This window comes from Micromonospora sp. SL1-18 (assembly GCF_047921505.1).
GTDB lineage: Bacteria > Actinomycetota > Actinomycetes > Mycobacteriales > Micromonosporaceae > Micromonospora.
Genome location: NZ_JBLROA010000031.1, coordinates 1 through 56,018, shown reverse-complemented (window position 1 = coordinate 56,018; position 56,018 = coordinate 1). Strand labels below are relative to the sequence as shown.

General features: G+C 71.9%; 53 protein-coding genes and 1 tRNA gene. 38 read left to right on the top strand and 16 right to left on the bottom strand.

Going from position 1 to position 56,018, the window contains the following annotated elements; all coding sequences use genetic code 11:
- Positions 1-105: 105 nt before the first annotated feature.
- Both ACNAW0_RS17050 and fabG read left to right on the top strand, forming a co-directional pair.
- Positions 106-1,533 carry a carbohydrate-binding protein gene (locus ACNAW0_RS17050; protein WP_416288860.1) on the top strand — a complete coding sequence of 476 codons (1,428 nt, stop codon included), beginning with the start codon at positions 106-108 and terminating at the stop codon, positions 1,531-1,533.
- A 129-nt stretch (positions 1,534-1,662) separates the two neighbouring features.
- Positions 1,663-2,421 carry a 3-oxoacyl-ACP reductase FabG gene (fabG, locus tag ACNAW0_RS17045; RefSeq protein ID WP_416288859.1) on the top strand — a complete coding sequence of 253 codons (759 nt, stop codon included), beginning with the start codon at positions 1,663-1,665 and terminating at the stop codon, positions 2,419-2,421.
- 44 nt (positions 2,422-2,465) lie between these two features.
- Here the strand turns inward: fabG and ACNAW0_RS17040 are convergent, their stop codons facing one another.
- Both ACNAW0_RS17040 and ACNAW0_RS17035 read right to left on the bottom strand, forming a co-directional pair.
- Entirely contained in the window at positions 2,466-2,870 is a 405-nt protein-coding gene (locus ACNAW0_RS17040; protein WP_416288858.1) for a hypothetical protein, read from the bottom strand.
- Complete coding sequence (locus ACNAW0_RS17035; protein WP_416288878.1) at positions 2,863-3,258, bottom strand: hypothetical protein; 396 nt, start codon at positions 3,256-3,258, stop codon at positions 2,863-2,865. The genes ACNAW0_RS17040 and ACNAW0_RS17035 overlap by 8 nt, the downstream gene beginning before the upstream one ends.
- Positions 3,259-3,430: 172 nt before the next feature.
- Here ACNAW0_RS17035 and ACNAW0_RS17030 point away from each other — a divergent pair, with 172 nt between their 5' ends.
- A complete protein-coding gene (locus ACNAW0_RS17030) occupies positions 3,431-4,330 on the top strand; it encodes a Gfo/Idh/MocA family protein (RefSeq protein ID WP_416288857.1) in 900 nt (299 codons plus the stop codon).
- Between the two features lie 406 nt (positions 4,331-4,736).
- On the top strand, positions 4,737-5,588 hold the full coding sequence (gene erm, locus ACNAW0_RS17025) for an ErmE/ErmH/ErmO/ErmR family 23S rRNA (adenine(2058)-N(6))-methyltransferase (RefSeq protein ID WP_416288856.1): 852 nt from the start codon (positions 4,737-4,739) through the stop codon (positions 5,586-5,588).
- Here the strand turns inward: erm and ACNAW0_RS17020 are convergent.
- The gene (locus ACNAW0_RS17020; protein ID WP_416288855.1) at positions 5,542-5,733 is read right to left on the bottom strand and encodes a DUF2795 domain-containing protein; all 192 of its coding nucleotides are present in this window, start codon (positions 5,731-5,733) and stop codon (positions 5,542-5,544) included. The two genes, erm and ACNAW0_RS17020, sit on opposite strands and share 47 nt — an antisense overlap.
- A gap of 128 nt (positions 5,734-5,861) precedes the next feature.
- Here ACNAW0_RS17020 and ACNAW0_RS17015 point away from each other — a divergent pair, with 128 nt between their 5' ends.
- The gene (locus ACNAW0_RS17015; protein ID WP_416288854.1) at positions 5,862-7,118 is read left to right on the top strand and encodes an erythromycin esterase family protein; all 1,257 of its coding nucleotides are present in this window, start codon (positions 5,862-5,864) and stop codon (positions 7,116-7,118) included.
- Between the two features lie 62 nt (positions 7,119-7,180).
- Here the strand turns inward: ACNAW0_RS17015 and ACNAW0_RS17010 are convergent, their stop codons facing one another.
- Positions 7,181-9,355 (bottom strand): MMPL family transporter, encoded by a 2,175-nt coding sequence (locus ACNAW0_RS17010; protein WP_416288853.1) that lies wholly within the window; start codon positions 9,353-9,355, stop codon positions 7,181-7,183.
- A gap of 33 nt (positions 9,356-9,388) precedes the next feature.
- Positions 9,389-9,934 carry a TetR/AcrR family transcriptional regulator gene (locus tag ACNAW0_RS17005; RefSeq protein ID WP_416288852.1) on the bottom strand — a complete coding sequence of 182 codons (546 nt, stop codon included), beginning with the start codon at positions 9,932-9,934 and terminating at the stop codon, positions 9,389-9,391.
- Between the two features lie 278 nt (positions 9,935-10,212).
- On the opposite strand from ACNAW0_RS17005, the gene ACNAW0_RS17000 reads away from it, so the two are divergent.
- Genes ACNAW0_RS17000 through ligD form a run of 3 tightly spaced genes read left to right on the top strand, consistent with a single transcriptional unit; the run spans position 10,213 to position 11,850 of the window.
- Positions 10,213-10,356 (top strand): hypothetical protein, encoded by a 144-nt coding sequence (locus ACNAW0_RS17000; protein WP_416288851.1) that lies wholly within the window; start codon positions 10,213-10,215, stop codon positions 10,354-10,356.
- Entirely contained in the window at positions 10,353-10,832 is a 480-nt protein-coding gene (locus tag ACNAW0_RS16995) for a cupin domain-containing protein (RefSeq protein ID WP_387278709.1), read from the top strand. Before ACNAW0_RS17000 ends, ACNAW0_RS16995 begins: the two co-directional genes overlap by 4 nt.
- 58 nt (positions 10,833-10,890) lie before the next feature.
- Positions 10,891-11,850, top strand: a complete 960-nt coding sequence (gene ligD / locus ACNAW0_RS16990; RefSeq protein WP_416288850.1) for a non-homologous end-joining DNA ligase — start codon at positions 10,891-10,893, stop codon at positions 11,848-11,850.
- Positions 11,851-11,975: 125 nt separating this feature from the next.
- Here ligD and ACNAW0_RS16985 read toward each other — a convergent pair.
- From ACNAW0_RS16985 to ACNAW0_RS16970, 4 genes are all read right to left on the bottom strand, one after another.
- Positions 11,976-12,050 (bottom strand) — tRNA-Arg (locus ACNAW0_RS16985).
- A gap of 77 nt (positions 12,051-12,127) precedes the next feature.
- Entirely contained in the window at positions 12,128-12,823 is a 696-nt protein-coding gene (locus tag ACNAW0_RS16980; protein WP_416288877.1) for a winged helix-turn-helix domain-containing protein, read from the bottom strand.
- Between the two features lie 185 nt (positions 12,824-13,008).
- A complete protein-coding gene (locus ACNAW0_RS16975) occupies positions 13,009-13,674 on the bottom strand; it encodes a DUF305 domain-containing protein (RefSeq protein ID WP_416288849.1) in 666 nt (221 codons plus the stop codon).
- Between the two features lie 10 nt (positions 13,675-13,684).
- A complete protein-coding gene (locus tag ACNAW0_RS16970) occupies positions 13,685-14,503 on the bottom strand; it encodes a DUF3105 domain-containing protein (RefSeq protein ID WP_416288848.1) in 819 nt (272 codons plus the stop codon).
- A gap of 97 nt (positions 14,504-14,600) precedes the next feature.
- On the opposite strand from ACNAW0_RS16970, the gene argS reads away from it, so the two are divergent.
- From argS to ACNAW0_RS16935, 7 genes are all read left to right on the top strand, one after another.
- Positions 14,601-16,265, top strand: coding sequence for an arginine--tRNA ligase (gene argS, locus ACNAW0_RS16965; protein WP_416288847.1), 1,665 nt, complete (start codon positions 14,601-14,603; stop codon positions 16,263-16,265).
- A 55-nt stretch (positions 16,266-16,320) separates the two neighbouring features.
- Positions 16,321-17,706, top strand: coding sequence for a diaminopimelate decarboxylase (gene lysA / locus ACNAW0_RS16960; RefSeq protein ID WP_416288846.1), 1,386 nt, complete (start codon positions 16,321-16,323; stop codon positions 17,704-17,706).
- Positions 17,703-19,028 carry a homoserine dehydrogenase gene (locus tag ACNAW0_RS16955; RefSeq protein ID WP_416288845.1) on the top strand — a complete coding sequence of 442 codons (1,326 nt, stop codon included), beginning with the start codon at positions 17,703-17,705 and terminating at the stop codon, positions 19,026-19,028. The genes lysA and ACNAW0_RS16955 overlap by 4 nt, the downstream gene beginning before the upstream one ends.
- Positions 19,029-19,144: 116 nt before the next feature.
- On the top strand, positions 19,145-20,194 hold the full coding sequence (thrC, locus tag ACNAW0_RS16950) for a threonine synthase (protein WP_416288844.1): 1,050 nt from the start codon (positions 19,145-19,147) through the stop codon (positions 20,192-20,194).
- A 100-nt stretch (positions 20,195-20,294) separates the two neighbouring features.
- Positions 20,295-23,549, top strand: a complete 3,255-nt coding sequence (locus tag ACNAW0_RS16945; RefSeq protein WP_416288843.1) for an efflux RND transporter permease subunit — start codon at positions 20,295-20,297, stop codon at positions 23,547-23,549.
- A 235-nt stretch (positions 23,550-23,784) separates the two neighbouring features.
- Complete coding sequence (locus tag ACNAW0_RS16940; RefSeq protein ID WP_416288842.1) at positions 23,785-24,594, top strand: polysaccharide deacetylase family protein; 810 nt, start codon at positions 23,785-23,787, stop codon at positions 24,592-24,594.
- Between the two features lie 21 nt (positions 24,595-24,615).
- Positions 24,616-25,860 carry an MFS transporter gene (locus tag ACNAW0_RS16935; RefSeq protein WP_416288841.1) on the top strand — a complete coding sequence of 415 codons (1,245 nt, stop codon included), beginning with the start codon at positions 24,616-24,618 and terminating at the stop codon, positions 25,858-25,860.
- On the opposite strand, the gene ACNAW0_RS16930 is transcribed toward ACNAW0_RS16935, so the two are convergent.
- A complete protein-coding gene (locus ACNAW0_RS16930) occupies positions 25,776-26,213 on the bottom strand; it encodes a hypothetical protein (RefSeq protein WP_416288840.1) in 438 nt (145 codons plus the stop codon). The two genes, ACNAW0_RS16935 and ACNAW0_RS16930, sit on opposite strands and share 85 nt — an antisense overlap.
- A gap of 111 nt (positions 26,214-26,324) precedes the next feature.
- On the opposite strand from ACNAW0_RS16930, the gene thrB reads away from it, so the two are divergent.
- Together thrB and rho are read left to right on the top strand one after the other, a co-directional pair.
- On the top strand, positions 26,325-27,263 hold the full coding sequence (thrB, locus tag ACNAW0_RS16925; RefSeq protein WP_416288876.1) for a homoserine kinase: 939 nt from the start codon (positions 26,325-26,327) through the stop codon (positions 27,261-27,263).
- 294 nt (positions 27,264-27,557) lie between these two features.
- A complete protein-coding gene (gene rho, locus ACNAW0_RS16920; protein ID WP_416288839.1) occupies positions 27,558-29,486 on the top strand; it encodes a transcription termination factor Rho in 1,929 nt (642 codons plus the stop codon).
- A 140-nt stretch (positions 29,487-29,626) separates the two neighbouring features.
- On the opposite strand, the gene ACNAW0_RS16915 is transcribed toward rho, so the two are convergent.
- On the bottom strand, positions 29,627-30,523 hold the full coding sequence (locus tag ACNAW0_RS16915) for an AAA family ATPase (protein WP_416288838.1): 897 nt from the start codon (positions 30,521-30,523) through the stop codon (positions 29,627-29,629).
- 245 nt (positions 30,524-30,768) lie between these two features.
- Between ACNAW0_RS16915 and rpmE the strand changes: the two genes are divergently transcribed.
- Positions 30,769-30,993, top strand: a complete 225-nt coding sequence (rpmE, locus tag ACNAW0_RS16910) for a 50S ribosomal protein L31 (protein ID WP_416288837.1) — start codon at positions 30,769-30,771, stop codon at positions 30,991-30,993.
- Positions 30,994-31,103: 110 nt separating this feature from the next.
- A complete protein-coding gene (prfA, locus tag ACNAW0_RS16905) occupies positions 31,104-32,192 on the top strand; it encodes a peptide chain release factor 1 (RefSeq protein ID WP_416288836.1) in 1,089 nt (362 codons plus the stop codon).
- A gap of 23 nt (positions 32,193-32,215) precedes the next feature.
- Here prfA and ACNAW0_RS16900 read toward each other — a convergent pair whose 3' ends face one another.
- Entirely contained in the window at positions 32,216-33,769 is a 1,554-nt protein-coding gene (locus tag ACNAW0_RS16900) for a GGDEF domain-containing protein (RefSeq protein ID WP_416288835.1), read from the bottom strand.
- Between the two features lie 74 nt (positions 33,770-33,843).
- On the opposite strand from ACNAW0_RS16900, the gene prmC reads away from it, so the two are divergent.
- The 17 genes from prmC (at position 33,844) to ACNAW0_RS16815 (ending at position 49,378) form a co-directional block, all read left to right on the top strand.
- Entirely contained in the window at positions 33,844-34,791 is a 948-nt protein-coding gene (prmC, locus tag ACNAW0_RS16895; RefSeq protein ID WP_416288834.1) for a peptide chain release factor N(5)-glutamine methyltransferase, read from the top strand.
- Positions 34,791-35,432 carry an L-threonylcarbamoyladenylate synthase gene (locus ACNAW0_RS16890; protein ID WP_416288875.1) on the top strand — a complete coding sequence of 214 codons (642 nt, stop codon included), beginning with the start codon at positions 34,791-34,793 and terminating at the stop codon, positions 35,430-35,432. The genes prmC and ACNAW0_RS16890 overlap by 1 nt, the downstream gene beginning before the upstream one ends.
- Positions 35,433-36,044: a phosphotyrosine protein phosphatase gene (locus ACNAW0_RS16885; RefSeq protein WP_416288833.1), complete on the top strand. Its 612-nt coding sequence runs from the start codon at positions 35,433-35,435 to the stop codon at positions 36,042-36,044.
- Between the two features lie 168 nt (positions 36,045-36,212).
- Complete coding sequence (locus ACNAW0_RS16880; RefSeq protein ID WP_416288832.1) at positions 36,213-38,327, top strand: transglycosylase domain-containing protein; 2,115 nt, start codon at positions 36,213-36,215, stop codon at positions 38,325-38,327.
- Positions 38,328-38,391: 64 nt separating this feature from the next.
- Positions 38,392-39,681, top strand: coding sequence for a serine hydroxymethyltransferase (glyA, locus tag ACNAW0_RS16875; RefSeq protein WP_416288831.1), 1,290 nt, complete (start codon positions 38,392-38,394; stop codon positions 39,679-39,681).
- Positions 39,674-40,105 (top strand): hypothetical protein, encoded by a 432-nt coding sequence (locus ACNAW0_RS16870; protein WP_416288830.1) that lies wholly within the window; start codon positions 39,674-39,676, stop codon positions 40,103-40,105. The genes glyA and ACNAW0_RS16870 overlap by 8 nt, the downstream gene beginning before the upstream one ends.
- A 195-nt stretch (positions 40,106-40,300) precedes the next feature.
- Complete coding sequence (locus ACNAW0_RS16865) at positions 40,301-40,537, top strand: AtpZ/AtpI family protein (RefSeq protein ID WP_416288829.1); 237 nt, start codon at positions 40,301-40,303, stop codon at positions 40,535-40,537.
- 11 nt (positions 40,538-40,548) lie between these two features.
- Positions 40,549-41,346 (top strand): F0F1 ATP synthase subunit A, encoded by a 798-nt coding sequence (gene atpB, locus ACNAW0_RS16860; RefSeq protein WP_416288828.1) that lies wholly within the window; start codon positions 40,549-40,551, stop codon positions 41,344-41,346.
- A 66-nt stretch (positions 41,347-41,412) separates the two neighbouring features.
- Positions 41,413-41,649 (top strand): F0F1 ATP synthase subunit C, encoded by a 237-nt coding sequence (locus tag ACNAW0_RS16855; protein ID WP_416288827.1) that lies wholly within the window; start codon positions 41,413-41,415, stop codon positions 41,647-41,649.
- A 30-nt stretch (positions 41,650-41,679) separates the two neighbouring features.
- Positions 41,680-42,210 (top strand): F0F1 ATP synthase subunit B, encoded by a 531-nt coding sequence (locus ACNAW0_RS16850; protein ID WP_416288826.1) that lies wholly within the window; start codon positions 41,680-41,682, stop codon positions 42,208-42,210.
- Positions 42,210-43,031, top strand: coding sequence for a F0F1 ATP synthase subunit delta (locus ACNAW0_RS16845; RefSeq protein WP_416288825.1), 822 nt, complete (start codon positions 42,210-42,212; stop codon positions 43,029-43,031). The genes ACNAW0_RS16850 and ACNAW0_RS16845 overlap by 1 nt, the downstream gene beginning before the upstream one ends.
- Before the next feature lie 86 nt (positions 43,032-43,117).
- Entirely contained in the window at positions 43,118-44,770 is a 1,653-nt protein-coding gene (gene atpA / locus ACNAW0_RS16840; protein WP_416288824.1) for a F0F1 ATP synthase subunit alpha, read from the top strand.
- Positions 44,771-44,772: 2 nt separating this feature from the next.
- Positions 44,773-45,711, top strand: coding sequence for a F0F1 ATP synthase subunit gamma (locus tag ACNAW0_RS16835; protein WP_416288823.1), 939 nt, complete (start codon positions 44,773-44,775; stop codon positions 45,709-45,711).
- Positions 45,711-47,147, top strand: a complete 1,437-nt coding sequence (gene atpD, locus ACNAW0_RS16830; protein ID WP_416288822.1) for a F0F1 ATP synthase subunit beta — start codon at positions 45,711-45,713, stop codon at positions 47,145-47,147. Before ACNAW0_RS16835 ends, atpD begins: the two co-directional genes overlap by 1 nt.
- A gap of 213 nt (positions 47,148-47,360) precedes the next feature.
- Positions 47,361-48,500, top strand: a complete 1,140-nt coding sequence (locus tag ACNAW0_RS16825) for an LCP family protein (RefSeq protein ID WP_416288821.1) — start codon at positions 47,361-47,363, stop codon at positions 48,498-48,500.
- A gap of 131 nt (positions 48,501-48,631) precedes the next feature.
- Positions 48,632-48,910 carry a F0F1 ATP synthase subunit epsilon gene (locus ACNAW0_RS16820; protein WP_416288820.1) on the top strand — a complete coding sequence of 93 codons (279 nt, stop codon included), beginning with the start codon at positions 48,632-48,634 and terminating at the stop codon, positions 48,908-48,910.
- A 12-nt stretch (positions 48,911-48,922) separates the two neighbouring features.
- On the top strand, positions 48,923-49,378 hold the full coding sequence (locus ACNAW0_RS16815) for a DUF2550 domain-containing protein (protein WP_416288819.1): 456 nt from the start codon (positions 48,923-48,925) through the stop codon (positions 49,376-49,378).
- Positions 49,379-49,454: 76 nt separating this feature from the next.
- Here the strand turns inward: ACNAW0_RS16815 and ACNAW0_RS16810 are convergent, their stop codons facing one another.
- A complete protein-coding gene (locus ACNAW0_RS16810) occupies positions 49,455-49,874 on the bottom strand; it encodes a VOC family protein (protein WP_416288818.1) in 420 nt (139 codons plus the stop codon).
- A complete protein-coding gene (locus ACNAW0_RS16805; RefSeq protein ID WP_416288817.1) occupies positions 49,850-50,422 on the bottom strand; it encodes a cob(I)yrinic acid a,c-diamide adenosyltransferase in 573 nt (190 codons plus the stop codon). Before ACNAW0_RS16805 ends, ACNAW0_RS16810 begins: the two co-directional genes overlap by 25 nt.
- Here ACNAW0_RS16805 and murA point away from each other — a divergent pair.
- Entirely contained in the window at positions 50,421-51,860 is a 1,440-nt protein-coding gene (murA, locus tag ACNAW0_RS16800; RefSeq protein WP_416288816.1) for a UDP-N-acetylglucosamine 1-carboxyvinyltransferase, read from the top strand. The two genes, ACNAW0_RS16805 and murA, sit on opposite strands and share 2 nt — an antisense overlap.
- A 3-nt stretch (positions 51,861-51,863) precedes the next feature.
- Here the strand turns inward: murA and ACNAW0_RS16795 are convergent, their stop codons facing one another.
- Together ACNAW0_RS16795 and ACNAW0_RS16790 are read right to left on the bottom strand one after the other, a co-directional pair.
- Positions 51,864-52,712, bottom strand: coding sequence for an ABC transporter permease (locus ACNAW0_RS16795; RefSeq protein WP_416288815.1), 849 nt, complete (start codon positions 52,710-52,712; stop codon positions 51,864-51,866).
- Entirely contained in the window at positions 52,712-53,557 is an 846-nt protein-coding gene (locus ACNAW0_RS16790) for an ABC transporter ATP-binding protein (RefSeq protein ID WP_416288814.1), read from the bottom strand. The genes ACNAW0_RS16795 and ACNAW0_RS16790 overlap by 1 nt, the downstream gene beginning before the upstream one ends.
- Positions 53,558-53,708: 151 nt before the next feature.
- On the opposite strand from ACNAW0_RS16790, the gene ACNAW0_RS16785 reads away from it, so the two are divergent.
- A complete protein-coding gene (locus ACNAW0_RS16785) occupies positions 53,709-55,715 on the top strand; it encodes a protein meaA (protein ID WP_416288813.1) in 2,007 nt (668 codons plus the stop codon).
- The last annotated feature ends 303 nt before the right edge of the window (positions 55,716-56,018 follow it).

Here is a 56,018-nt window from a genome sequence, read left to right as displayed (position 1 = left end):
CCGCAGCCCGCAGACATCGACGGACGTTGACAAGTGCGCCGACGGGGCGTACAAATCGCACACAGAGAGCGCTCTCTTGCCCCGTCCCCGCAGAGAGGCATTCCGATGAACCCTGTCCCGGCGGCGTCCGCCGCCCCGTCCGCCGTGCGCCGGTCGCACCGGCGGCTCTCCCTGGCGGCGGCCCTGGTCGCCACCACCACCGCGCTGGCCGCCGCCTCGATGACCGCCCACGCCGCCGTTCCGCCGCCCCCGTCCGGCTGGAGCCTGGTGTGGAGCGACGACTTCACCGGCGCGGCCGGTACCCTGCCCTCGTCCGCCAACTGGATCATCGACACCGGCACCAGCTACCCCGGCGGTCCGGCCAACTGGGGCACCGGCGAGATCCAGACGTACACCTCGAGCACCGCCAACCTCAGCCAGGACGGCGCCGGCAACCTGCGGATCACCCCGCTGCGGGACGGCTCCGGCCGGTGGACCTCGGCCCGGATCGAGACCGCCCGGACCGACTTCAAGCCGCCGGCCGGGGGAGTCCTCGCGATGGAGGGGCGGATCCAGATGCCGAACGTCGTCGGAGCGGAGGCGGCCGGCTACTGGCCGGCGTTCTGGGCGCTCGGCTCGCCGTACCGGGGCAACTACCAGAACTGGCCGGGCGTCGGCGAGTTCGACGTGATGGAGAACGTCAACGGGATCAACTCGGTCTGGGGGGTGCTGCACTGCGGCGTCGCTCCCGGCGGGCCGTGCAACGAGTTCAACGGCATCGGCAACTCCCGGGCCTGCCCGGGCAGCACCTGCCAGTCGGCCTTCCACACCTACCGCTTCGAGTGGGACGCCTCGGTCAGCCCGCAGCAGCTCCGCTGGTACGTCGACGGTCAACTCTTCCACACCGTCAGCCAGAGCCAGGTCGGCACGTACTGGGGGCAGATGACCAACCACGGCGGCTACTTCCTGCTGCTCAACGTGGCGATGGGAGGCGGGTTCCCGAACGGCGTGGCCGGCACCACCACGCCGACCTCCGCCACGGTCTCCGGCCGGCCGATGCTGGTCGACTACGTGGCCGTCTACACCCGGGGCGGCGGCAACCCGCCGCCGACCACCCCGCCGCCGACCACGCCGCCGCCGGGCGGCACGGTTGACGCGTACTCGACGATCCAGGCCGAGGCGTTCAACGCCCAGAACGGGGTGCAGGTCGAGGCATGCGCCGAGGGCGGCCAGAACATCGGCTGGCTGAGCAACGGTGACTGGGCCCGCTACGACAACGTCGACTTCGGCGGCACCCCGCCGGGCGACTTCGTGGCTCGGGTGGCCTCCGGCGCCGCGGCCGGGGTGAGCGGGCTGGTCGAGGTCCGGGTGGACAGTGTGAGCAACCCGCCGATCGGCAGCTTCGCGATCGCCAACACGGGCGGCTGGCAGAGCTGGCGCTCGGTGCCGGGCAACGTCGGCGCGGTGACCGGCCGGCACACCGTCTACCTGACCTTCACCAGCGGCCAGCCCGCCGACTTCGTCAACGTCAACTGGTTCACCTTCCGCCGCTGACCGGTAAGCAGGGGCCCCTTCTTAACGCCTCCGGTAGAGGAAGGGGCCCCTCTTAACACCCGGGAGGACAGTGGCGACGGGACCGGCGTTAAGCTCCTTCGATCGAGCCAAAGTTACCGGGAGGTAATCATGTCGGAGGAGCCCCGCGTCGCCATCGTGACCGGAGCCGCGCGCGGCATCGGCGCGGCCACCGCCCGCCGGCTGGCCGCCGACGGCATGGCCGTCGCCGTGGTCGACATCGAGGAGTCGGCGACCAAGGAGACCGTGGACGCGATCGCCGCCGCAGGCGGCCGGGCGCTCGGGGTCGGCGCCGACGTCTCCGAACGGACCCAGGTGGAGGCCGCCGTCGAGCGGGTCGCCGCCGAGCTGGGCGCGCCGACCGTGCTGGTCAACAACGCCGGGGTGCTCCGCGACAACCTGCTGTTCAAGATGACCGACGCCGACTGGGACACGGTGATGGGCGTGCACCTGCGCGGCGCGTTCCTGTTCAGCCAGGCGGCCCAGAAGCACATGGTCGAGCGGAAGTGGGGCCGGATCGTCAACCTCTCCAGCACCTCGGCGTTGGGCAACCGGGGCCAGGCGAACTACGCCGCCGCCAAGGCGGGCCTGCAAGGCTTCACCAAGACCCTCGCCATCGAGCTGGGCCCGTTCGGGGTGACCGTCAACGCGGTCGCGCCGGGCTTCATCGTCACCGACATGACCGCGGCCACCGCGGCCCGGATGAAGGTCGACTTCGCGGCACTCCAGCAGCACGCCGCGGCGGAGATCCCGGTACGCCGCACCGGCCGCCCGGAGGACGTCGCGCACACCATCTCGTTCCTGGTCAGCGAGGGTGCGTCCTTCGTCTCCGGCCAGGTCATCTACGTCGCCGGCGGCCCCAAGGACTGACCGTGTCGCGGTCCCGCCCGGCCCCTGCCGGGCGGGACGGACTGTCAGGCGGGGTCGTGGCGGGTGCGCCAGAGCCAGTACAGGCCGAGCATCGGCAGGACCAGCGGGATGTAACCGTAGCCGCTGCCGAACCCGGACCAGACCGTCGCGTCCGGGAAGAGCGCCTGGTCGGCCACGCTGAGGATGCCGACCGCGACCACCCCGACCAGTTCCACCGAGCAGCAGGCCAGGGCCACCTGGCGGCCGGCGTGTCCGGCCCGGGCCAGCCCGACCGCGGCCACGATGTAGATCAGCGCGGCTACGGCGGAGAGCAGGTACGCCACCGGCGCCCGGTCGAACTTGGTGGCGATCTGCAGGCCCGCCCGCGAGGTCGCGGCGATGGCGAAGAGGATGTAGACCGCGATCAGCAGCCGACCCGGCCCCCGGTTCGTCGTCTGTGCCTCAGCCACCGACGACCTCCCAGGTCTGCTGCAGGCGGACCACCACGACGGGGGTGACCAGGCAGACCGCGCAGACGATGGCCGAGCCCCAGCGGGTCGGCTCCATCCGGGCCAGCACCCAGGCCAGCGGTGGCAGGCAGACCAGCGTCACCAGATAGCCGAAGAAGGCACCCGGCTCGCCCGGCCGCTCGCCGCCGCCGAGCGCGACCAGGGCCAGCACGGCGAGCGCGAGCAGCGCCGCCTCCAGCACGGCCAGCCCGACGAACTGGAGCCGGTCCGGCGCCCGGTGGCGCACCGCCGCCACCAGGGCCCAGACCGCGAGTACGAGCGACAGCACGATCGCGGCCGTCGCGAGGATCCCGTCCACCGGCGAGCTGGCCGCCGCGGCGCTGGTCATCGATGCCGCCAGCGAAACAGTCGCGTTCACCGGCACAGCCTACTAAGGGCCGTAGTAGCCACCGCCGCCTGGCTCTCCCGTCGCGTCGGGGCCGCGCGACAGCCGCCGGACGACTACCGTGGATCACGGCCACGGGCGGATGCCGTGGCGGACGACGACGGCAGGGGGAACCGTGCTGCGGTTCGGCTTGTTCGGCACCGGCCACTGGGCGGCGGAGACGCATGCCGCGGCCATCGACGCGCACCCGCGGGCCGAGCTGGCCGGGGTCTGGGGCCGGGATCCGGAGAAGGCCGGCGCGCTGGCCACCCGACACGGCGTACCGGCCTTCGGCGACGTGGACGAGCTGCTCGGCGCCTGCGACGCGATCGCGGTCGCGCTGCCGCCGGACGTGCAGGCCGAGATCGCCGTCCGAGCAGCCGCCGCCGGGCGGCACCTGCTGCTGGACAAGCCACTGGCGCTGAGCCTCGCCGAGGCCGACCGGGTGGTCGCCGCCGCCCAGGCGTCCGGGGTGGCCTCGGTGGTCTTCTTCACCAACCGCTACCTGCCGGACATCGCCGCCGAACTCGCCGCCCTTGCCTCCGCCGGTGGCTGGCTCACCGCCAAGGCGGTGCGGTTCGCGTCGATCTTCCAGCCGGGCAGCCCGTACGGCGACTCCACCTGGCGGCGCGAGCACGGCGCGCTCTGGGACATCGGCCCGCACGCGCTGTCGCTGATCCTGCCGGTGCTCGGCCGGGTGACCCGGGTCGCGGCGATGGACGGGCCGCGGGGACTGGTCCACCTGCTGCTCACCCACGAGGGCGGCCCCACCAGCACGGTCCTGCTCACCCTGGAAGCGCCGCCGGAGGCGACCGCGAAGGAGTTCGTGTTCTACGGCGAGAACGGCGTGGCGGAGCTGCCGCCGGGTGACGGCAGCGCGATCACCGCCTTCGGTACGGCGATTGACCAGCTGCTGGAGGAGATCGAGGCGGGCACCCGGGACCACCGCTGCGACGTACGGTTCGGCCGGGAGGTGGTGGCGGTGCTCGACGCCGCCGAGCGGGCCCGTGCCCAGGGCCGTACGGTCGATCTCTGATCCCGGGGCTGTCCCCGAAATCGCCTCGTGCGGCGGCGGGCGGGGCGCTAGCCTGGCGACCATGTGCATGCACGCCCTGATCGACGTGGCCGTCACGCCGGCCGCGCGGGGCCTCCTCCTGGTCGCCCGTCCGCGAGTCCGGCGTCCGGCCCTGGCCGGCCGGAACGCCCACCGCGCCTGACCGCCTGACCGTCCGCACCGCCGGCCCGTGACCGGGCCGGCCAACGCCGCCCGCTGGCTGGTCCGGTACCGCCGCCCGCCCCGACGCGGTCCGGCGGCTGCGCACGCGTGGCCTTCGCGTTCCGCCGTTCTCCAGGGTCGTCCGAGTCCCGATTCCGCTCGGACAGGCCCGTTCTGCGCTGCCTGTCCGTACCGTCGCCGTTCCGGCGACAGACAGGACGATCTCGTGGCGCCCCGCCGATTCCGCACCACCGCACGCGACCGGTCCCGTCGCGTACTGTCCCAGAACTTCCTCGCCGACCCGGCCGCCGTCGCGCGGATGGTTCGGGCGGCCCGACCCGGCCCCGACGATCTGCTGCCGGAGGTGGGTGCCGGGGACGGCCGGCTGACCCGGCCGCTCGCCGCCCGCTGCGGCCGGATGATCGCGTACGAGGTCGACCCGGCCGTCCTGCCGGGGCAGGCCGCGGTCTGCGCGGACCTGCCGCGGGTCCAGGTCTGGCCGTTCGACTTCCTCGCCGCCGCCCCGCCCGACGAGCCGTTCGCCGTGGTCGGCAACATTCCGTGGTCACTGACCGCCGCCGTGGTCCGCTGGTGCCTCGCCGCGCCCGGCCTGCGGTCGGCGACCCTGCTCACCCAGGTCGCGTACGCGCGCAAGCGCACCGGCGACCGTGGCCGCTGGAGCCGGCTCACCGTGCTCACCTGGCCCGAGCACCACTGGCAGTTGGCCGGCCGGGTGCCCCGTAGCGCGTTCCGTCCGGTACCTGCCGTGGACGGGGGCATCCTGCGCATCGAACGCCGCCCGGAGCCGCTGCTGCCCCGGGCGTCGATGCCCGCGTACCGGAAGATGGTGGAGCTCGGCTTCGGCGGGGTCGGCGGCTCGCTCGCGGCCTCGCTGCGGACCGCCCACCCGCGCCGCCGGGTCGACGGTGCGCTGCGGGCGGCCCGGCTCGATCCGGACACCCCGGTCGGTCTGGTCTGGCCCGAGCAGTGGCTGGTGCTGTTCCGGCTGCTGCACGCGGTCGACCCGGGGCTCAGTCCAGGGTGTTCAGCGCCGCGCGCAGGTCGGCGGGGGAGGTGAACTCCTCCGCCGGCAGTGCCTTGAGCATCTGCAGCAGCTCGGTGCTGCCGCTGTTCTCCTGGCACCAGCGGATCAGATCCTCGCGCGAGACCGGATAGTCGAGCCCGGCCAGGAACTCCTGCAACTGCACCCCGGTGGCCGTCATGCCGGTCGGCTACCCGCTCCGCCCGCAGGTAAGCAGGGGCCCCTTGTTAACAGACGGGTGTTAACAAGGGGCCCCTCCTTGCGCTCGGGGGTCGGTTTGCCTGGGCGGGTCCGGGGGTAGCCGCGGGCATGCTGGTACAGCGACTCGGGGCGCCGAGCGACTTCGACCTGCTCCTGGACCGCGTCCGGGACGCCCGGATCGTGATGATCGGGGAGGCGACGCACGGCAGCTACGACTACTACCGGCTGCGCGAACAATTGACCCGTCGACTCATCGCCGAGCAGGGCTTCGGCTTCGTCGCGGTGGAGGGCGACTGGCCGGACTGTGACCGGGTGCACCGCTCGGTGGTGGGCGCCGCGGGTGGGCTGGCCGATCCGCAGACCGCGTTGGAGTGCTTCGAACGTTGGCCCACCTGGATGTGGGCCAACGCCGAGGTGGCCCGCTTCTGCCGGTGGCTGCGCGCCTGGAACCTGGAACGCCCCGAGGAGGGGCGGGCCGGCTTCCACGGGCTGGACGTCTACAGCCTGTGGGAGTCGATGCAGGCCATCTTCGACTACCTCGGCGAGGAGGACCCGGCCTCGCTGGAGGCGGCGCAGGAGGCGTACCGCTGCTTCGAGCCGTACGGCAGGCGCGTCGAGGAGTACGGCGCGGCCAGCCGGTTCGTCTCGGCCCGGTGCGAGGAGGAGGTGGTCCGGCTGCTGGCGCGTACCCGGGAACAGGCCGCCGCGGACGGCCTGGACCGCTTCTCGGCGTGGCAGAACGCGGCGGTTGTGGCCGGCGCGGAGCGCTACTACCGGGCGATGGTCGGCGGCGGGCCGGAGTCGTGGAACGTCCGCGACATCCACATGGCCGACACCCTGGACCGGCTGCTCGATCATTACGGCCCGGAGTCCCGGGGCATCGTCTGGGCGCACAACACCCACGTCGGCGACGCCCGGGCCACCGACATGGCGGCGGACGGAATGATCAACATCGGCCAGCTCGCCCGGGAGCGGCACGGCCCGGACGCGGTGGCGCTGGTCGGCTTCGGCAGCTACCGGGGCACGGTGGTCGCCGCGCCGCGCTGGGGCTCGCCGGCCGAGACCATGGTGGTGCCGCCGGCCCGGGAGGGCTCGGTGGAGCGGCGGCTGCACGAGCTGATGCCGGAGCGGGCGGTGCTGGTCTTCGGTGGCCCGGACCAGCCGGAGTGGGTCACCGAGCAGGCCGACCACCGGGCCATCGGGGTGGTCTACGACCCGAGCTTCGAATCCTGGGGCAACTACGTGCCCACCCGGCTCGGCGAGCGCTACGACGCGTTCATCTGGTGCGACGAGTCCACCGCGCTGCACCCGCTGCCGGCCCCCAGCGCCCCGGGCGAGATGGAGACCTACCCGGCCGGCGTCTGACCGGCCGGCGGCAGTTGGACGGGCCCCTCGTTGTCGCCCGGCGACAACGAGGGGCCCGTCCCTCACACGCCGGCGGGCTCGCGTTCGGCGAGGTGGGCGCGCAGGCCCTCGCCCTCGACGTCCACGTTCGGCAGGATCCGGTCCAGCCAGCGGGGGATCCACCAGGCGGCGGTGTCGAGCAGCGACAGCACCGCCGGGACGACGGTCATCCGGACCACGAACGCGTCGATGGCGACCCCGATCGCGAGCGCGAAGCCCATCGACTTGATCACCGGGTCGTCGAGGAAGACGAAGCCGCCGAACACCGAGATCATGATCAGCGCGGCGGCAGTGACCACCCGCGCGCCGTGGCCCATCCCGTTGATGGTCGCCTGCCGGGCGGTGTCGCCGTGCACGAAGTCCTCCCGCATCCGGGAGACCAGGAAGACCTCGTAGTCCATGGCCAGGCCGAACAGGATGCCGATGAGCAGGATCGGCAGGAAGCTGACCAGTGGACCGGAGGTGTCCAGCCCGACCAGGCTGGCCAGGTGGCCCTGCTGGAACACCGCGACCGTGATGCCGAAGGTGGCCGCCACGGTGAGCAGGAAGCCGAGCGCCGCCTTCACCGGCACCAGGACCGAACGGAACACCAGCATCAACAGCAGCACCGACAGGCCGACGACCAGCAGCAGATAGACCGGGAGCGCGGCGGAGAGCTTCTCGGACACGTCGATGCCGATCGCGGTCGCGCCGGTCAGCAGCACGTGCGCGTTCCGGATGCCGCTGACCTGGTCGCGGATGTCGTGCACGAGGTTCTCGGTGGCCTCGTCGGTCGGGCCGGTCTTCGGGATGACGCCGAGCAGCGCGGTCCGGCCGGTCGGGTCGAGCTGCGGCGGGGCCACGGCCAGGACGCCGCGCGCCTTCTGGACCAGCGCGGTGACCTGCGGTACGGCGGCCTGGGTGGCCTGCGGCGAGTCGGCGGTGACGACCACCGCGAGGCGCCCGGTGAAGCCGGGGCCGAAGCCCTCCTGGATCAGGTCGTTGTTGACCCGGGCCGGGGTGCCCTCGGCCGCGGTGGCGGCGTCCGGCAGGGACAGGCGCATGTCCTGGGTAGGGAGCGCGATCAGGCCGAGGCCGATCAGGCCGACCAGGACGACCGGGATCCGCAGCTTCGTCACCCAGTGCGCCCAGCGGAACCCGAAGCCCGAGCGGTCCTCGCCGGCACTGGAGGCGACCACCTCGCGGTTGCGCAGCTTCCGCGGCAGCACCTTGCGGCCGGCGAAGCCGAGCAGTGCCGGGGCCAGGGTGATCGCGACCAGGACGGCCACCGTGACCGTGCCGGCGGCGGCCAGACCCATCACGGTGAGGAACGGGATGTTCACCACCGCCAGGCCGGCGAGCGCGATGACGACGGTGGCGCCCGCGAATACCACGGCGGAGCCGGCGGTGCCGACGGCCCGGCCGACCGCCTCCTCGGGGGAGAGCCCGTCGAGCAGGTTCTGCCGGTGTCGGGAGGTGATGAACAGCGAGTAGTCGATGCCGACCGCGAGGCCGAGCATCAGCGCCAGGATCGGCGCGGTGCTGGTCAGCTCGACCGCGCCGCTGAGCGCGTACAGGCCGGCCATGCCGACGCCGACGCCGATCAGCGCGTTCAGCATGGTCATTCCGGCCGCCACCAGCGAGCCGAAGGTGACGATCAGGACGATTGTCGCGACCAGCACACCGAGTGCCTCGGTCGAGCCGACCTCGGGCTCGGCGTTGAGCACCTCACCGCCCGGGGCGATCTGCCACCCCTGCGCCTCGGCCTGCGCGCCGACCTGCTCGTACGCGGTGCGTTGGGCGTCGGTCACGTCGTCCGCCCGACCCTGGAACTGCACCTGGATCAGCGCGTACCGGCCGTCCGGGCTCAGCGCCTGCACCTGGTACGGGTCGACCGCGCCGACCACGCCGGGCAGGGCGGCCGCCTCCTCGGTGACCTGCTTGACCACGGCCTGCCCGTCGGGCGTGCCGAGCTGGCCGGCCTGGGGTGCCTTGACGGCGATGGTGCCGGTGGCCCCGCTGGCCGCCGGGAACCGCTCGGCGAGCAGGTCGATCGCGCGCTGCGACTCGGTGCCCGGCATGCTGAAGTTGCTCGCCGTCGGCCCCTTGAGGGTCAGCGCGGCGGCACCGAGGCCGACGAGTACGACGAGCCAGACGACGGCGACGAGTCGCCGGCGGCGCAAGGATGCCCGGCCGAGCCGGTAGAGCAGGGTCGCCATGAGGTTTCCTTGTCCTCGGGTCGCGAACTGGGATCAGGTGACGGGCTCGAGGGCCCGCTGGACGACGGCCAGCAGCGCGGGCCGCAGCTCCTCGTCGGGGATGGCGATGAACTCGGCGCACGTCTCCGCGATCCCGGCGAGCACGACCAGCGCGGCGATCCGCGCGGACGGGCGGTCGGACCGGCCGGCGAACGCGTCGATCAGCCGTTCGGAGATCTGCTGGACGTGCGCGAAGGCGGGCTGCTGAAGCAGGTCGGGTAACTCGCCGCGGAGCAGCGCGATCTCCCGCCGGAAGCGGACCGCGAGGTCGACGAAGCCCTCGCCGGCGACCCGCTGGGCGTCCGCGCCGGTGTGTGCGGCGATCCGGGCGTCGAGCGCCTCCAGCACCGCGATGGCGGGTGCCATCAGCTCGCTGAGCAGGGCTTCTTTGTTGGCGAAGTGGTAGAGCACGGTGGCCTTGGAACAGCCCACCTCGCGGGCGATGTCCTGCAGCGAGGTGCCTTTGTAGCCGGTGACGGCGAAGCGTCGCGCCGCCGCGGCGAGGATCTCTTCGTGGGTCTCGGGTACCGCCCGTGCCATGTCCTCCAGGATGCCTGACCGATCGGTCAGCACCTGACCGATCGGTCAGACGGATTGCGTGGTCTTCGCCACAGCCTCAGCCGACCGGAACCCCGTGCTCCTGGTCGTACGCCGCGGTCAGCGTGAGCATCCGCCGGCTGATGCCCTCGACCTGCCGCTCCAACTCGGTGAACCGGCGTCTACCCGATCCTCCTCGCCGACCCGGCCGACATCCGGACCCTGGTGACCGAGGTGGACGCCCCCCGGTCAACGTGCTGGCTCGCCCCGGCGCACCGGCCGTGGCCGAGCTGGCGGGGCTCGGAGTGGCCCGGGTCAGCTTCGGTGAGGGGCTGTACGCAACCGCCTGCGCCCGTACCGTCGAGATGCTCGCCGCGATCCGGGCGGGCGACGAGGTGTTCCCGACCGGAGAGGAGGCACGGTGACCTACCCACCGCCGCGTTACTCAGGAGACCTGGGCGAGCCGACCGCCACCTACCGCCCGGCCGATCAGCCGCCCGAGCTGGTCTACCCCAGCGGCGGCACGGCGCACTACCTGGCCACCGGCGCGTCGACCAACGGGCAGTTCGGGCTCTACCGCTGGGAGATGGGGCCGCAGCCGAGCGGCCCGGATCCGCACTTCCACCGGTCCATCTCGGAGTCCTTCTACATTCTGTCCGGGACGGTCCGCATCTACGACGGCCGGCGGTGGATCGACACGGTGCCCGGCGACTTCGTGCACGTTCCGGAGGGTGGCGTCCACGCGTTCCGCAACGAGTCCGGCGAGCCCGCCTCGATGCTGCTGCACTTCGCCCCCGGCGCGCCCCGGGAGGGCTACTTCGAGGGCCTGCTGGACCTGGCCGGCCGGACCGAGGAGGAGCGGACGGAGTTCTTCCTGCGGCACGACACGTTCTGGGTCTGACTCCCTCGGCGGCCGTGTCGGGGTTGCCGGCACGGCCCCCGCCCGGGAAGGTGAGCGGATGGGTGCCGCTGACGAGACTCGGGACGGGGTGTCGCTGACCAATCTGGACCAGCCGCTGTTCGACGGGGCTGGGGCGACCAAGCGCGACCTGGTCGACTACCTGGACGCCGTCCACGAGCGGATCCTTCCGGAGCTGCGCGACCGGCCGCTCTCGGTGGTCCGGGTGCGACCCGGGCAGGACCCGTTCATGCAGAAGAACCTGCCGAAGTACACCCCGGACTGGGTGCGCCGCACCTCGGTCTGGGCGGAGGCGTCCCGTCGGCGGATCTCGTACGCCCTCTGCGACGACCGGCGGACGCTGCTCTGGTTCGCCAACCAGCGGGCGGTGGAATACCACCCGACGTTGGGCCTCGCGGGCCGGCCAGAGCACCCCACCCACCTGGTGCTCGACCTCGACCCGCCGCCGGGGGACTCGTTCGGCATGGCCGTCCGGGCCGCGCTGCTGGTCCGGCAGGCGCTCGCCGACGCCGGGCTGGCCGGGGCGGTGAAGACCAGCGGCGCCAAGGGCGTGCACGTGATCGTGCCGGTGGCCGCCGAGACCACCGCCGAGGAGGCGGCCGCCGCGACCCGGGCCCTCGCCGCCCACGCCGAGCGGCTCGACCCGGCGCTGGCCACCACCGCCTTCATCGTCGAGGACCGGGGCGGCCGGGTCTTCGTCGACTCGACCCGGGCGTACGGGGCGACGGTGGTGGCGGCGTACAGCCCCCGGGTGCGGCCGGGTACGCCGGTGTCGTACCCGGTGGGCTGGGACGACCTGGCGGTGGTGACGCCCGCCGACTTCACGGTGCGGACCGTGCCGGCGCTGGTCGCCGAGCGGGATCGGTGGGCGGCGGCGTTGCCCGCTCCGCAGCGGCTCCCGGCCGACCTGGTCGCCGAGGGGCGGACTATCCCGGTGGCCCGGGTGCAGGCCATGCACGAGGGCAAGCGCCGCGCGAAGGCCCGCCGCGAGGCCGGTTGACGAATCCGGCACAGCGACAGGACCACGCGGGCGGCGTTGCCGCTCGGAACATCGTTAGGGTGCCGTTGACAAAGGCCGCTGACCGGGTCTGCCTTGGTCAGCGGCCTTTGCGTGCTGCTTATCGATGGTGCCCCCGGCAGGATTCGAACCTGCGCCCCCGCCTCCGGAGGGCGGTGCTCTATCCCCTGAGCTACGGGGGCTCAGCGACCCGAGAAGAGTAGCAAACCCGTCTCCGGATCACCCAATCGGCACCGCCCGCTCGCTGATCTTCGCGTGCTCAGGCGGCGGCCATGGCGCGGCCGCAGCTGGGGAGCGGATGCAGGACGATGCGCTGGGGGAGGCGGCGCGGCCACTCGTTGCGGGGCCACGAGCCGTCGATGATCAGGTGCACCGTACGCTCCTCGGCGCCGCTGAGCCGAAGCACGAAGTCGCGGGGGAGCGGCGGGTCGACCGAGGGCGTGGTGATCATGAAACGCACCCGGCCCCGGGACGAGACCGCGGAGATCACGTCGGCTGCGGGCATGGTGCCGCGCAGGCGTACGCGGCCGATCCAGTAGACCTCCGCGGCGTGCTCCTGGGCGGCCCGGGTGATCGACGGGTACTCGCTGCGTACCCAGTGCTCGACCGCGCCCACGCACAGCCCGCAGGCCCGTTCCCGGGGCTCCCGCGGACCCAACCCCCAGGCCCGCAGGTACGCCCCGACCGTGCCGGCGTCCATCGTCAGGCCGAACCGGCGCTGGATGAGGACGGTCAGGCTCTGTCGCGTCCAGAGCTCCTCGTCCAGGCCGAACTCGTCGGGGTGGACGCCCCGCAGTACGTCGATCAGTTCGAGTTCCTGTTCGCGGCTGAGCGTTCCCGACTCGCCCGGCCGCTGTCCGCGACGGACGGCTGCCACCGCCCCGTCACCGCCGATGGTGTGGCGCCGGCACCAGCTGGTCACCGACCGCCCTGCGTCTCTGAGTGCAACCCCCACGTCCTGCGCAACGAGCCCGAATCGCAACTGGTCACGATATGTGGGGAGAAAAGTCTCCAAGCAGTGCAATGGGTCGGATGGCATCGAAGCGTTATAATCCGGCATAACGGACACGATCCGGCCGGGCATGCGGAAGGGCCCGCGTCGCACGACGCGGGCCCTTCCGAAGCAGGTGCTACGGCGGCTCAGCCGCCCAGGCGCTTGAGTGCGGCCTGGAGGTTGGCCAGGTCGTTCTGCTGGGTGTTCTTCATGGTCTGCGCGACCGCCAGCACGTCCTTGTCATGCCCTTCGGCGAGGACCCCCTCGATCATGTGGATCCCGCCGAGGTGGTGCTGGATCATCAGCCGGAGGAAGAGCACGTCGAACTCGCGCCCCTTTGCCTCCCGCAGCTTCTTCATCTCCTCCGGCGTGGCCATCCCCGGCATCAGGCCGTTCTTGACCAGGCCCGCGCCGTCCGACATCCAGGCCATCGGCGGCTGGTCGCCGGTCGGGTCCAGCTTCCACAGCCGCAGCCAGGTCTGCATGGTGCCGATCTCGCCCTGCTGCCCGGTGGCGATGTCGCCGCCGATCTGGCGTACCTCCAGGTCCTGGCCCTGCTGGAAGGCCATCATCCCCATCTCCACCGCCTGGGCGTGGTGGGTGGTCATGTCCCGGGCGAAGCCGGCCTCCACCGAGTGGTCCCCGGGGCGGGTGAAGGTCGGGGTGAGCAGGCCGCCCGCGTACCCGAGGAGGAGGCCGACCACGACGGCGGCGGCCAGGGCGAGGGCGCCGAAGCGACGCGTGGCCCCCCGGTCGCCGTCGGCGGCCGGTACCTCGTCGAGTTCGGTGTCCGTCGTCACGGCGCCGGTCATCGCGGCGTCCTCACTGGGTCGGCTGCTCGGGCATCTGGTTGCCAAGTTCGCGCGGCGTGGTGCCGGTGGCCGTGACGCCCTGGCCGCAGTTGGCGTTCGGGCCCTCGACGGAGGCGTTCACCCGCAGCGTCTTGATGAACTCGTCGATCCGGCTGTCGTCGGCGTTGTCGACCTTGAGCTGGAAGCCCCAGGCCTGCAGCGAGATCGGCTTGTCCAGCCCCTCGAACGGGCTGAGCATCAGCTTCTCCTGGCCCTGCACCTTGGCCTTGAGCTTCGCCACCTGGTCGGCCGGCAGGTCCGGGCGGTAGGTGATCCAGACGGTGCCGTGCTCCAGGCTGTGCACCGCGTGCTCGTTGGCGATCGGGGCGTCGTAGACGTCGCCCATGCAGTTCTGCCAGGCGTCGTTGTGCGGGCCGGCCACCGGCGGGAGGATGTCGTACTTGATCGGGCCCTGCTGGTGCTTGCCGCCGGTGACCAGGTCCTTGTCCTTCTTGCGGTAGTCGACCACGCCCTTGATCGAGTCGGCCCGCTTCTGCCACGGCTGGGAGCCCTGGTACACCGCCCACGCGCCGATGCCGATGATGCCGACGGCCACCACGCCAACCGCGACGAAGAGCGCGATCGGACCCCACGAGCGTTCCTGGCTCACCTTCACCGGCGCGAGCGGCTTGCGGCCCTTGCCGCCGGCGCTCGGCCGCGGGGTGCCCTTGCCGGCCCCCGCCTTGTCGCCGGCGGGCTTGTCGGCGGCGGGCTTGCCGGCCGCCGGCTTCTTACCGGTGCTGACCACGGTCGGGCGGCGCTCCGGGCCGCCCGGGGTGCTGATGCTCATCGTGCCTCGTCAGGTCGGTCGGTCAAGGGCGCCGCGGGCCGATTCACATGCTGGTCGCCGCCGCGGTGCCAGAGTCTACCCCCGATAACATGGATCGGTGACTCCCGCAGAACTCGCCGAGGTCGTCCTCTCCGCCGCCCATGCCGTCTTCGAAGACCGGGGCCTGGATCGCTCCGCGCTGCCCGCGCAGACCACCGTCGAGCGACCCCGTAACCCCGAGCACGGCGACTACGCCTCGACGCTGGCGCTGCAGCTGAGCAAGAAGGTGGGCGTACCCCCGCGAGAGCTGGCCGCCGCCCTGGCCGACCAGCTCGGGCGGGCACCGGGGATCAAGTCGGTGGAGATCGCCGGCCCGGGTTTCCTGAACATCCGGCTCGACGCGGCCGCCGCCGGCCAGCTCGCCAAGGTCATCGTCGAGGCCGGTCCGGAGTACGGCCGCAGCGACACCCTCGCCAGCCAAAAGATCAACCTGGAGTTCGTCTCGGCGAACCCGACCGGACCGGTGCACATCGGTGGGGTCCGTTGGGCCGCCGTCGGCGACGCGCTCAGCCGGCTGCTCCGCGCCACCGGCGCCGAGGTCGGCACCGAGTACTACTTCAACGACGCCGGCTCGCAGATCGACCGGTTCGCCCGCTCGCTGCTCGCCGCGTCCCGGGGCGAGCCGGCGCCCGAGGACGGCTACGGCGGCGCGTACATCGCGGAGATCGCGACCGAGGTGGTCAAGCGCCGGCCGGAGGTGCGGGAGCTGGCCGACGCCGCCGCCCAGGAGGCGTTCCGGGTCGAGGGCGTCGAGCTGATGTTCGCCGAGATCAAGTCGTCGCTGCGCGACTTCGGCGTCGAGTTCGACACCTACTTCAACGAGAAGGACCTGCACGACCGCGGCGAGCTGGACCAGGCGCTGGCCCGGCTGCGCGAGCAGGGGCACGTCTACGACTCCGAGGGCGCGACCTGGCTGCGTACCACCGACTTCGGTGACGACAAGGACCGGGTGCTGCGCAAGTCCAACGGCGAGTGGACCTACTTCGCCGCCGACTGCGCCTACTACCTCGACAAGCGCGAGCGCGGCTTCGAGCGCGTGGTGATCATGTTGGGCGCCGACCACCACGGCTACATCGGCCGGATGAAGGCCATGGCCGCCTGCTTCGGCGACGACCCGGACACCAACCTGGAGATCCTCATCGGCCAGTTGGTCAACCTGGTCCGCGACGGCGCCCCGGTGCGGATGAGCAAGCGGGCCGGCACCGTGGTCACCCTGGAGGACCTGGTCGACGCGATCGGCGTGGACGCTTCCCGCTACGCGCTGGCCCGCTACTCCAGCGACTCGCCGATCGACATCGACGTGGAGCTGTGGACCCGGGCCACCCGCGACAACCCGGTCTACTACGTGCAGTACGTCGCCGCCCGGACGGCCAGCGTCGGGCGCAACGCCGCCGACGTGGGGCTGATCCGGGGCGATGCCGCCGGCTTCCACGCCGAGCTGCTCTCCCACGAGAAGGAGAACGAGCTGCTCAAGGCGCTCGCCGAGTTCCCCGCCGTGGTGTCCTCGGCGGCCGAGCTGCGCGGGCCGCACCTGGTCGCCCGCTACCTAGAGCGGCTGGCCGGGGCGTACCACCGGTTCTACGACAACTGCCGGATCCTGCCGCGCGGCGACGAGGAGGTCGCCGACCTGCACCGGGCCCGGCTCTGGCTCAACGACGCGACCCGGGTGGTCATCGCCAACGGCCTGCACCTGCTCGGCGTCTCCGCCCCGGAGCGGATGTAATGCGAGCGCGAGGAGTGAGCTTGCGAGCCCCGCAGTCGCGAAGCGGAGAGCGCTGATGCGCGCGCACGAGGCCGGTGCCCTGCACGGCGAGATCGGCAACCGTGAGCCGGCCTGGCTGCGTACCCCGGTCGACGTCAACGCCCTGGTGCCGCAGCTCTGGCCCCGCAACGTGGTGCGGGCCGAGAGCGGCGCGCTGGAGGTCGCCGGCCTGGACGTCCGCGACCTGGCCGCCGAGTTCGGCACCCCGGTGTACGTGCTGGACGAGAACGACCTGCGCTCCCGCTGCCAGGAGTTCCGGGCCGCCTACCCGGACGCCGACGTGTACTACGCCGGCAAGGCGTTCCTCTGCCGCGCCGTGGTCCGGACGATCGCCGAGGAGGGCCTGTTCCTCGACGTCTGCACCGGCGGCGAGCTGGCCACCGCGCTGTCGGCCGGGATGCCGCCGGAGCGGATCGGCTTCCACGGCAACAACAAGTCGGTGGCCGAGCTGACCCGGGCGGTCGACGCCGGGGTGGGCCGGATCATCGTCGACTCGTTCGCCGAGATCGACCGGCTCACCGCGCTCGCCCGCGAACGCGGGGTACGCCCCCGGGTGCTGGTCCGGGTCACCGTCGGCGTGGAGGCGCACACCCACGAGTTCATCGCCACCGCGCACGAGGACCAGAAGTTCGGCTTCTCCCTGGCCGGCGGGGCGGCCGCGGCGGCGGCCTTCAAGATCCTCGACGAGGGCGTGCTGGAGCTGCGCGGACTGCACTCGCACATCGGCTCGCAGATCTTCGACGCCAGCGGCTTCGAGGTCTCCGCCCGCCGGGTGCTGAGCCTGCAGGCGCAGATCCGCGACGCCCGCGGGGTGGAGCTGCCCGAGCTGGACCTGGGCGGCGGTTTCGGCATCGCGTACACCACCCAGGACGACCCGGCCGCGCCGCACGAGCTGGCCAAGCGACTGCGCAAGATCGTCGACGGGGAATGCGCCGCGGAGAACCTGGCCGTGCCGCACCTGTCCATCGAGCCGGGGCGGGCGATCGTCGGACCGGCCGTGTTCACCCTCTACGAGATCGGCACCGTGAAGGACGTCGACGGAATTCGGACGTACGTGAGCGTGGACGGCGGGATGAGCGACAACATCCGCACCGCGCTCTACGACGCGACCTACTCGGCGACGATGGCCAACCGGGCCTCGACGGCGGAGCCGCTGCTCGCCCGCGTGGTGGGAAAACACTGTGAGTCCGGGGACATCGTGGTGAAGGATGAATTCCTGCCCGCTGACGTGCAGCCCGGAGATCTTGTCGCGGTGCCCGGCACCGGGGCGTACTGCCGGAGCATGGCCAGCAACTACAACCACGTCCCACGGCCCCCGGTCGTCGCCGTAAGTGACGGTCGGGCCCGGCTGATCGTCCGCCGGGAGACCGAAGCGGACCTGCTCGCATTGGATGTCGGATGACCTCACCCGTTCGCTTGGCGCTGCTCGGCTGCGGCACGGTCGGCAGCGACGTGGTGCGGCTGCTGCACGAGCAGTCGGTCGACCTCGCCGCCCGGATCGGTGCCCCGCTCGAGATCGCCGGGATCGCCGTACGCCGGCTCAACCGGGACCGCGGCGACCTGCCGGTCGACCCGGCCCTGTTCACCACCGACCCGCTCGGGCTGATCAAGCGGGACGACGTGGACGTGGTGGTGGAGGTGGTCGGCGGCATCGAGCCGGCCCGCACCTGGCTGGTCGAGGCGCTGCGCGCCGGCAAGAGCGTGGTCACCGCCAACAAGGCGCTGCTCGCCGAGGACGGCGCCACGCTGCACGCCGCCGCCGCCGAGGGCGACGCCGACCTCTACTACGAGGCGAGCGTCGCCGGGGCCATCCCGCTGCTGCGCCCGCTGCGCGAGTCGCTGCACGGAGATCGGATCAACCGGGTCACCGGCATCGTCAACGGCACCACCAACTTCATCCTCTCCGCGATGGACGCCACCGGCGCCGGCTTCGCCGAGGCCCTCGACGAGGCCACCGAGCTGGGGTACGCCGAGGCCGACCCGACGGCCGACGTGGAGGGCTTCGACGCCGCCGCCAAGGCCGCCATCCTCGCCTCCCTGGCGTTCCACACCCGGGTCACCGCGGCCGACGTGCACCGCGAGGGCATCACCGAGGTGACCGCCGCCGACGTGGCCAGCGCCAAGGCGATGGGCTGCACAATCAAGCTGCTCTGCATCGCCGCCCGGGGTACGGACGCGGCGGGCCGGGAGTCGGTCAGCGTCCGCGTGCACCCGGCGATGATCCCGCGGATCCACCCCCTGGCCAGCGTCGGCGGCGCGTTCAACGCGGTCTTCGTCGAGGCCGAGGCGGCCGGGCAGCTCATGTTCTACGGCCGGGGCGCGGGTGGCGCGCCGACTGCCAGCGCGGTGCTCGGCGACGTGGTGGCGGTGGCCCGCAACCGCCTGGCCGGGATGCACACGGCCAGCGAGTCGGCGTACGCGGACCTGTCGGTGCGGCCGATGGGGGAGGCGCTCACCCGATACCACATCAGCCTCGACGTGGCCGACCGGCCGGGTGTGCTGGAGTCGGTGGCCGGCGTCTTCGCCCGGCACGAGGTCTCCATCGCCACCGTGCGGCAGGGCCCGGCGAACGGCGGCCCGGCCGGCGGGGGCGCGGACGCCGAACTGGTCATCGTCACCCACGTGGCGCCGGACGCCGCGCTCGCGGCCACCGTCCGGGAGCTGCGCGGGCTGGCGATCGTCCGCTCGGTGACCAGCGTGCTGCGAGTCGAGGGCGAGGCGTAGCGTCGGCGTCTCGCCTGGTGGTTTGTGGCGGACGTGCCGGCGGCCGGTCCGGAAGGCTGGCCCACGCTGGTAAGGGCCCTGACATGAGGCGGGGCGGTCAAGGCTAGGAGGGCGACATGTGGCGGGGCCTGATCGAGACGTACCGGGACCGGCTGCCGGTCACCGACGCGACCCCGGTCATCACGCTGCACGAGGGGAACACCCCGCTGCTGCCGGCGCCGGTGCTCTCCGCCCGGATCGGCGCCGACGTGTGGCTGAAGGTGGAAGGGGCCAACCCGACCGGCTCGTTCAAGGACCGGGGCATGACGGTCGCCGTCTCCAAGGCCGTCGAGGCCGGTGACAAGGCGATCATCTGCGCCTCCACCGGCAACACCAGCGCCTCCGCCGCGGCGTACGCGGCCCGCGCCGGGATCACCTGCGCGGTGCTGGTGCCGCAGGGCAAGATCGCGCTGGGCAAGCTGGCCCAGGCCCTGGTGCACGGCGCCAGGCTGCTCCAGGTGCAGGGCAACTTCGACGACTGCCTGGCGCTCGCCGGCAAGCTCGCCCAGGACTATCCGGTCGCCCTGGTCAACTCGGTGAACATCGACCGGCTGCACGGCCAGAAGACCGCCGCCTTCGAGATCGTCGAGGCGCTCGGCGACGCCCCCGACATCCACTGCCTGCCGGTCGGCAACGCCGGCAACATCTCCGCCTACTGGATGGGCTACTCCGAGGACCTGCGCGCGGGCCGGGCCACGAGGGCCCCGAAGATGTACGGCTTCCAGGCTGCCGGCGCGGCTCCCCTGGTCACCGGGCGAGTGGTGCCGGAGCCGTCCACCATCGCCACCGCCATCCGGATCGGCAACCCGGCGAGCTGGACCAAGGCGATCGACGCCCGGGACTCCTCGGGCGGTCTGATCGCGGCGGTCAGCGACCGGGAGATCCTGACGGCGTACCGGCTGCTGGCCCGCGAGGTGGGCGTCTTCGTCGAGCTGGGCAGTGCGGCCAGCGTGGCCGGCCTGCTCCAGCAGGCCGCCGCCGGCCGGGTGCCGGCCGGGTCCACCGTGGTCTGCACGGTCACCGGCCACGGCCTCAAGGACCCCGAGTGGGCCATCAGCACGGCTCCCGCCCCGGTGACCATCGCCAACGACCCCCACGCCGCCGCCCGCTCCCTAGACCTGGCCTAACCCCCCCCGGGCGCACGCGGGGGTGGGTGCGGGGGTGGGGGAGCGGGTGGTGGAGACTTTGTGGACACCGTCGACCCCACTCCAGGAGTGAGCCACCCCGATGTCGCTGCTCGCCAGATTCAGCCTCGCCAACCGGGGGCTGGTCGCCCTCATCGCGCTGGTGACCACGGCGTTCGGGGCGTACGCCGTGCCGTCGCTGAAGCAGCAGCTCCTGCCGTCGCTGGAGCTCCCCGCGGCGTTCATCGTGGCGGCCTATCCGGGTGCCGCGCCGGAGATCGTCGAGTCCCAGGTCACGGAGCCGATCGAGAACAGCCTCCAGGGCATCCCGGGGCTGGAGAAGGTCACCTCCACCTCTCGCGAGGGCTCCACCACCGTCCAGGTGCGGTACGCGTTCGGCACCAACCTGGACGACGTGGTCAGCAAGATGCAGACCGCGTTGAACCGCATCGACGGGCAGCTCCCCGAGGGGGTGGACCCGCAGGTCATCGCTGGCAGCACCGACGACCTGCCCGCCGTGGTGGTGGCCGCGGCCGGCGGCGACGACGAGCAGGCCCTGGCGGAGAAGCTGCGCCGCACCGTCGTACCCGAGCTGGCGGGCCTGGACGGGGTCCGGACGGTCGCGGTGACCGGCGCCCGCGACCAGGTCGTGCTGATCACCCCCGATCCCGCGAAGCTGGCCGCGGCCCGGCTGGCCCCCACCGCGATCGCCCAGGCGCTCAAGACCAACGGCGTCGTGGTGCCGGCGGGCGCGGTGGCCGACGGCAGCCGGTCGCTCCCGGTGCAGGTCGGCACCCCGATCCGGACCGTGGCCGAGCTGCGCGGCATAGTGCTCTCCACCGCCCCCGCCGCTCCGGTACGCCTCGGTGACGTGGCCCAGGTGAAGCAGCAGCTCGGCCCGGCGACCGGGTTCACCCGGACCAACGGCAAGCCCAGCCTGGGCATCGCCGTCACTGCCACCCCGGACGGCAACGCGGTCCGCATCTCGCACGACATCCGGGACCGGCTCGACGCGCTGCAGGCCGCTTCCGGCGCCGAGCTGACCGTGGTCTTCGATCAGGCTCCGTTCGTCGAGCGCTCCATCGAGAGCCTGACCACCGAGGGCCTGCTCGGCCTGCTGATGGCGGTCGTGGTGATCCTGGTCTTCCTGCTCTCGATCCGTTCCACCGTGGTCACCGCGGTCTCCATTCCGCTGTCGGTGCTGGTCGCGCTGATCGTGCTCTGGGCCGGCGGCCACTCGCTCAACCTGCTCACCCTCGGTGCGTTGACCATCGCCGTCGGCCGGGTCGTCGACGACTCCATCGTGGTGCTCGAGAACATCAAGCGGCACCTGGAGTACGGCGAGCCGAAGCGCCCCGCCATCCTCGGCGCGGTCCGCGAGGTGGCCGGTGCGGTGACCGCCTCAACGCTCACCACGGTCGCCGTCTTCGCGCCGATCGCGCTGGTGGGCGGCTTCGTCGGGCAGCTCTTCGCGCCGTTCGCGATTACCGTGACGGTGGCCCTGCTCGCCTCGCTGCTGGTGTCGCTGACCGTGATCCCGGTGCTCTCGTACTGGTTCCTCGAGCCGCGCCGCGGTGGCGCGGACGAGGCCGGAGTCCGGCGTGCCGCCGAGGAGCGGGAGCTGCGCAGCCGGTTGCAGCGGACGTACCTGCCGGTCATCGACTTCGCGACCCGGTCCCGGGGCACCCGCTGGGCCACCGTGGGGCTGGGCCTGCTGGTGCTGCTCGGCACGTTCGGCCTGGCGCAGAAGCTGGAGACCAACTTCCTGGACGACTCGGGCCAGGACACCCTGACCATCCGCCAGGAGCTGCCGGCGGGCACCGGGCTGGCCGGCACCGACCGGGCCGCCGCCCGGATCGAGGAGGTGCTCCGGCGTACCCCGGGGGTAAAGACCTACCAGGTCACCACCGGCGGTGGCAGCATGCCGTGGGCGCGCGGCGGCGCCGGCAACACCGCCACCTTCTCGGTCGCGCTCGGCGACGACAGCGACGCCGCGACGGTGCGGCGGACGCTGCGCGAGAGGTTCGACGCCCTCGGGGCGGAGGTGGGCGAGCTGAGCTTCGGCGCCGGGCGGAACGGCGGCTCCACCAACCAGCTCGAGGTGGTCGTGCAGGCCGCCGACCCCGACACGCTGACCCGGGCCGCCGAGGCCGCCCGAAAAGCGGTGGCCGGTACGCCGGGCGTCGAGGACGTCGCCACCAGCCTCGCCACCCGGGTGCCCCGGGTCGAGGTGACCGTGGACCGGGTCGCCGCGGCCCGGGCCGGGCTCACCGAGGTGGCCGTCGGGCAGCTCGTCGCGCAGGCGTACCGGGGGACCCCGTTGGGGCAGGTCACCCTGGACGGCACGCCGCAGGACGTGGTGCTCGGCACCGGGGTCCGGCCCCCGCTGACTGTGAACGCGCTGCGGGCGCTGCCGGTGGGCCGGGGCAAGCTGGGCGACATCGCCGATGTCAAGCAGGTCGAGGGCCCGCAGCAGGTGACCCGGATCGACGGCGAGCGCAGCGTCTCGGTCACCGGTACGGTCACCGGCTCCGACCTTGGCACCACCACGAAGGAGCTGCAGAACCGGCTGGACGCGCTGGACGTGTCGGGCGCGACGTTCACCGTCGGCGGTGTCAGCGCCGACCAGAAGGACGCCTTCGCCGACCTGATGCTGGCCGTGCTGGCCGCGATCGCGATCGTCTTCCTGATCATGGTCGCCACGTTCCGCAGCCTGACCCAGGCGTTGATCCTGCTGGTCTCCGTCCCGTTCGCGGCCACCGGCGCGATCGTGCTGCTGCTGGCCACCGGGATGCCGTTGGGCGTGCCGGCGCTGATCGGCGTGCTCATGCTGGTCGGCATCGTGGTGACGAACGCGATCGTGCTGCTCGACCTGATCAACCAGTACCGGGCACAGGGGATGGGCGTCGCCGAGGCGGTGGTCGAGGGCGGCCGGCGGCGGCTGCGGCCGATCCTGATGACCGCGGTCGCCACCGTGTTCGCCCTGCTGCCGATGGCGTTCGGGCTCACCGGTGAGGGCGGCTTCATCTCCCGGCCGCTGGCCATCGTGGTGATCGGCGGCCTGATCAGCTCGACGCTGCTGACGCTGATCCTGGTGCCGACCCTCTACACGATGGTGGAGCACGCCAAGGAGACGCTGCGCGAGCGCCGGGGCCGCCGCCCGGGCACACCGGAACCGGTCGCATCGCCGGCCCCGGCCCCGATTCCGGTGGCCGTCGGCGGCGGCGCGTCTGCGGCCGGGGCCGCCGCGCGCCCGGTCCGGCCGGCCCCGTCGGGCGCGCTCCTCGACGGTACGGACCAGTTCGAGGTGCTCCGCCTGCCGAAGACCCGCCATTCCCCCCTCCCACCCACCGACTAACCCGCCCCGGCCCGCGCCCCGCCCACCGTGCGGGCACCCGGGTCCGGCGGATTCCCGGGAAGAGTGGCCGTTCCATCCGGGATGGCCACTCTTTCGGGAAATCTGGCCCCGCCCGACCGATGGCGGAGGGGCAGTACGCCCGAGGTCGGGGCGGTACCGTGATCGGGTCGGCACTCACTGTAGGTGTCGGGGGCGCCCCGTTCGCGGGGCGGCCGGGCGGCGTGGGAGCGGGGCCATGGCGGACGGCATGCGGGGGTGGAACCGGCGGGCGGTGCTGCGCCGTACCGCCCTGCTGGCCGGGGGCGTCGCGCTGGGCGCCGTCGGCACCGTGCAGACCACCTGGATCGCCGACCGCCGGCTGCCGATCGCCGGCGGGCCGGCCAGCGCCACGCTGGGCGCCCGCCACCAGGAGGTGGGTGCCGGCACGGTCGAGGCCATCTGGGGCGTAAACACCAGCGAACGCCTGCTCGCGCTCACCTTCGACGACGGGCCGCTGCCAAAGTGGACGCCGATGGTGCTGGACACCCTGGAGAAGTACGACGTCCCGGCCACCTTCTTCATGGTCGGCGTCCGGGCCCGGCAGAACGCCGCGCTCGTCCGCGGCCGGCTGGGCCGGCACGAGGTGGGCAATCACAGCTGGGCACACCACGACCTGGCCCGGATGGACGCCAACACAGCGTACGACGACCTGCGGCGCAGCCACGACGCGATCACGGAGGCCACCGGGGTGGAGCCCCACCTGCTCCGCCCGCCGTGGGGGCATCTGGGCGGGGCGGTGCTGCACGCCGTGGCCCGGTTGGACTACCGGCTGGTGCTCTGGACGCTGCAGATGGTCGAGGGCGAGTTCCCGCGAGATCCGGTCGGCCACGCCCGGCGGATCGTCGCCGACGTCCAGCCCGGCACCATCCTGCTCGGCCACGACGTCGGCACCGAGCAGCGACTGGTCGCGCTCCGCGGTCTGCCTGACATGATCACCGGGCTGCGTGGCCGCGGCTACACCTTCGTGACCGTCTCCCAACTGCTACGCCACGCCACCGTAGGGTGACCGGCCCGGTAGGGTTCCGGCGTGTCGCCCACCCTCTCGGTCGTCGTCCGCAACCGCGACTTCCGCAATCTCTTCCTCGCCGAGCTGGTGGTGTTCGGCGCGGACTGGTTCGTCATGGTGCCGCTGCTGGTGCTCCTGCCGGAGCTGACCGGCAGCGGCGTGTGGGGCGCGCTGGTGCTCGCCGTGGACACCGGCACGACGGCGCTGCTGCTGCCGTACACCGGCACCATCGCCGACCGTTTCGACCGGCGGAAGATCATGATGGCGGCGAACCTGGCCGCGCTGGCCGGCGTCCTGCTGTTGCTCGGGGTGCGGAGCGCCGGTACGGCCTGGCTCGCCCTGGTGTCGATCGGGGCCGTGGCGGTGGCGAAGGCGTTCTACTCGCCGGCGGCCCAGGCCGCCCTGCCCAACGTGGTCGATCCGGCGGACCTGGCCGCCGGCAACGCGGTCGCCGGCTCCGCCTGGGGCACGATGAGCGTCGTCGGCGCCTCGCTCGGTGGCATGCTGAGCTCCGCCGCCGGCCCGTACGTCAGCTTCTGGGTGGCGGCGGGCAGCCTGACCGTGGCCGCCGGCCTGGCCGCGCGGATCCGCCGGCCCTTGCAGGCACCCCGCGACCCGGCGGTGGCGGCTCCGCGCACCTGGCCGGCGATCCACGAGGCGCTGCGCTACATCGCGCACCGGCCGCGGGTGCTGGCGCTGGTCACCGTGAAGTCGGCGGTCGGCCTCGGCAACGGCGTGCTCACCGTCTTCCCGCTGCTCGCCGGGGTGTACGGGGCCGGCTCGGTCGGCACCGGCCTGCTCTTCGCCTTCCGGGGTGCGGGCGCCCTGGTCGGCCCGATCCTGATGCGGCGGGTGCTCACCAACCGGGCCTGGCTGCTCACCGGCCTGGCCCTGTCCATGTCCCTCTACGGCCTCGCCTACGTCGGCGCGTCGATGGTCGACTGGTTCCCGCTGGTGCTGGTGCTGGTCCTCCTGGCCCATCTCGGCGGTGGCAGCAACTGGGTGCTGTCCAACTACGCCCTCCAGGGCGAGGTGCCGGACCGGTTGCGGGGCCGGGTGTTCGCCACCGACATGATGCTGGCGACCCTGGCCATCTCGGCCAGCCAACTCGTCGTGGCGCTGGTGGTGGACCAGGTGAGCGAGCGGACGGTGCTGGCCGGTTGCGGCCTGGTCACCGTGCTTTACGCGCTGGGCTGGCGGCTTGCCACGCGGCGGCTCTCGCTCACCGACCCGGCGGAGGAGCCGGAGCCCAGCCACGCCTCCTGACACCCCGGGTCACTCGCGGACCGCCGCCCGGCGAGGACCGCGCCGATCAGCAGCCCGAACCCGAGCGGGTAGCCGACGGAGATCAATCCGTCGAAGAGCAGGGCGAGCATGCTGATCCGCTGGTAGCCGCCCTCGCGGATCCAGTCGGAGGTCGGCAGGTTGATGGAGATGAGACTCCAGGCCAGTGCGGCCAGTGCGACCACCAGCAGTACGACGACGCCGGCCCTCAGGAGGACCCGGGCGGATCGGGGCAACCGATCGCGGCGCACCGTGGCCAACACCAGGCCGATCACCAGCACCACGATGCTGGGCAGCTTCACGGCGACGGACAGGATCGCAGAAAGGGTGTCCATGTTGCCTCCGTGTGCCGCTGGTCTGGGGCAGGCTAGCAGAGATGATCACTTCCCACGGTCCGGGCGAATCGGCGAGCGGTCGGGCCCGGGCCCTAGCATGAGCCGGTGCCGATGACTCTCGCCTCCGGCCCAGTGCGGGTCCGGGTGCCCGCGACCAGCGCGAACCTTGGCCCGGGTTTCGACGCGCTCGGGTTGGCCCTGGGGCTGTATGACGACGTGGCGGCCGAGGTGACCGCCGGGGGCGTCCAGGTGACGGTGACCGGGGAGGGTGCCGGGGAACTGCCGGACGACGACCGGCACCTGGTGGTACACGCCATGCGGGCCACCTTCGACGTGCTTGGTGCGCAGCCGCCTGGGTTGGCCCTGGAATGCGTCAACCGGATTCCGCAGGCCCGGGGTCTTGGTTCCTCCTCGGCGGCCATCGTTGCCGGCGTGCTGCTGGCCCGCGCCCTCGCCGACGACGGCGCGACGATGCTGGACGACACCGGCGCGCTCCGGCTGGCCGCCGAGATCGAGGGCCACCCGGACAACGTCGCACCCTGCCTGCTCGGTGGCTTCACGGTCGCCTGGACGGAGCCCGCCGGGGCCCGCGCGGTCTCCCTGGCGGTCGCGGAGGCCGTCCGCCCGACCCTCTTCGTGCCCGGCGAGCGGGGCCTGACCGCCACCGCTCGGGCCGCGCTGCCCGCCACCGTGCCACACGCCGACGCGGCGTTGACCGCCGGTCGGGCGGCGCTGCTGGTGCACGCGCTGACCACCGATCCGGCGCTCCTGCTGCCGGCCACCGTCGACCGGCTGCACCAGGACTACCGGGCCGAGGGAATGCCGGGGACGGCAGCCCTGGTCGGTGCGCTGCGTGAGGCGGGTGTGGCGGCCGTGGTCAGTGGGGCGGGCCCGAGTGTGTTGGCGTTGACCGAGGTGCCTGCGGGCTTCGTTGCGGGAACAGATTGGCAGTGCTGGGAGTTGCCGATAGAAGTCAGCGGTGCCCGGGTCAACCGGGGTAGACTTGGACACGCCGAGCGGGACCCTGTTGCCGCAGGTCGGAAGAGTTGATTACGCTCTAGACTCAGCACAGCCGCGAAGCATGCGATCTTCCTGCGGGGCGGCGCACCCCCGAAGCTCTCGGCGGTCAGCCCGTCACCCCTGCCAAAGGCCCACGCCGCACCGCAGTTTCCGCAGGTCGCCGCAGACGGCGAGACCTGCTCACCGAAACCGGTGAGTCGGGAAACCGACCGGCTGCTGTGTTACAGACTCCCGCGACGCGTCCATGCGAGGCGGGTGCACCGAGGCCGCCCGGCCACCTGGTTTTGACTCCGGGCAGTCCGGCCTATCGAGGGAAGGAATCCATTGAGCGACACCACCGACGTGACGTCGGATGTTTCCAACGTCGCTGGCGATGCCACCACCGCCGCCCCCACTCGCCGTCGCCGCAGCGGTACCGGCCTCTCGGCGATGCTGCTGCCAGAGCTCCAGAGCCTGGCCGCGTCGCTCGGCATCTCGGGCACGGCTCGCATGCGTAAGGGCGAGCTGATCAGCGCGATCACCGAGCGGCAGGGCGGCGCCGCCGCCGGGACCCCTCGACCACGAGCCGAGGTCGCGGCCACGGCCACGCCCGCCCGGGAAGAGGTGCACGCCGAGGTACGCGAGGAGCGGGCCGAGACCGAGCGCCGGCGGTCCGCCGAGCCGGCGCCGGCTGCCGAGCCGACCGAGGGTCGTACGCGGAGCCGGCGCGGCCGGGCCGCCGCTGCGACCGAGGCCAGGCCGGCCGAGACGCGGACCGAGGAAGCCCCCGCCGAGACCGGCGAGCGGGCCGAGCGCGGCGAGGGCCGGGGTCGGGAGCGCGGCGAGCGGGCCGAGCGTGGCGCTGAGCGCGGTGGCGAGCGAGCTGAGCGCGGCGAACGTGGCGAGCGGGCCGAGCGTGGGGAGCGCGGCGAACGTGGCGAGCGCGGCGAACGTGGCGAACGTGGCGACCGCGGCGACCGCAACGACCGCGGCCAGCGCGCCGAGCGCGACCATGACGGGGACGAGGACGGCGAGGGCGGCGGCCGGCGCGGCCGGCGCAGCCGGTTCCGGGACCGCCGGCGTGGCCGCGGCGAGCGGGCCGAGGGCGGCGAGGGCGGTCGCGAGCCGCAGGTCGGCGAGGACGAGGTGCTCGTGCCGGTCGCCGGCATCATCGACGTGCTCGACAACTACGCCTTCGTCCGGACCACCGGTTACCTGGCCGGCCCGAACGACGTGTACGTCTCGATGTCCCAGATCAAGAAGTACGGCCTGCGCCGCGGTGACGCGATCACCGGCGCCGTGCGGGCCGCCCGCGAGGGCGAGCAGCGGCGCGACAAGTACAACCCGCTGGTCCGGCTCGACACCATCAACGGGATGGAGCCGGAGGAGGCGAGGCGCCGGCCGGAGTTCTACAAGCTCACCCCGCTGTACCCGCAGGAGCGGCTGCGGCTGGAGACCGAGCCGCACATCCTGACCACCCGGGTGATCGACCTGGTGATGCCGATCGGCAAGGGCCAGCGGGCGCTGATCGTCTCGCCGCCGAAGGCGGGCAAGACGATGGTGCTGCAGGCGATCGCGAACGCGATCACCCGCAACAACCCGGAGTGCCACCTGATGGTGGTGCTGGTCGACGAGCGGCCGGAAGAGGTCACCGACATGCAGCGGTCGGTGAAGGGCGAGGTCATCGCGGCCACGTTCGACCGTCCGCCGCAGGACCACACCACGGTGGCGGAGCTGGCGATCGAGCGGGCGAAGCGCCTGGTCGAGCTGGGGCACGACGTGGTCGTGCTGCTCGACTCGGTGACCCGGCTCGGTCGGTCGTACAACCTGGCGGCTCCGGCCAGCGGCCGGATCATGTCGGGTGGTATCGACTCCACCGCGCTCTACCCGCCGAAGCGGTTCCTGGGTGCGGCACGGAACATCGAGAACGGTGGCTCCCTGACCATCCTCGCCACCGCGCTGGTGGAGACCGGGTCGATGGCGGACACGGTCATCTTCGAGGAGTTCAAGGGCACCGGTAACGCGGAGCTGAAGCTGGACCGGAAGATCGCCGACAAGCGGGTCTTCCCGGCGATCGACATCAACCCCTCCGGTACGCGTAAGGAGGAGGTCCTGCTCGCGCCGGAGGAGTTGGCGATCGTCCACAAGCTCCGGAAGGTGCTGCACTCGCTGGACTCGCAGGCGGCGCTCGACCTCCTGCTGGACCGGCTCAAGCAGTCCCGCACGAACATCGAGTTCCTGATGCAGATCGCGAAGTCCACGCCGGGCGAGTGACCCGGTAGGGGCGACGCGGGCGAGGGGCACGACCGTCGGGTCGTGCCCCTCGTCGCGTATCGGGTGCGTCCATATCGTGCGGAGGCGCCCGCCGTCTGAGTTCCACGAGGACCCCTGGTTGAAGGGGCCCTGCTCGCACGTCAGAAGTCGCCCTCGGCGACCTGGAAGACGGTGAGGCCGAGGGAGCGCCACATGCGGACCACCTGCTGCCGGTCGTCGAAGACGCCGACCACCCGGTAGTGGTCCCGGATCTCCCGTTCGTAGATCTCCTGCTTGACCACGGCATCCTTGCGTTGGTCGCCGACCGCCCGCAGGTGCAGCGCCAGGTAGGGCACCTTGACGTGCCGGTCCAGCCATGCCTCGGTGGCCGGCCGCGCCGTCGCGTCCCGGCCGGAGCAGAAGACCACCCCGTGCCCGGCCGCGTGCATCGCCCGCACCGCCGCGATCACCGCCTCGTTCGGCACGTCCTCCCCGACCCGGGTCATGTCGTACGGGCTGCGGGAGACGTTCAGCGCCACCGTGCCGTCGATGTCGACCAGCACGATCGCCGGCGGCTCCGGGTGGGGCGGGTGGACCCGGGCCGGGGTGCCGGTGCGGGCGATCGGAACCGGCAGCGGTAGCGGCCGGTTGGCCAGGTAGCGCTCGTGGAGCCGGCGGATCGCGGCCTCGCCGACCTGGTCCACCTCGGGGCGGGCTGCGTCCCGGCGCAGGCACTCCTCCAGCGGCACGTCGGTGAAGTCGTGCACCTCGAACGCGGCGCCGAACCGCTCGGCCAACTCGGCCCAGTCGCGCAAGGTGCGGGAGCGCAGGTTGGTGTCGTCCACGCAGACGCTGACCCTGGCCGCCAGCAGCGCCTCCACCTGCGCCCGCTGCACCTTGGTGACCTGACCCTCGGCCCACTGCGTGAAGAGCCGCTCGCCGTGCATCATCCGGCGCAGGTCGTCCCGGTTGACCCGGACCACCCCGGGCTGGAGCCGGCGGGCGAAGGTGGTCTTGCCGGACGCGGGCAGCCCACGGGTCGCGATCAGGCAGAACATCCCGTACCTCCCGTTCGTCCCGGCCGTACCGGTAGACGAATGCCCGCGAGCCGCGCGGGAATGCGTACGCCGGCGGTGAGCGTTGCGCCTGCCGGACCAGCTGTGCGGCCCACTCGCCGGGTCGGCGGACGGCCATGGCACACTGGTCAATCGGCCACCGGTTCCGGTTCACGCCCGAGCCCGTCGCGGTACGACGGGGAGCACGACGGCGACCCGGCGACCACCGACGAAAGGACCGAGGCGACATGAAGCCCAACATCCACCCGGAGTACGTGACCACCGAGGTCCGCTGCTCCTGCGGCAACACCTTCAGCACCCGCAGCACCGCCAAGGGCGGTCAGATCAGCGTCGAGACCTGCAGCGCCTGCCACCCGTTCTACACCGGCAAGCAGCGCGTCCTCGACACCGCCGGTCGGGTCGCGAAGTTCCAGCAGAAGTACGCCAAGGTTCAGGCCAAGAAGGCCAAGTAGCTGCTCCGGCGACGCCCGTGTCCGGCCTCGTGCCGGGCGCGGGCGTTCGTCCGTTTCCGCCCTGCTTATTCCCGTCCCTGTCCGGTCGTCGCCGAAGGAGCATCCGCAGCATGAGCAGTGAGCGCCTGGCCGGCCTCCTCGACGAGTACGCCGAGCTGGAGAAGCGGCTGGCCGACCCCGCGATCCACGCCGACCAGGGCACCGCCCGGCGGGTCGGCCGGCGCTACGCGGAACTGGTCCCGCTGCACAAGGCCGCCGGCGAGTTGGAGCAGGCCCAGGCCGACCTTGCCGCCGCCCGCGAGCTGGCCGCCGAGGATCCGGCCTTCGCCGCCGAGGCCGAGGCGATCGCCGCGTCCCTGCCGGCGCTCGAGGAGAAGCTGGCGGAGTTGCTGATCCCGCGCGACCCGCACGACGCCAAGGACGTCATCGTCGAGATCAAGGCCGGCGAGGGCGGCGAGGAGTCGGCGCTCTTCGCCGGTGACCTGCTGCGGATGTACACCCGGTACGCCGAGCGGCACGGCTGGGTCACCGAGGTGATCGACTCGCAGGAGTCCGACCTCGGCGGGGTCAAGGACGTCTCCCTGGCGATCAAGACCAAGGGCATGCCCGAGGGCGGCAACGGTGTCTGGTCCCGGCTCAAGTGGGAGGGCGGCGTGCACCGGGTGCAGCGCGTCCCGGTCACCGAGTCGCAGGGCCGGATCCACACCAGCGCGGCCGGCGTGCTGGTGCTGCCGGAGGCCGAGGACGTCGACGTCACCATCGACCCGAACGAGCTGCGGATCGACGTGTTCCGCTCGTCCGGGCCCGGCGGGCAGTCGGTCAACACCACCGACTCGGCGGTCCGGATCACCCACCTGCCGACCGGGATCGTGGTCTCCTGCCAGAACGAGAAGTCGCAGCTCCAGAACCGGGAGCAGGCCATGCGCATCCTGCGCGCCCGGCTGCTCGCCGTGGCCCAGGAGCAGGCCGACGCGGCCGCCTCGGACGCCCGCAAGGCGCAGGTCCGCACCGTGGACCGGTCGGAGCGGATCCGCACGTACAACTTCCCGCAGAACCGGATCACCGACCACCGGATCGGCTACACCGCGTACAACCTGGACCTGGCCCTCGCCGGTGAGCTGGACGGGGTCCTGGGCGCGCTCGCCGAGGCCGACCGCGCGGCCCGCCTGGCCGGCGGGACGGAACTGTCCCGCCGCTGACCCACGCGGGCGAGATGCGGGGATCAGGAGGCGCGGAGGCGGTCCTTGGCGCGCAGCATCTCCCGGTCGGCGAGCTCGAACGCGTTGCCCAGCGCCTCCCGGATGCTCACCCCGGAGCCGCCGCTGACCTCGGCGAAGCCGATGCTCACGCCGACCGGGGTGCCGGGGACCAGCGTCTCCCAGTCCTCGGTGCGGACGGCGGCCTGGATCCGGCGGGCCACCTCGACCGCCTCGGCCATGCCCGTCTCGGGCAGCACCACGACGAACTCGTCCCCGCCGTACCGGGCCACGAAGTCGCCGCGGCGCATCACCCGGTTGATCAGCCCGGCGATCCGCTGCAGCACCAGGTCGCCGGAGTGGTGGCCGTGCCGGGTGTTCACCGCCTTGAAGCCGTCCAGGTCGCAGACGCCGATCACCACCCGCCCGCCCCGGGACACCACCGCGCCGATGTAGCGCTCCAGCCGCCGCCGGTTGGGCAGCCCGGTCAGCGGATCGGTGAGCGCCTCGCCCTCGTACCGGGCCGCCTCGCGGCGCACCTCCTCGTGGTCGATCCGCGCGGCGATGCCCTCGATGTAGACGTCTCGCAGCCGGTCGTTGCGCTGCGCGGCCAGCCGGAACGCGTACCGGTCGGCGCGGTGCGCGGCGGCATGGTCACCGGCCCGGGCCAGCGCGATGCTGCGCAGCCGGGGCTGCTCGGCCGCGCCCAGCGTCTCGACGGAGACCCGGGCGGTGTCCAGCCGGGCCACCGCCTCGATCGGTCGGCCGTCGGCGATGGCCAGGCAGACCTGGCCGAGCTGGCGCATGTCCCTTGCGCGGGCGCTGTCGCCGCCGTGCTCGAGCAGTCGCTCGGGATCGGCGTCGCCGTCGGACTCCACGCGGTCGCCCAGGGCGGCCCGTCGGGCGGCGGCGTACCCGTACGCGGCCAGGCTGCTCGGCCGGATGTTGCCGGCCCGCCCGCTGCGCAGGAAGCGGGTGAAGTCCCCGGCCACGTCGCGCAGCACCCGCAGGCAGCCGTCGCTGTCGCCGGTGTGGTCCAGGGCCACGGCGTTGCGCAGCCGGATGCCCGGCGCGGCGAAGGTCTCCTCGGAGATGCCGGCGGCGAGCCCCACCTGGCGGGCACGCTCGATCGCCCCCAGGGCATGGCCGTGGAAGCTGAGGTACGAGTAGGCCATCGCCAGGTCGTGCCAGCCCCAGGCGGTGTCCCGGTCCGGGTCGTCGTCGGCGGTCAGCCAGCGGGCGGCCTTGACCAGGTGGGTGACGCAGCGGTCCAGCGCCCCCTGATGGTGCGCGGCGAGCGCCGCCAGGGCGTTGAGGTGCCCGTGCAGGTACGGCTCGGCCAGGTCCCGGACCGCGGCGGAGGACTCCTCGATGGCCCGGGTGTATTCGGCCGTCCGGCCGAGGTTGATCACCGCGCAGAGGCGCTGGACCTGCGCGTCCGCGCGGGTATGGGGATCGTTCGTGGTGCGGATGACCCGGTCGAGCAGGGTGACCGCCTCCGCCGAGTTGCTTGCCTCCTGCAACGCCCGGGCGCGCTGGAGGGCGTCAACCTGGTCGTCGACCCGGTCGAGCCAGCCCACTCGGACCTCCCTGTCCCTGTGCGTCCGGGCGCACCCGCTCGTGAGAGCGGCGCCCGACGCTTCATGATTATGTCGTGTCCTCCCTCCCGCAACACCCGTCCAAAGGGACAGAACGCGAGCTCCCCTCGCTGGCGGTCGCCCGGGCGGCGCAGGCCCTGGCAGCGGCCGGGCTCGAGGCGCCGCGCGCGGAGGCCGAGCAGCTCGCCGCGTACGTGCTGGACGTGCCCCGTGGCCGGCTGGCGCTGGCCGACGGCTTCACCCCGGATCAGCGCGACCGCTTGGCCGCGCTGGTGGCTCGGCGGGCGGCCCGCGAGCCCCTCCAGCACCTCACCGGCGTCGCCGGCTTCCGGCACCTGGAGCTGGCGGTCGGCCCCGGGGTGTTCGTGCCCCGTCCGGAGACCGAGCTGCTCGCCGGCTGGGGCGTCGAGCAGGGACGGCGGCGGGGATCCCCGCTGGTCGTGGACCTGTGCAGCGGCTCCGGCGCGATCGCCTTGGCGGTGGCCCAGGAGCTGCCCGGCGCCCGGGTGGTGGCGGTGGAACGCTCCCCGGCCGCGCTGGTCTGGCTGCACCGCAACGCGGCGGACCGGGCCGCGGCGGGGGACACCCCGGTCGAGGTGGTGGCGGCCGACGTCACCGACCCACGGCTCCTCGCCGGCCTGGTCGGCCGGGTCGACGTGCTGCTCTGCAACCCGCCGTACGTGCCGCGGTCGGTGGTGGTGTCGCCGGACGTGGCCGGGCACGACCCGGACGAGGCGGTCTTCGGCGGCGCGGACGGGCTGGACGTCATCCGGCCGGTGGTCGCCCGGGCGGCCGAGTTGCTCCGGCCCGGTGGCGTGCTCGGCGTCGAGCACGACGACACCCACGGGGCGGCGGTGCCCGCACTGCTCGCCGCCGATGGCCGGTACGAGCGGGTCGAGGAGCACCGGGACCTGGTCGGTCGACCTCGTTTCGCCACCGCGTCCCGCCGGGTGGACGGCCAGCACGCCGGGCCCGACGCGGCGTGGCAGACTGGCTCCTCGTGATGCTCTACGACTGTCGGTCGCTCGAAGACCGGGACCGCGGCATCGCCGCTGCGATCGAGGCGATCAAGAACGGGGAGCTCGTCGTCCTGCCGACCGACACGGTCTACGGCATCGGCGCCGACGCCTTCACCCCGTACGCGGTGAAGGCCCTCGCGGACGCGAAGGGCTCGCAGCAGGCGCCCCCGGTGCTGATCGGGTCCCGGCACACCCTTGACGGCCTGGTCTTCTCGCTGCCCCGCGCGGCCCGCGACCTGGTCGAGGCGTTCTGGCCGGGCGCGTTGACCATCGTGCTGGAGCACTCGCCGAGCCTCGCGTGGGACCTGGGCGACACCAGCGGCACGGTGGCGGTGCGGATGCCCCTGCACCCGGTGGCGTTGGAGGTGCTGCGGGAGACCGGCCCCATGGCGGTGGCCTCGGCCAACAAGATCGGGCAGCCGGCCGCGCTCACCGCCGAGGAGGCCCGCGACCAGCTCGGCTACGGCGTCCGCGCCTACCTGGAGGCCGGCCCGGCCGTGGACCCGGTGCCCAGCACGATTGTCGACCTCACCGGCGACGTGCCCCGCCTGCTGCGGCAGGGCGCCGTTTCGATGGAGAAGCTACGCGACGTGGTGCCGGACATCCTCGACGAGCGGGGAGTCTGAGTGCCGCCGTTCACCGTGCTGCACGTGTGCATGGGCAACATCTGCCGCTCGCCGATGGCCGAGCGACTGCTGGTGCTCGCCGTCGGGGAGCGGCTGCGCCGCCTCGGCGTCGATACTGCCGGCGTGGATGAGCTGGTGCACAGCCACAGCGCGGGCACCGGCGGCTGGCACGCCGGCGAGGGGATGAACCCGCCCGCTGCCCGGCAGATCACCTCGCGTGGCGGTGACGTGGTGGGCTTCGCCGCCCGCAAGCTCCGCTCCGACCTCATCGACGCGGCCGATCTGGTCCTCACCGCCACCGTCGACCAGCAGGAGTACGTGGTGGCGCTGCGGCCGGACGCCGCCGCCCGCACGTTCGTGCTCGGCGAGTTCGGCCGGCTGCTGGGCGGGGTGGACCGGTCCGGCCTGCCCCCGGTCGAGGTCACCCCGGCGGCGGTGTACGCCCGGGGCGTGGCCCTGGTGGCCGCCGTGGACGCGGCCCGGCAGGGCGCTGCCGCGCTGTCCACCGACGATCTCGACGATCCGTGGGGCCGGGGCGACCAGTGCTTCACCCGGGTGGCCGACGAGATCGAGGAGACGGTGCACCCGCTGGCCGCCACGCTGCTGTCCTGAGTCACGCTGCTGTCCGTGAATCACGGGATGGCCCGCTCGTTGGGGGTTCTGTCCGACTTCATCCTTCCTCGCGAAATTCCTGCGTGTTTTGGGGAAGGTGGTGGCAAACCTACCGATTCCGGTCATTCTGAATGGGTCTCGTAAAGCCGGCTCCTGCGGGGAGAGCTGATGAACCGGGCCCATCTCGACAAGCTGTTCACCGTCCTGCTCTCCGGCGTGCTCGCCGGACTGGTCCTGGCCGCGGCCGCACTGCCGGCCGCGCTGGCGTTCGGGCTCGGTTTCAAGGGGCTGATGCCCTACGCCGGGCTGCCGGATTCGCTGCGTACGCCGGAGCCGGCCCAGCGCTCCAACCTCTACGCCAACGACGGCCGCACCCTGATCACCTCGTTCTACGTGGAGGACCGGGTGGACGTGCCGGTCGATGGCGTGGCACCGGTGATGCGGCAGGCCATGGTGGCGGCCGAGGACGTCCGCTTCTACCAGCACCACGGCGTCGACGTACGCGGCGTGGTGCGGGCCCTCACCGTCAACCGGCGGGAGGGCGAGACCCGGCAGGGCGCCTCCACATTGACCATGCAGTACGTGCGCAACGCGCTGGCCAGCGACCCCCGGTTGACCGAGGAGCAGCGGGCCAAGGCCACCGAGATCACCGCGGGCCGCAAGATCCGGGAGATGCGGTACGCGCTGGCCCTGGAACGCGAGCTGAGCAAGGACGAGATCCTCGGCCGCTACCTGAACATCGCGTACTTCGGCGCCGGGGCGTACGGCATCGCCGCGGCCAGCAAACGCTACTTCTCCACCACCCCGGCGAAGCTGACCCTGGCCCAGGCGGCGCTGCTGGCCGGGCTGGTCCGCTCGCCCGACAGCGACGACCCGATCAACGGCAACGCGGACGCGGCACTGAACCGCCGGGCGTACGTGCTGGACCGGATGGTGGAGACCGCCCAGGTGACCGCCGCGGACGGCACGCAGGCCAAGGCCGCGAAGCTGGGCCTGCGGCCCAGCGCCACGCCGAACGACTGCGCCGCGGTATCCGCCGAGCACAACGACTGGGGCTTCTTCTGCGACTGGTTCACCCAGTGGTGGAACGCCCAGCCCGCCTTCGGCAAGTCACCGGAGGAACGGCAGCGGACGCTGCGCCGGGGCGGCTGGTCGATCGTCTCCTCGCTCGATCCGGACCTGCAGCGCAAGACCACCGAGCAGGTGCTCGGGATCTACGCCGCGACCAACAAACGGGCCGCGCCGACCGCGGTGGTGCAGCCGGGCACCGGCCGGGTGCTGGCCATGGCGGTGAACCGGAACTACAGCGTCACCGCGAACCCGACGGGGCAGAAGAACTACCCGAACACCGTCAACCAGCTCATCGCCGGGGGCGGCGACATCGTCGGCTACCAGGCCGGCTCGACCTTCAAGCTCTTCGCGATGCTCGCCGCGCTGGAGGCCGGGCTGCCGCTGGACACCGAGTTCGACGCCCCGTCCAGGTTCGTCAGCGACTACCCGAACGGCTCGGGGTCGGCCAACTGCGGCGGCCACTGGTGCCCGCCCAACGCCAACCCGTACTGGATGGACGGCCCTCGCACCATGTGGAGCGCGTTCGGCCGGTCGGTGAACACCTACTTCGTCTGGCTGACCCAGCAGGTGGGTGCGGACCGAGTGGTGGAGATGGCCGAGCGGCTGGGCATCGTGCTGCGCTCGCCCGACGACGCGCGGCTGGCCCGCCAGGGGGCGAGGAGCTGGGGTCCGTTCACCCTCGGCGTCGCCGACACCACCCCCCTCGACCTGGCCGGGGCGTACGCGACGGTGGCCGCCGAGGGGGTCTGGTGCCGCCCCACCCCGGTGACCTCCATCACCGACTCCTCGGGCCGGAAGTTCGCCGCCGGCAACCCGGACTGCCGGCAGGCGCTCGACACCGACGTGGCCCGGGCGGCGGCGGACGCGGCCCGCTGCCCGGTCGGCGACCAGTCGATGTACCGGCGCTGCGACGGCGGCACCGCCGAGGAGCTCGAGCGCGCGCTCCGGCGCCCGCTGGGCGGCAAGACCGGCAGCTCGGACGAGAACCGGACGGAGACCCTCGTCGCGTTCACCCCGCAGCTCGCCGTCGCCACCATCGCCGCGAACCCGGACGACCCCCAGGACGCCGTCGGCGGCGGCGTGCAGACCCGGCAGATCGCAGCCGTGGGTGGGCTGATGGCGTACGCGCTGCGCGACCAGCCGGTGCGCGACTTCGTCCCGCCCAGCCGGAAGGTCGCCTCCCAGCGCACCTCTCCCCGCACCACCAACTGACCGGGTAACGCGGGACCTGCGAGATCGCGGGAGGAGTGTGGCGGGCTCCGTAGACTTCTTGGGTGTGGAGAACGTGGGGGACACCTTCTGGGGGCCGGACTTCCAGCAGCTCAGCGCCGTTGACCCGGAGATCGCCGGGGTGGTGCTGGGGGAGTTGGCGCGGCTGCGCGGCGGGCTGCAACTGATCGCCAGCGAGAACCTGACCTCCCCGGCCGTGCTGGCCGCCCTCGGCTCCACGCTGACCAACAAGTACGCCGAGGGCTACCCGGGCCGGCGGTACTACGGCGGCTGTGTCGAGGTGGACCGCGCCGAGGAGATCGGCGTCGCCCGGGCGAAGGAGCTCTTCGGCGCGGAGCACGCCAACCTCCAGCCGCACTCGGGCGCCAGCGCCAACCTGGCCGCGTACGCCGCCCTACTGCAGCCGGGGGACACCGTGCTGGCGATGGACCTGCCGCACGGGGGCCACCTCACCCACGGCAGCCGGGTGAACTTCTCCGGCAAGTGGTTCCACGCCGTCAGCTACCGGGTCCGGCCGGACACCGAGCTGATCGACTACGACGAGGTGCGCGACCTGGCCCGGACGCACCGGCCCAAGATGATCATCTGCGGCGCGACGGCGTACCCGCGGCTGATCGACTTCGCCCGGTTCCGGGAGATCGCCGACGAGGTCGACGCGTACCTGATGGTGGACGCGGCGCACTTCATCGGGCTGGTCGCCGGCCAGGCGATCCCGTCCCCGCTGCCGTACGCCGACGTGGTGTGCTGCACCACCCACAAGGTGCTGCGCGGTCCGCGTGGCGGCATGATCCTCTGCCGGGAGACGCTGGCCGCCCGGATCGACAAGGCAGTCTTCCCGTTCACCCAGGGCGGCCCGCTGATGCACGCCGTCGCGGCCAAGGCGGTCGCGCTGCGCGAGGCCGCCCAGCCCGAGTTCCGTGCGTACACTGCCCAGGTGATCAGCAACGCCCAGGCGCTCGCCGACGGGCTGGCCGCGGAGGGCATGCGGCCGGTCTCCGGTGGCACCGACACCCACCTCACCCTGATCGACCTGCGCGCGCTCGGCGTGACCGGGGCGGACGCGGAGGCGCGCTGCGACGTCGCGCGCATCACGCTCAACAAGAACGCCGTCCCGTACGATCCGCAAAAGCCGATGGTCGCCTCCGGCCTCCGGGTGGGCACGCCGAGCGTCACCACCCAGGGCATGCGGGAGGGCGAGATGCGACGGATCGCCGCGCTGATCGCGCGGGCGGTCCGCACCGACCCGGCGGCCACCGGTGGTCCCGACGAGCTGGCCCGCATCGCCGCCGACGTGACCGAGCTGGTCACCGCCTTCCCGGCGTACCCCCGTGGCTGAGTCCGGGACGCGGGCGGCGGAGGCGACCGCGGATCGCGGCTGGCGGCTGCGTCATCTGCCGGTGCTGCTGATCGCGTCGGCGGTGCTGGGCGCGGCGGCGGCGGTGGTCGGCGGGGTGACCCGGGGCGCGGACGGCGCGCTCGGCGCGGCGGCCGGGGTCGGCGTCACCGCGCTCAGCTACACGGTCACCACCATCGTGCTGGCCTGGGCCGACGCCCGCGACCCGCAGCTGGTGCTGCCCTTCGGGGTCGGCGTGTACGTGGCCAAGATGACCCTGCTCGGGGCCGTGATGGTGCTGGTGGCCTCGACCGGCTGGCCAGGACTGATCCCGCTCTGTCTGGGCATCGCGGCGGGCGTCGCGGTCTGGACCGGGCTGCACATCTGGTGGCTGACCACCGTCCACGCCCGCCGCGCCGCACGCTGACGGCCGCCGACCCCGGCGGCGCTGTCCCGGCTTTCGTACGGCGCCGCCGGTGTGTCCGCGATCGGTCATTCTCTCAGGGGCGGGAGGGGAGTAGCGTTCCTCCAGACGACTTCGCCCACCCGTGTCCCACACAACCAGGTTGTGCGGGGGGTGAGGCACAGCCTCGTATCCTCGACTGATATCGTTCGGCCCGTCATGGCCGGTGACCAAAAACCCCCCAGCGCTGACGGCCCGGGCGATGTTCCGCCCGGTGCCGGTCAGGGCTGGACCGCGCTCAGCTACCTGATCGCGGGCATGCTCGTGTGGGGCTTCGTCGGCTGGCTGGTCGACCGTTGGCTCGACACCCGTGGCATCGCCACCGGGATCGGGATCGTGCTCGGCATGGCCGGGGGGATCATCCTGGTCGTGCGCAAGCTCGGCACGCCTCAATAGGAAGGGACGCGGTGTTCGGACAGGCAAACGTCCTTGCACAGGGCGAGGTCAATTTCCCACCCAGCGTGGAGGACTTCTACCTGCCCAGCATCCTGCCGTGGGGTGCGCACAACTCGTACTGGTTCACCAAGATCACCTTCATGGTCTGGCTGGCGGTCGGGATCCTGATCCTGTTCTTCCTGCTCAGCTACCGCAAGCCGCAGCTGGTGCCGACCAAGAAGCAGTGGTACGCCGAGTCGATCTACGGCTTCGTGCGGAACAACATCGCGGTCGACATGATCGGGCACCAGGGCGTTCGCTTCGCGCCGTACTTCACCACGCTCTTCTGCTTCATCCTGCTGACGAACGCGTTCGCGATCATCCCGCCGTTCCAGATCTCGCCGAACTCGCACATCGCGTTCCCGACATTCCTCGCTCTGATCAGCTACGTGATGTTCAACTGGGTCGGCATCCGGCAGCACGGGTTCGTCAAATACTTCAAGCACGCGCTGATCCCGCCCGCGCCGTGGTACATCCTGCCGCTGCTGATCCCGATCGAGGCGTTCTCGACGTTCCTGGTCCGGCCGTTCTCGCTGGCCGTCCGTCTCTTCGCCAACATGTTCGCCGGCCACATGCTCCTGCTGGTCTTCACGCTCGGCGGCTTCGCGATGCTCAACTCCGCCGCGCTGCTGGCCCCGATCTCGGTGCTCTCCTGGCTGATGACCATCGCGCTGACCTTCCTCGAGTTCCTGGTGATCGTCCTGCAGGCCTACGTCTTCACCGTGCTGAGCGCCAGCTACGTGCAGGGCGCGCTCGCCGAAGAGCACTGATCCACTTCGCACCAACCGTTGTCGTCCGCGTGATCGTCACGCGTGATATCCAGGAGGAACCAACCAATGGACGTTCTCGCCGCGGTTTCCGGCAGCACCGCCGCCATCGGCTACGGCCTCGCCGCCATCGGCCCCGGTATCGGCGTCGGCCTGGTCTTCAGCGCCTACATCCAGTCCACCGCCCGGCAGCCGGAGTCGTCCCGGATGACCCTGCCGTACGTCTGGATCGGCTTCGCCGTCATCGAGGCGCTGGCCCTGCTCGGCGTCGCGTTCGGCTTTGTCTGGCAGGGCACGGTCTCCTGATCCAGCCCTTCCTTCGACCGGGAGGTCTTCATGTTCGTGCTCGCTGAGGTGCAAGCCCACAACCCGATCATTCCGCTCTGGCAGGAGCTCCTGATCGGTGGAGTCGCCTTCCTCGTGCTCTGCTTCGTGCTGATGAAGTTCGTCTTCCCCCGCATGGAGGAGACGTTCCAGGCCCGGGTCGACGCGATCGAGGGCGGCATCAAGCGCGCCGAGGCCGCCCAGGCCGAGGCCAACCAGCTGCTCGAGCAGTACCGCGCGCAGCTGGCCGAGGCCCGGACCGACGCCGCCAAGATCCGCGACGACGCCCGCGCCGACGCCGAGGGCATTCGCCAGGACATTCTCGCCAAGGCGCGGGAGGAGTCCGACCGGATCATCGCTGCCGGCAAGGAGCAGCTCGCCGCCGAGCGGGCCACCATCGTGCGCGAGCTCCGCACCGAGGTCGGCACGCTCGCGGTGGACCTGGCCAGCAAGATCGTCGGTGAGTCGCTCGCCGACGAGGCGCGTCGCAAGGGCACCGTCGACCGGTTCCTGAGCGGCCTCGAGAGCGCGGGGGCCCGCTGATGCAGGCCGCCAGCCGGGAGTCGTACAAGGTCGCGGCCGAGCGCCTCGACGCGTACGCCCGCGGCGCGGAGCCGTCGGCGGTGGCCGCCACCGCCGACGACATCCTCTCCGTGGCCACACTGCTGCGGCGCGAGCCGCGGCTGCGCCGGGCGCTGTCCGACCCGGCGCGTCCGGGCGAGGACCGCACCGGCCTGCTCACGGGCATCCTGAGCGGGAAGGTCGGCAGCGACGCGCTCGACCTGCTCGTCTCGCTGGTCGCCGGCCGCTGGTCGGCGCCGTCGGAACTGCTCGACGGCACCGAGCGGCTGGGCGTCGAGGCGCTCCTGGCGGGTGCCGAGAAGGCCGGCGAGCTGGGCGAGGTGGAGGACGAGCTGTTCCGTTTCGGCCAGGTCGTGTCCGCTTCCGCCGAGCTGTCCAACGCGCTCTCCGACCCGATGGCCACTGCCGAGCGGCGGGCCACGCTGGCCCGCGAGCTGCTCGCCGGCAAGGCCCGGCCGGTCACCGTCCGTCTCGTCGAGGCCGCGCTGGCGGGCTTCGGGGGGCGCTCCTTCATCGGGGCGCTCACCCGGCTGGTTGAGCTGGCCGCCGACCGGCGGGACCGCCAGGTCGCGTACGTGACCGTGGCAGCCCTGCTGAGTGACGAGGAGGAGCGACGCCTCGGTGCTCGCCTCTCCGCGATGTACGGTCGAGAGGTTTCCGTCAAGCAGACGGTGAACCCGGAGGTGCTCGGTGGGGTGAGCGTGCGGGTCGGCTCCGACCTGTACGACGGCACCGTCCTGCGCCGCCTCAACGAGACCCGTAACGCGCTCGCGAAGCGCTGACCAGCGTCTCCGCAGCCCTGATTCGACGCCATCGGACCGGTCGGTACTAGGTATCCCGGGCCCCTGATACTTGAAGGAAGCAGAGGATGGCCGAGCTGACCATCTCGACGGAGGAGATCCGCGGCGCCCTCGAGCGCTACGTCTCCTCCTACACGGCCGACGTCTCCCGTGAGGAGGTCGGCACCGTCGCCGACGCTGGCGACGGCATCGCCCACGTCGAGGGTCTGCCCTCGACCATGACCAACGAGCTCCTGGAGTTCGAGGACGGCACGCTCGGCGTGGCGCTGAACCTCGACGTCCGGGAGATCGGTGTCGTCGTCCTCGGTGACTTCGGCGGTATCGAGGAGGGGCAGCGCGTCAAGCGCACCGAGCGGGTGCTCTCCGTCCCGGTCGGCGACGCCTTCCTCGGCCGCGTGGTCAACGCGCTCGGCCAGCCGATCGACGGCCTCGGCGACATCCCGAACGAGGGCTACCGCGAGCTGGAGCTCCAGGCCCCGAACGTGATGGCCCGCAAGTCGGTCGACGAGCCGCTGCAGACCGGTCTCAAGGCCGTCGACGCCATGACCCCGATCGGCCGCGGCCAGCGGCAGCTGATCATCGGTGACCGGAAGACCGGTAAGACCACGGTCGCCCTGGACACCATCCTCAACCAGCGGGACAACTGGCGCTCCGGCGACCCGAAGAAGCAGGTCCGCTGCATCTACGTCGCCATCGGCCAGAAGGCCTCCACCATCGCCTCGATCAAGGGGACGCTGGAGGAGGCGGGCGCGATGGAATACACCACCATCGTCGCCTCCCCGGCCTCGGACCCGGCCGGCTTCAAGTACCTCGCCCCGTACACCGGCTCGTCCATCGGCCAGCACTGGATGTACGGCGGCAAGCACGTCCTGATCGTCTTCGACGACCTGAGCAAGCAGGCCGAGGCGTACCGCGCCGTGTCGCTGCTGCTGCGTCGCCCACCGGGCCGCGAAGCGTACCCGGGTGACGTCTTCTACCTGCACTCCCGGCTGCTGGAGCGCTGCGCCAAGCTCTCCGACGAACTGGGCGGCGGCTCGATGACCGGTCTGCCGATCATCGAGACCAAGGCGAACGACATCTCGGCGTTCATCCCGACCAACGTCATCTCGATCACCGACGGCCAGATCTTCCTGGAGACCGACCTGTTCAACCAGGGCGTCCGGCCGGCCATCAACGTCGGCACCTCGGTCTCCCGGGTCGGTGGCGCCGCCCAGGTGAAGCCGATGAAGAAGGTCGCCGGTTCGCTCCGGCTCAACCTGGCCCAGTTCCGCGAGCTGGAGGCGTTCGCCGCCTTCGCCTCCGACCTGGACAAGGCCTCCCGCGCCCAGCTCGAGCGCGGTTCCCGCCTGGTCGAGCTGCTCAAGCAGTCGAACTACTCGCCCTACCCGGTGCAGGAGCAGGTCGTCTCGGTCTGGGCCGGCACCGAGGGCAAGCTGGACGACATCCCGGTCGGCGAGATCAAGCGCTTCGAGTCGGAGTTCCTGCAGTACCTCCGGCACAAGCACGACGGCATCCTGGCCGCGATCGCCGACAACAAGTGGGGCGACGACATCATCGCCTCGCTGGACTCGGCCATCACCGACTTCAAGCAGCTCTTCCTCGGCAAGGAGGACGAGACCCGGATCAACGAGGCCCCGGCCAAGGCGTTGGAGGGCGAGGAGACCCGCGAGACGGTGACCCGGTTCCGCGACGGCTCGACCGACCGCCCGGCTGAGAGCTGACGATGGCCGCCCAGGTTCGCGTTCTTCGTCAACGGATCCGCTCGGCGAAGTCGATGAAGAAGATCACCAAGGCGATGGAGCTCGTAGCGACGAGCCGCATCGCCAAGGCCCAGACTCGGGTGGCGGCATCCCTGCCGTACGCCAAGGCGATCACCGACGTGCTCACGGCGCTGGCCTCCAACGCGCGGATCGACCACCCGCTGCTCACCCCGCGCGAGCGGGTGCGGCGGGCGGGCGTACTGCTGGTCACCAGTGACCGTGGTCTGGCCGGTGGCTACAGCTCCAACGCGATCAAGACCGCGGAGTCGCTGATCGCGCGGCTGCGGGCCGACGGCAAGGAGCCGGTGCTCTACGTGATCGGCCGCAAGGGCGTCACGTTCTACCGGTTCCGTAACCGGGACATCGAGGCGAGCTGGACCGGCTTCTCGGAGCAGCCGGGCTTCTCGGACGCCCGCGAGGTGGGTGAGACGCTGATCAAGGCGTTCACCGGCGGCGCGGACGACGTGGACGGCGGCCCCGGCGCGGACGGCGTCCTCGGCATCGACGAGCTGCACATCGTCTACACCGAGTTCAAGTCCCTGATGACCCAGACGCCGGTGAGTCGGATCATCGGCCCGATGCAGGTCGACGAGCGTCCGCGGTCGGAGGCCCCCCAGGGCCTGCTCCCGGCGTACGAGTTCGAGCCGGAGGCGGAGGCGCTGCTCGACGCGCTGCTGCCGAAGTACATCAACACGCGGATCTACGCGGCGTTGTTGGAGTCGGCGGCCAGCGAGTCGGCGGCCCGGCGGCGGGCGATGAAGAGCGCCACCGACAACGCCGAAGAGATGATCGAGAAGTACACGCGTGAGATGAACTCGGCCCGCCAGGCCGGGATCACCCAGGAGATCAGCGAGATCGTCGGCGGCGCCAACGCGCTGGCCGCGTCGGGAAGTGAAGTGTGATGACTGCCCCAGTAGAGACCAAGACGGCCACCGGTCGCGTGGTCCGGGTCATCGGCCCGGTCGTCGACGCCGAGTTCCCGCGCGACGCCATGCCGGACCTGTTCAACGCCCTGCACGTCAACGTGACGCTGTCCGGTGGCGAGAAGACGCTGACCCTGGAGGTCGCCCAGCACCTGGGTGACAACCTGGTCCGCGCCATCTCGATGCAGCCGACCGACGGCCTGGTCCGCGGCACCGAGGTCCAGGACACCGGCTCGCCGATCAGCGTCCCGGTGGGCGACGCGGTCAAGGGTCACGTGTTCAACGCGATCGGTGAGGTCCTGAACCTCCGCGAGGGCGAGACGCTCAACCCGGACGACCACTGGCAGATCCACCGCAAGGCTCCGGCCTTCGCGGACCTGGAGCCGAAGACCGAGATGCTGGAGACCGGCATCAAGGTCATCGACCTGCTCGCCCCGTACGTCAAGGGCGGCAAGATCGGCCTGTTCGGCGGCGCGGGCGTGGGCAAGACGGTGCTCATCCAGGAGATGATCACCCGGGTTGCCCGCAACTTCGGTGGCACCTCGGTCTTCGCCGGCGTGGGTGAGCGGACCCGTGAGGGCAACGACCTCATCGCCGAGATGACCGAGTCGGGCGTCATCGACAAGACCGCGCTGGTCTACGGCCAGATGGACGAGCCGCCGGGCACCCGGCTGCGGGTCGCCCTCTCCGCGCTGACCATGGCGGAGTACTTCCGCGACGTGCAGAAGCAGGAGGTGCTGCTCTTCATCGACAACATCTTCCGCTTCACCCAGGCCGGTTCCGAGGTCTCCACGCTGCTCGGCCGGATGCCGAGCGCCGTGGGTTACCAGCCGACCCTGGCCGACGAGATGGGCGAGCTCCAGGAGCGGATCACCTCCGTCCGGGGCCAGGCCATCACCTCGATGCAGGCGATCTACGTGCCCGCCGACGACTACACCGACCCGGCGCCGGCCACCACGTTCGCCCACCTGGACGCGACCACCAACCTGGAGCGGTCGATCTCCGACAAGGGCATCTACCCGGCGGTGGACCCGCTGGCGTCGTCGTCCCGGATCCTCGCCGCGGATTACGTCGGCCAGGAGCACTTCCAGGTCGCCACCGAGGTGAAGCGGATTCTGCAGCGCTACAAGGACCTGCAGGACATCATCGCCATCCTCGGTATCGAGGAGCTCTCCGAGGAAGACAAGATCACCGTGGGCCGGGCCCGCCGGATCGAGCGCTTCCTGTCGCAGAACACGTACGCCGCCGAGCAGTTCACCGGCGTGCCGGGTTCGACGGTCCCGATCAAGGAGACCATCGAGGCGTTCAAGAAGATCAGCGAGGGCGAGTACGACCACTTCCCCGAGCAGGCCTTCTTCATGTGCGGCGGTCTGGAGGACCTGGAGCGCAAGGCGAAGGAGCTGATGGAGGGCTGAGACCCTCGTCACATTAACGGAGGCCGTCCCGGCGATGTCGGGGCGGTCTCCGCCTGTTCAGGCCCGCTTTACCAGATGTCCGGTCTACGACCAAACGTTTCCGTCGGCGGCGCGGTACCGTTCGTGGCACGACTTTCACGTCATCGGTTCTGATTTCTTGCAACGAAACGGCCCCGTGCGCGCGTCTGCCAGTCGTGGGCGTGACGATTGGAGATGCTCGTGAGTAAGGCCGGCAGCAACCGCGGCAAGCGGTCTATCTGGTGGGGCGTGCCGCGGTGGGCCCGAGTGTGCACCATCCTGGGCGTGGTCCTCATGACGCTCAGCGGGACCTCGCTGTTGGGATACCAGGCCCTGGTGGCTCGCTACGAAGGCGCGATCGGCACGGCTGACCTCTTCGGCGACGAGGCGGCCGGCGCCGCCAAGAAGAGCGACATCAAGGGCCCGCTCAACATCCTGCTGGTCGGCATCGACCCTCGCAATCCACGGACCCGGCCGCTGTCCGACTCGATCATGGTCCTGCACGTGCCGGACGGCCTGGACCGGGCCTACCTCTTCTCGCTGCCGCGTGATCTGCGGGTCGACATCCCGGCCTTCCCGAAGGCGAACTACCCGGGCGGCAACGACCGGCTGAATGCCGCCATGTCGCACGGCAGCGCGGTGTCGGGGCAGGACCCGAGCGCCGCGCAGGGCTTCGAACTGCTCGCGAAGACCGTCCAGAAGGTCACCGGGATCGAACGCTTCGACGCCGGCGCGATCATCAACTTCAACGGCTTCCAGAAGATCGTCGACGCGATGGGTGGCGTCGACATGTACATCGAGCGGGACGTGACCTCGGAGCATCGCCGGCCCGACGGCACCATGCGCCAGCTCAAGCGAGGCGGTGGCAGCTACCTCGGTCCCCAGGCCGTCTACAAGAAGGGCGACGCCCACCTCAGCGGCTGGCAGGCACTGGACTATGTGCGCCAGCGCTACCCGAGGAACGGCGTGCCGGACTCCGACTACGGCCGGCAGCGGCACCAGCAGCAGTTCGTCAAGGCGATGGTGGGCCAGGCGTTCAGCGCCGACGTGGTGACCAATCCGCTCAAGCTGGACCGGGTGCTCCGTGCGGCCGGTGAGTCGCTCATCTTCAACGGCCGTGGCAACAGTGTGATCGACTTCGGGCTTGCCCTGAAGAACATTCGGCCCGACTCGATCGAGACGATCAAGCTGCCCGGCGCGCCCGTCCTCAACGGCTCGAAGTACCAGGGCGAGCAGTTCCAGCCGGCGGCCGAGGACTTCTTCGCGGCGATGCGCGACGAACAGATCGACGCGTTCATCTTGGAGCACCCCGACTTCAAGCAGAAGAACAGTTAGCCTGAGCGCCAGCGGACCCGTGCGGGTGCCGAGGGCTGCGACGCGTGTCGCAGGTCTCGCCACCCGCGTTGGGTGACGCCCGGGGCCGCGACTAGACTTTCGGCAATCCGCCGCCGCAGCAAGGAGACAGCGTGGCACAGCAGCTTCACGTCGAGCTCGTAGCCGTCGAGGAGAAGGTCTGGTCCGGCGAGGCCGAGATGGTCGTCGCCCGGACGACCGAGGGTGAGCTGGGTGTGCTGCCGGGGCACGCGCCCGTGCTGGGCCAGCTCGCCGAGCCCAGCCAGGTACGCATCAAGCAGCCCGGCGGTCAGCAGCTGGCGTACGACGTCGCCGGCGGTTTCCTGTCGGTGACCGGTGAGGGTGTCACCGTCCTCGCCGAGAGCGCCACCCCGGCCACCCCGGCGCGCTGAGCCGACCCGCCGATGGAGATTCTGGAAGGGATCGGAATCGGCGTCGCGGTCGTGTTCGCCGCGCTGGTGATTCTCTTCGTCCGGCGGGCCCTGTTCACCCGCAGCGGAGGCATCATCCGGCTCAGCGTCCGGGTCTCCACGATTCTTGACGGCCGAGGCTGGTCGCCCGGCTTCGGCCGCTTCGTCGGCGACGAGCTCCGCTGGTACCGCATGTTCAGCTTCGCCCTGCGGCCCAAACGGGTGCTCTCCCGCGAAGGGCTCGCGGTGGAGCGCCGCCGGCTCCCCGAGGGGCAGGAGCGGCTCTCCATGCCGGCCGACTGGGTCATTCTGCGCTGTACCAGTCACCATGCGCCGGTCGAGATCGCAATGGCGCGATCCACGGTCACCGGCTTCCTCTCCTGGCTCGAGGCCGCCCCGCCCGGGGCGGCCTCGCCGCGTCTGGCCTCTCAGGACTGGCCGGCCGCCTGATCCGCTTCCAGCCCGTGATCGATCGACGCCAGCCCGCGGGGCGACCGGCACGAACGTGACGGCCCGAGGCGGATGGTCAATCCGGCTCGGCGACCAGCTCCACCTCGTACCCCTGCCCGTCGGTGAGGTAGGCGGCGTACGTCTGCGGGCCGCCGGCGTGCGGATGGCGGTCCGGGAAGAGCAGCTCCCACCCGTGCGCGGGGGCCGCCGCGACCAGCCGGTCCACGGCAGCCGGCGGGCCGGCGTGGAAGGCCAGATGGTTGAGGCCCGGCGCGAGCCGGTCGTGCACCTGGCCGCTGAGCGCCGGGGACTCCTCCAGGACCAGGTACGTGGGGCCGAGCCGCCAGGACCGGCCGGCCGGCCAGTCCTGGTACGGCGTCCAGCCCAGCTCGCCGAGAAGCCAGCCCCAACTGGCAATGGCAGCGGCGAGATCGGGTATCCAGACCTCGACGTGGTGCAGGCCGCCGACGGTCAGCGCTTCCCGCCCGGCACCCATAGCACATCTCCGTTCGGATTTGCCGTTCTTGCCAGGATAAAGAGCAGATCGGAAAGCCGGTTGAGATACTTTGCCGGGAGGGTGTTGGTCCGGTCCGGGTCGTGCGCGATCAGGGCCCAGGCCGCGCGCTCGGCGCGTCGGGCGGTCGTCCGTGCCACGTGTAGCAGCGCCGCGCCCGCGGTGCCGCCGGGGAGGATGAAGGAGTCGAGTTTGCTCAGGCGCCCGTTGTACTCGTCGCACCAGCCCTCGAGGCGCTCCACGTACTCCTCGGTGACCCGCAGCGGCGGATACGCCGGGTTCGGCTCGACCGGCGTCGCCAGGTCCGCGCCGACGTCGAACATGTCGTTCTGGATCGACTCCAGCACTGCCCGCAGTTCGTCGTCGAGCTGTCCCAGCGCGAGCGCGACCCCGATAGCCGCGTTGCACTCGTCGACGTCCGCGTACGCGGCGATCCGCGGATCGGTCTTCGGTACCTGCTCGTTGTTGCTCAGCCTGGTCATGCCGGCGTCGCCGGCCTTGGTGTAGATGCGCGTGAGGTGGACGGCCATGACGCACAGCCTACGGATACCGGACCTGACCATTCCGGCGCGGCCGGGCCAGACCGGCTGGATGCCCGGTGTCGGGCCGGGCGACGCCGGCGACCCGGCTATCAGCGACGTCGACGTCATCCGGGTACACGGTGAGGCCCGGCTGGCCGGCACGGTGCACGTCGTCGGGGCGAAGAACTCCGCGCTCAAACTGATGGCCGCCGCGCTGCTCGCGCCGGGGCGCAGCGTGATCACCAACGTCCCACGGATCACCGACATCGCCATCATGGGGGAGGTGCTGCGCCGGCTCGGCTGCGGCGTACGGTTCGCCGCCGACGACCCGGTCGACCCGATGTCGGCCCACGGCGGGGCGGAACGCTCCCGGTCGGTCGTCATCGACGTACCCGAGCAGCCCGGCGCGGAGGCCGACTACGACCTGGTCCGCCGGCTGCGTGCGTCGATCTGCGTGCTCGGCCCGCTGCTGGCCCGCCGGGGGTACGTGCGGGTGGCCCACCCGGGCGGGGATGCCATCGGCTCGCGCGGCCTGGACATGCACATCTCCGGGCTGACCCGGATGGGCGCGGAAATCTCCGGCGAACACGGCTTCGTCATCGCCGAGGCGCCGGACGGGCTGCACGGCGCGGACATCGTGCTGGACTTCCCGAGCGTCGGCGCGACGGAGAACCTGGTGATGGCGGCGGTGCTGGCCCGGGGCACCACGACGATCGACAACGCCGCCCGGGAACCGGAGATCGTCGACATCTGCTCGATGCTGATCCGGATGGGGGCCCGGATCGAGGGGGAGGGCACCTCCACCCTGCACATCGTGGGGGTGCCCGAGCTGCACCCGGTCCGGCACGCCACCGTGGGGGACCGGATCGTCGCCGGCACCTGGGCGTTCGCCGCCGCGATGACCCGTGGGGACGTCACCGTGACCGGCATCGACCCGGCGTTCCTGGAGGTCGCGCTGGACAAGCTGGTCTCGGCCGGCGGCCTGGTGGAGACCCGCGCCGACGCCTTCCGGGTACGCGTCGACGATCGTCCCACCGCCGTCGACGTGGTGACCCTGCCGTTCCCGGGCTTCGCCACCGACCTGCTGCCGATGGCGATCGGGCTGGCCGCGGTGAGCGACGGGGGGTCGTTGATCACCGAGAACATCTTCGACGGCCGGTTCATGTTCGCCAACGAGATGATGCGGCTCGGCGCGGACATCAAGACCGACGGCCACCACGCCCTGGTCTGCGGCCGCGACCGCCTCTCCGGCGCCCCGGTACGCGCCACCGACATCCGGGCCGGCGCCGGCCTGATCATCGCCGGCCTGTGCGCCGACGGGGTCACCGAGGTCTCCCACGTGCACCACGTCGACCGCGGCTACCCGGACTTCGTCGCCGACCTGCGGGCGCTCGGCGTGGAGGTGGAACGCGGCATCGCGCCCGAGGAGCCCGCCCTCGCCATCTGACCGTCAGCCGTCGCGCTTGGTGGTCCAGCGGAAGGTGGTCAGGCAGAGGACCAGGCCGATCACGCACCAAGCCGCCAGCACCAGGGCGACCCGGCCCAGTTCGAACGAGCCGCCCGGCTCCTGCGCCCCGAAGCTCTCCGGCAGGAAGACCGACCGCAACCCCTGGCACATCCATTTCAGCGGGAAGAGCGCCGCCACCTGCTGCATCCAGCCCGGCAGCCCGGTGAAGACGAAGAACACCCCGGAGATGAACTGCAGGATCAGCGCGAGCGGGGTGACCACCGCCGAGCCGCTGCGGGCGGTGCGGGCCAGCGAGGAGATGGCGATGCCGCACAGCGTGCACGCGGTCACACCGAGCCCGGCGACCCAGCCGAAGGTGAGCCACTTCTCCGGCGCGGTGGGCAGTTGCAGGTCGAAGAAGGCGGTTGAGACGGCGAGCAGCAGCACGGTTTCGGCGACGCCGATCGCCACCACAACGATCACCTTGCCGGCGAAGTACACCCACTTCGGCATCGGGGTGCCCCGGTAGCGCTTCAGCACGCCCCGGTCCCGCTCGATCGGGATCCAGATGCCGAGGTTCTGGAAGCTCACTGCCATCAGGCCGGTTGCGATCATGCCGGTGACGAAGTACTGGGTGAACCGCACCCCGGGCGTGATCTCCCAGGTGAAGATCGACGCGAAGATCGCAATCATCACCACCGGGAAGAGCATGGTGAAGACGACGGACTCCCGGCTGCGCAGGAACTGGGTGATCTCCAGCCGGCCCTGCCGCAGCGCCAGGGCTCCGGCGCCGAGGCGACGCCCTCCGGTGGCGGCGACGACCGGGGTCGCCGGCTTCGTGGTGGTCGTCATCAGTGTCCGATCATCGTGAGGTATACGTCTTCCAGGGTCGGTCGGGTCACCGTGAGGCCCGGGACCTCGCCGCCGAAGCGCGCGGCCAGCTCCGCGACCAGTGCCGTCGGCGTCGCGCTCTCCGCACTCTCCAGCGTCCCGTCCGGGGTACGCCAGGAGACCGTCGCGAGGGCCCCCTGCCGGTTGCCCAGCCGGTTGGGCGGGGCCACCTCGATCACCCGCCCGGCGGCGATCACGCCGACCCGGTCGGCGAGCGCCTCGGCCTCGTCCAGGTAGTGGGTGGTCAGCACGATGGTGGTGCCGGCAGCGGCCAGGTCCCGGATCAGCTCCCAGAACTCCCGCCGCGCCTCCGGGTCGAAGCCGGTGGTCGGCTCGTCGAGGAAGAGCAGCTCGGGACGGCCGATGATGCCCAGCGCCACGTCGAGGCGGCGCTTCTGCCCGCCGGAGAGGGCGTGCGTACGGGCCTTGGTCTTGGCGCTCAGCCCGACCCGTTCGATGATCTTGTCTGGGTCGTCGGCACCCGGATAGAAGCCGGCGAAGTGCCGGACCACCTCGGCCACGGTCAGCTCGTCGAACTCGCCGGTGCCCTGCAGCACGATGCCGACCCGGGTGCGCCAGTCCGCGTCCGCGTGGGCCGGGTCGCTGCCGAGCACGCGTACCTCGCCGGCGTCGCGCTGCCGGTAGCCCTCCAGGATCTCCACGGTGGTGGTCTTGCCGGCGCCGTTCGGGCCGAGCAGGGCGAACACCTCGCCCCGGTGGACGTCGAGGTCCACGCCCGCCACCGCGACGTTGTCGCCGTACGCCTTGCGCAGCCCCCGTACGGAGATCGCCAGCTCGTCATCCATACCGTCCAGTGTGCGACCTCGCCGCACCAGATGGAGGGTGGGGGTGTGGCGGTCTCCGCCATGTCGCGACGCTCGTGCCCGGTGGTCCACTCCATGGGCCTGTGTGGTTTTCCACAACTCGATCTACTGAACGGTAATTTAGACTCCGGCCATGGACGAGAATGCTCCCCCGGGGCGGCTGCCGGACCGCGACCGGCCCTGGGTGATGCGCACCTACGCCGGGCACTCCTCCGCCACGGCCACCAACGCGCTCTTCCGCCGCAACCTGGCTAAGGGACAGACCGGCCTGTCGGTCGCCTTCGACCTGCCCACCCAGACCGGGTACGACCCGGACCACGAGCTGGCCGCCGGCGAGGTGGGCCGGGTGGGCGTGCCGGTGGCGCACCTCGGCGACATGCGGGCCCTCTTCGACGGCCTCCCGCTGGCCGAGATGAACACCTCGATGACCATCAACGCGCCCGCGATGTGGTTGCTCGCCCTCTACGGCACGGTTGCCATGGAGCAGGGCTACCCCGCCGACATGCTCTCCGGGACCACACAGAACGACATCATCAAGGAGTACCTGTCCCGGGGGACGTACATCTTCCCACCGGCGGCGTCGCTGCGGCTCACCGCGGACGTCATCGCGTACACGCTGCGCGAGATGCCGAAGTGGAACCCGGTCAACATCTGCTCGTACCACCTTCAGGAGGCCGGCGCGATGCCGGTGCAGGAGGTCGGCTTCGCGTTGGCCACCGCGGTCGCCGTGCTCGACGCCGTGCGTGACTCCGGCCAGGTGCCCGCCGAGCGGATCGGCGACGTCGTGCAGCGGATCTCCTTCTTCGTCAACGCCGGAGCGCGGTTCGTCGAGGAGACAGCCAAGCTGCGCGCGTTCGGCGCGCTCTGGAACGAGATCACCCGCGATCGGTACGGCGTGGCGGAGGAGAAGCAGCGCCGCTTCCGGTACGGCGTCCAGGTCAACTCGCTCGGCCTCGCCGAGGCCCAGCCGGAGAACAACGTCCAGCGCATCGTGCTGGAGATGCTCGGCGTCACCCTCTCCCGGGACGCCCGGGCCCGCGCCGTGCAGCTCCCGGCCTGGAACGAGGCGCTAGGCCTGCCGCGCCCCTGGGACCAGCAGTGGTCGCTGCGGATGCAGCAGGTGCTGGCGTACGAGTCGGACCTGCTGGAGTATCCGGACCTGTTCGAGGGATCGCACGTGATGACCGCACTGGTCGACGGCATCGTGGCCGGTGCCCGGCTGGAGTTGGCGAAGGTGCTGGAACTGGGCGGCGTGGTGGCCGCCGTGGAGACCGGCTACCTGAAGAGCGCCCTGGTCGCCTCGCTCGCCGACCGCCGCCGGCGGATGGAGGCCGGTACCGACGTGGTGGTCGGCGTCAACCGGTTCACCGAAACCGAGCCGTCGCCGCTGACCGTGGTCGGAGCCGAGGCGATCGAGCAGGTCGACCCGGCCGTCGAGGCGGCTGCCGCCGACGCCGTACGCGAGTGGCGGGCCGGTCGGGACGCGGCGGCGGTGGACGCGGCACTTGCCCGGTTACGCGCGGACGCCGCGACCACGACCAACCTGATGCCCGCGACGCTGGAGTGCGTCCGGGCCGGGGTGACCACCGGCGAGTGGGCCGGCGCGCTGCGCCAGGTCTTCGGCGAGTACCGGGCCCCGACCGGCCTCTCCGGCGCCGCCGGGGCGGGCGGGGCGGCGGGGCTCGCGCGTGTCCGCGAGCGGGTTGCCGCGACGGCACGCGAGCTGGGCAGCGGCCGGCTGCGGCTGCTGGTCGGCAAGCCGGGCCTGGACGGGCACTCCAACGGCGCCGAGCAGATCGCGGTACGTGCCCGCGACGCCGGCTTCGAGGTGGTCTACCAGGGCATCCGGCTGACCGCCGGGCAGATCGTGGCCGCCGCGGTCGAGGAGGACGTGGACCTGGTCGGCCTCTCGGTGCTCTCCGGTTCGCACCTGGCCGCCGTGCCGGCCGTACTGGACGGGCTGCGGTCTGCCGGACGGGGCGACCTGCCCGTGGTGGTGGGCGGCATCATCCCCACGGGCGACGCGGAGGAACTGCGGGTGGCCGGCGTGGCCCGGGTCTTCACGCCGAAGGACTTCGCGCTGACCGACATCATCGACGAGTTGGTCACCGTGATCCGCGAGGCCAACGGCCTCGCCTGACACGTCCCCCTGCTCCGGGGGTTCGCGGTCTGACGTCTGTGGCGGGCATGGCCGTCCTGGTCTGCGGCGCGCACGGTTTCCCGAAAGGGTGGTCCTTGCGTGTCGGGTGGGTGGTGATCGACTCGGTGTGCGGGATGTGGTGGTGTCGGTGTGGGTCGGATACCGCCGTTTGCGGGACACGGAGTGGATCATCAGGGGTCTGTGGTCGCCTGTCTGGGTGTTCTGCGGTCTGGTGTCCGGTTCGCGGCTGGTCGGCGGCATCCTGAGGCCGGAATGCCGGCCGGTCGGGGGTCGTTGAACACG

What these genes read in the sequence shown, in the direction of transcription:
- ACNAW0_RS16795 (WP_416288815.1), bottom strand. Translation starts at nt 52,712, where the DNA reads ATGACGACCACCACGAAGCCGGCGACCCCGGTCGTCGCCGCCACCGGA.
- ACNAW0_RS16855 (WP_416288827.1), top strand. Translation starts at nt 41,413, where the DNA reads ATGGACGTTCTCGCCGCGGTTTCCGGCAGCACCGCCGCCATCGGCTAC.
- ACNAW0_RS16880 (WP_416288832.1), top strand. Translation starts at nt 36,213, where the DNA reads ATGAACCGGGCCCATCTCGACAAGCTGTTCACCGTCCTGCTCTCCGGC.
- ACNAW0_RS16785 (WP_416288813.1), top strand. Translation starts at nt 53,709, where the DNA reads ATGGACGAGAATGCTCCCCCGGGGCGGCTGCCGGACCGCGACCGGCCC.
- prfA (WP_416288836.1), top strand. Translation starts at nt 31,104, where the DNA reads ATGAGCAGTGAGCGCCTGGCCGGCCTCCTCGACGAGTACGCCGAGCTG.
- rpmE (WP_416288837.1), top strand. Translation starts at nt 30,769, where the DNA reads ATGAAGCCCAACATCCACCCGGAGTACGTGACCACCGAGGTCCGCTGC.
- ACNAW0_RS16930 (WP_416288840.1), bottom strand. Translation starts at nt 26,213, where the DNA reads ATGGACACCCTTTCTGCGATCCTGTCCGTCGCCGTGAAGCTGCCCAGC.
- ACNAW0_RS16945 (WP_416288843.1), top strand. Translation starts at nt 20,295, where the DNA reads ATGTCGCTGCTCGCCAGATTCAGCCTCGCCAACCGGGGGCTGGTCGCC.
- thrB (WP_416288876.1), top strand. Translation starts at nt 26,325, where the DNA reads ATGACTCTCGCCTCCGGCCCAGTGCGGGTCCGGGTGCCCGCGACCAGC.
- ACNAW0_RS16815 (WP_416288819.1), top strand. Translation starts at nt 48,923, where the DNA reads ATGGAGATTCTGGAAGGGATCGGAATCGGCGTCGCGGTCGTGTTCGCC.
- ACNAW0_RS16915 (WP_416288838.1), bottom strand. Translation starts at nt 30,523, where the DNA reads ATGTTCTGCCTGATCGCGACCCGTGGGCTGCCCGCGTCCGGCAAGACC.
- thrC (WP_416288844.1), top strand. Translation starts at nt 19,145, where the DNA reads ATGTGGCGGGGCCTGATCGAGACGTACCGGGACCGGCTGCCGGTCACC.
- ligD (WP_416288850.1), top strand. Translation starts at nt 10,891, where the DNA reads ATGGGTGCCGCTGACGAGACTCGGGACGGGGTGTCGCTGACCAATCTG.
- ACNAW0_RS17005 (WP_416288852.1), bottom strand. Translation starts at nt 9,934, where the DNA reads ATGGCACGGGCGGTACCCGAGACCCACGAAGAGATCCTCGCCGCGGCG.
- ACNAW0_RS16850 (WP_416288826.1), top strand. Translation starts at nt 41,680, where the DNA reads ATGTTCGTGCTCGCTGAGGTGCAAGCCCACAACCCGATCATTCCGCTC.
- lysA (WP_416288846.1), top strand. Translation starts at nt 16,321, where the DNA reads ATGCGCGCGCACGAGGCCGGTGCCCTGCACGGCGAGATCGGCAACCGT.
- ACNAW0_RS16970 (WP_416288848.1), bottom strand. Translation starts at nt 14,503, where the DNA reads ATGAGCATCAGCACCCCGGGCGGCCCGGAGCGCCGCCCGACCGTGGTC.
- ACNAW0_RS16955 (WP_416288845.1), top strand. Translation starts at nt 17,703, where the DNA reads ATGACCTCACCCGTTCGCTTGGCGCTGCTCGGCTGCGGCACGGTCGGC.
- ACNAW0_RS16835 (WP_416288823.1), top strand. Translation starts at nt 44,773, where the DNA reads ATGGCCGCCCAGGTTCGCGTTCTTCGTCAACGGATCCGCTCGGCGAAG.
- ACNAW0_RS17020 (WP_416288855.1), bottom strand. Translation starts at nt 5,733, where the DNA reads ATGACGGCCACCGGGGTGCAGTTGCAGGAGTTCCTGGCCGGGCTCGAC.
- murA (WP_416288816.1), top strand. Translation starts at nt 50,421, where the DNA reads ATGACGCACAGCCTACGGATACCGGACCTGACCATTCCGGCGCGGCCG.
- ACNAW0_RS16865 (WP_416288829.1), top strand. Translation starts at nt 40,301, where the DNA reads ATGGCCGGTGACCAAAAACCCCCCAGCGCTGACGGCCCGGGCGATGTT.
- ACNAW0_RS17015 (WP_416288854.1), top strand. Translation starts at nt 5,862, where the DNA reads ATGCTGGTACAGCGACTCGGGGCGCCGAGCGACTTCGACCTGCTCCTG.
- ACNAW0_RS16825 (WP_416288821.1), top strand. Translation starts at nt 47,361, where the DNA reads ATGCTCGTGAGTAAGGCCGGCAGCAACCGCGGCAAGCGGTCTATCTGG.
- ACNAW0_RS17050 (WP_416288860.1), top strand. Translation starts at nt 106, where the DNA reads ATGAACCCTGTCCCGGCGGCGTCCGCCGCCCCGTCCGCCGTGCGCCGG.
- ACNAW0_RS16790 (WP_416288814.1), bottom strand. Translation starts at nt 53,557, where the DNA reads ATGGATGACGAGCTGGCGATCTCCGTACGGGGGCTGCGCAAGGCGTAC.
- atpD (WP_416288822.1), top strand. Translation starts at nt 45,711, where the DNA reads ATGACTGCCCCAGTAGAGACCAAGACGGCCACCGGTCGCGTGGTCCGG.
- ACNAW0_RS16845 (WP_416288825.1), top strand. Translation starts at nt 42,210, where the DNA reads ATGCAGGCCGCCAGCCGGGAGTCGTACAAGGTCGCGGCCGAGCGCCTC.
- ACNAW0_RS16805 (WP_416288817.1), bottom strand. Translation starts at nt 50,422, where the DNA reads ATGGCCGTCCACCTCACGCGCATCTACACCAAGGCCGGCGACGCCGGC.
- ACNAW0_RS16810 (WP_416288818.1), bottom strand. Translation starts at nt 49,874, where the DNA reads ATGGGTGCCGGGCGGGAAGCGCTGACCGTCGGCGGCCTGCACCACGTC.
- fabG (WP_416288859.1), top strand. Translation starts at nt 1,663, where the DNA reads ATGTCGGAGGAGCCCCGCGTCGCCATCGTGACCGGAGCCGCGCGCGGC.
- ACNAW0_RS16890 (WP_416288875.1), top strand. Translation starts at nt 34,791, where the DNA reads ATGCTCTACGACTGTCGGTCGCTCGAAGACCGGGACCGCGGCATCGCC.
- atpA (WP_416288824.1), top strand. Translation starts at nt 43,118, where the DNA reads ATGGCCGAGCTGACCATCTCGACGGAGGAGATCCGCGGCGCCCTCGAG.
- ACNAW0_RS17035 (WP_416288878.1), bottom strand. Translation starts at nt 3,258, where the DNA reads ATGACCAGCGCCGCGGCGGCCAGCTCGCCGGTGGACGGGATCCTCGCG.
- ACNAW0_RS16975 (WP_416288849.1), bottom strand. Translation starts at nt 13,674, where the DNA reads ATGACCGGCGCCGTGACGACGGACACCGAACTCGACGAGGTACCGGCC.
- ACNAW0_RS17010 (WP_416288853.1), bottom strand. Translation starts at nt 9,355, where the DNA reads ATGGCGACCCTGCTCTACCGGCTCGGCCGGGCATCCTTGCGCCGCCGG.
- ACNAW0_RS16940 (WP_416288842.1), top strand. Translation starts at nt 23,785, where the DNA reads ATGGCGGACGGCATGCGGGGGTGGAACCGGCGGGCGGTGCTGCGCCGT.